The 55,178-nt window shown below is 67.1% G+C and carries 55 protein-coding genes and 1 pseudogene (1 of these 56 running past the window's edge); 46 read left to right on the top strand and 10 right to left on the bottom strand.

What is annotated here, in order from left to right; translation table 11 throughout:
- The 3 genes in view from rfaE2 to ACE3TL_RS01910 are tightly spaced (at most 7 nt apart) and all read left to right on the top strand, a layout consistent with a single transcriptional unit that may run on beyond the window.
- Positions 1-753, top strand: partial view of a D-glycero-beta-D-manno-heptose 1-phosphate adenylyltransferase gene (gene rfaE2, locus ACE3TL_RS01920; protein WP_374576960.1) — the 3' portion only. It extends 702 nt beyond the left edge of the window; only the last 753 of its 1,455 coding nucleotides appear in the window; the start codon falls outside the window, past its left edge; it ends in the stop codon at positions 751-753.
- Positions 750-1,748 carry an ADP-glyceromanno-heptose 6-epimerase gene (rfaD, locus tag ACE3TL_RS01915; protein ID WP_374576959.1) on the top strand — a complete coding sequence of 333 codons (999 nt, stop codon included), beginning with the start codon at positions 750-752 and terminating at the stop codon, positions 1,746-1,748. Before rfaE2 ends, rfaD begins: the two co-directional genes overlap by 4 nt.
- A 7-nt stretch (positions 1,749-1,755) precedes the next feature.
- Positions 1,756-2,865: a DUF3089 domain-containing protein gene (locus ACE3TL_RS01910; protein ID WP_374576958.1), complete on the top strand. Its 1,110-nt coding sequence runs from the start codon at positions 1,756-1,758 to the stop codon at positions 2,863-2,865.
- Between the two features lie 6 nt (positions 2,866-2,871).
- On the opposite strand, the gene recG is transcribed toward ACE3TL_RS01910, so the two are convergent.
- Entirely contained in the window at positions 2,872-4,947 is a 2,076-nt protein-coding gene (gene recG, locus ACE3TL_RS01905) for an ATP-dependent DNA helicase RecG (protein ID WP_374576957.1), read from the bottom strand.
- A gap of 79 nt (positions 4,948-5,026) precedes the next feature.
- Between recG and ACE3TL_RS01900 the strand changes: the two genes are divergently transcribed.
- Genes ACE3TL_RS01900 through mfd form a run of 3 tightly spaced genes read left to right on the top strand, consistent with a single transcriptional unit; the run spans position 5,027 to position 9,442 of the window.
- Positions 5,027-5,629, top strand: coding sequence for a hypothetical protein (locus tag ACE3TL_RS01900; protein ID WP_374576956.1), 603 nt, complete (start codon positions 5,027-5,029; stop codon positions 5,627-5,629).
- Between the two features lie 44 nt (positions 5,630-5,673).
- Positions 5,674-5,964 (top strand): succinate dehydrogenase assembly factor 2, encoded by a 291-nt coding sequence (locus ACE3TL_RS01895; RefSeq protein ID WP_374576955.1) that lies wholly within the window; start codon positions 5,674-5,676, stop codon positions 5,962-5,964.
- The gene (mfd, locus tag ACE3TL_RS01890) at positions 5,954-9,442 is read left to right on the top strand and encodes a transcription-repair coupling factor (RefSeq protein ID WP_374576954.1); all 3,489 of its coding nucleotides are present in this window, start codon (positions 5,954-5,956) and stop codon (positions 9,440-9,442) included. Before ACE3TL_RS01895 ends, mfd begins: the two co-directional genes overlap by 11 nt.
- A 110-nt stretch (positions 9,443-9,552) precedes the next feature.
- On the opposite strand, the gene ACE3TL_RS01885 is transcribed toward mfd, so the two are convergent.
- Positions 9,553-10,062: a hypothetical protein gene (locus tag ACE3TL_RS01885; RefSeq protein WP_374576953.1), complete on the bottom strand. Its 510-nt coding sequence runs from the start codon at positions 10,060-10,062 to the stop codon at positions 9,553-9,555.
- Complete coding sequence (locus tag ACE3TL_RS01880) at positions 10,062-11,390, bottom strand: diguanylate cyclase domain-containing protein (RefSeq protein ID WP_374576952.1); 1,329 nt, start codon at positions 11,388-11,390, stop codon at positions 10,062-10,064. Before ACE3TL_RS01880 ends, ACE3TL_RS01885 begins: the two co-directional genes overlap by 1 nt.
- Before the next feature lie 192 nt (positions 11,391-11,582).
- Here ACE3TL_RS01880 and ACE3TL_RS01875 point away from each other — a divergent pair, with 192 nt between their 5' ends.
- The gene (locus tag ACE3TL_RS01875; protein ID WP_374576951.1) at positions 11,583-12,716 is read left to right on the top strand and encodes a CaiB/BaiF CoA transferase family protein; all 1,134 of its coding nucleotides are present in this window, start codon (positions 11,583-11,585) and stop codon (positions 12,714-12,716) included.
- Positions 12,717-12,753: 37 nt separating this feature from the next.
- Here ACE3TL_RS01875 and ACE3TL_RS01870 read toward each other — a convergent pair whose 3' ends face one another.
- Positions 12,754-13,824: a substrate-binding domain-containing protein gene (locus tag ACE3TL_RS01870; RefSeq protein ID WP_374576950.1), complete on the bottom strand. Its 1,071-nt coding sequence runs from the start codon at positions 13,822-13,824 to the stop codon at positions 12,754-12,756.
- A gap of 304 nt (positions 13,825-14,128) precedes the next feature.
- On the opposite strand from ACE3TL_RS01870, the gene ACE3TL_RS01865 reads away from it, so the two are divergent.
- Positions 14,129-15,046, top strand: a complete 918-nt coding sequence (locus ACE3TL_RS01865) for a YihY/virulence factor BrkB family protein (protein WP_374576949.1) — start codon at positions 14,129-14,131, stop codon at positions 15,044-15,046.
- On the opposite strand, the gene ACE3TL_RS01860 is transcribed toward ACE3TL_RS01865, so the two are convergent.
- Positions 15,043-15,276, bottom strand: coding sequence for a sulfurtransferase TusA family protein (locus ACE3TL_RS01860; protein WP_374576948.1), 234 nt, complete (start codon positions 15,274-15,276; stop codon positions 15,043-15,045). The two genes, ACE3TL_RS01865 and ACE3TL_RS01860, sit on opposite strands and share 4 nt — an antisense overlap.
- A gap of 85 nt (positions 15,277-15,361) precedes the next feature.
- Here ACE3TL_RS01860 and ACE3TL_RS01855 point away from each other — a divergent pair, with 85 nt between their 5' ends.
- On the top strand, positions 15,362-16,795 hold the full coding sequence (locus ACE3TL_RS01855) for an MFS transporter (protein WP_374576947.1): 1,434 nt from the start codon (positions 15,362-15,364) through the stop codon (positions 16,793-16,795).
- A gap of 95 nt (positions 16,796-16,890) precedes the next feature.
- Entirely contained in the window at positions 16,891-19,425 is a 2,535-nt protein-coding gene (locus ACE3TL_RS01850; protein ID WP_374576946.1) for an ATP-binding protein, read from the top strand.
- Here ACE3TL_RS01850 and ACE3TL_RS01845 read toward each other — a convergent pair.
- Positions 19,415-20,152, bottom strand: coding sequence for a pseudouridine synthase (locus ACE3TL_RS01845; protein WP_374576945.1), 738 nt, complete (start codon positions 20,150-20,152; stop codon positions 19,415-19,417). The genes ACE3TL_RS01850 and ACE3TL_RS01845 overlap by 11 nt on opposite strands.
- A complete protein-coding gene (locus ACE3TL_RS01840) occupies positions 20,149-21,051 on the bottom strand; it encodes a class I SAM-dependent methyltransferase (RefSeq protein WP_374576944.1) in 903 nt (300 codons plus the stop codon). Before ACE3TL_RS01840 ends, ACE3TL_RS01845 begins: the two co-directional genes overlap by 4 nt.
- Positions 21,052-21,162: 111 nt before the next feature.
- Between ACE3TL_RS01840 and lpxA the strand changes: the two genes are divergently transcribed.
- The 17 genes and pseudogenes from lpxA to ACE3TL_RS01755 all read left to right on the top strand — a co-directional run bounded on the left by lpxA (position 21,163) and on the right by ACE3TL_RS01755 (position 38,990).
- A complete protein-coding gene (lpxA, locus tag ACE3TL_RS01835) occupies positions 21,163-21,981 on the top strand; it encodes an acyl-ACP--UDP-N-acetylglucosamine O-acyltransferase (RefSeq protein WP_374576943.1) in 819 nt (272 codons plus the stop codon).
- Positions 21,982-22,131: 150 nt separating this feature from the next.
- Positions 22,132-23,399: pseudogene (ftsZ, locus tag ACE3TL_RS01830) on the top strand (cell division protein FtsZ); the annotation flags it as partial.
- Positions 23,400-23,580: 181 nt separating this feature from the next.
- Positions 23,581-25,239, top strand: coding sequence for a cytochrome-c oxidase, cbb3-type subunit I (gene ccoN / locus ACE3TL_RS01825; RefSeq protein ID WP_374576942.1), 1,659 nt, complete (start codon positions 23,581-23,583; stop codon positions 25,237-25,239).
- Positions 25,240-25,254: 15 nt separating this feature from the next.
- The gene (gene ccoO, locus ACE3TL_RS01820) at positions 25,255-25,989 is read left to right on the top strand and encodes a cytochrome-c oxidase, cbb3-type subunit II (RefSeq protein WP_374576941.1); all 735 of its coding nucleotides are present in this window, start codon (positions 25,255-25,257) and stop codon (positions 25,987-25,989) included.
- A complete protein-coding gene (locus ACE3TL_RS01815) occupies positions 25,986-26,168 on the top strand; it encodes a cbb3-type cytochrome c oxidase subunit 3 (protein WP_374576940.1) in 183 nt (60 codons plus the stop codon). Before ccoO ends, ACE3TL_RS01815 begins: the two co-directional genes overlap by 4 nt.
- A complete protein-coding gene (ccoP, locus tag ACE3TL_RS01810) occupies positions 26,155-27,021 on the top strand; it encodes a cytochrome-c oxidase, cbb3-type subunit III (RefSeq protein WP_374576939.1) in 867 nt (288 codons plus the stop codon). Before ACE3TL_RS01815 ends, ccoP begins: the two co-directional genes overlap by 14 nt.
- 5 nt (positions 27,022-27,026) lie before the next feature.
- Complete coding sequence (gene ccoG, locus ACE3TL_RS01805) at positions 27,027-28,526, top strand: cytochrome c oxidase accessory protein CcoG (protein ID WP_374576938.1); 1,500 nt, start codon at positions 27,027-27,029, stop codon at positions 28,524-28,526.
- The gene (locus ACE3TL_RS01800; protein ID WP_374576937.1) at positions 28,523-28,996 is read left to right on the top strand and encodes a FixH family protein; all 474 of its coding nucleotides are present in this window, start codon (positions 28,523-28,525) and stop codon (positions 28,994-28,996) included. Before ccoG ends, ACE3TL_RS01800 begins: the two co-directional genes overlap by 4 nt.
- Positions 28,987-31,176 carry a heavy metal translocating P-type ATPase gene (locus ACE3TL_RS01795; RefSeq protein WP_374576936.1) on the top strand — a complete coding sequence of 730 codons (2,190 nt, stop codon included), beginning with the start codon at positions 28,987-28,989 and terminating at the stop codon, positions 31,174-31,176. The genes ACE3TL_RS01800 and ACE3TL_RS01795 overlap by 10 nt, the downstream gene beginning before the upstream one ends.
- Positions 31,173-31,328, top strand: a complete 156-nt coding sequence (ccoS, locus tag ACE3TL_RS01790; RefSeq protein WP_374534760.1) for a cbb3-type cytochrome oxidase assembly protein CcoS — start codon at positions 31,173-31,175, stop codon at positions 31,326-31,328. The genes ACE3TL_RS01795 and ccoS overlap by 4 nt, the downstream gene beginning before the upstream one ends.
- 61 nt (positions 31,329-31,389) lie before the next feature.
- Positions 31,390-32,769 carry an oxygen-independent coproporphyrinogen III oxidase gene (gene hemN / locus ACE3TL_RS01785; protein ID WP_374576935.1) on the top strand — a complete coding sequence of 460 codons (1,380 nt, stop codon included), beginning with the start codon at positions 31,390-31,392 and terminating at the stop codon, positions 32,767-32,769.
- Between the two features lie 74 nt (positions 32,770-32,843).
- Complete coding sequence (locus ACE3TL_RS01780) at positions 32,844-34,001, top strand: tellurite resistance/C4-dicarboxylate transporter family protein (protein WP_374576934.1); 1,158 nt, start codon at positions 32,844-32,846, stop codon at positions 33,999-34,001.
- A gap of 140 nt (positions 34,002-34,141) precedes the next feature.
- Positions 34,142-34,396, top strand: coding sequence for a transcriptional coactivator p15/PC4 family protein (locus ACE3TL_RS01775; RefSeq protein WP_374576933.1), 255 nt, complete (start codon positions 34,142-34,144; stop codon positions 34,394-34,396).
- Positions 34,397-35,598: 1,202 nt separating this feature from the next.
- Positions 35,599-36,687, top strand: coding sequence for a phage major capsid protein (locus tag ACE3TL_RS01770; protein WP_374576932.1), 1,089 nt, complete (start codon positions 35,599-35,601; stop codon positions 36,685-36,687).
- Entirely contained in the window at positions 36,687-37,397 is a 711-nt protein-coding gene (locus tag ACE3TL_RS01765; RefSeq protein WP_374576931.1) for an HK97 family phage prohead protease, read from the top strand. Before ACE3TL_RS01770 ends, ACE3TL_RS01765 begins: the two co-directional genes overlap by 1 nt.
- A 65-nt stretch (positions 37,398-37,462) precedes the next feature.
- Positions 37,463-37,936, top strand: a complete 474-nt coding sequence (locus tag ACE3TL_RS01760) for a hypothetical protein (RefSeq protein WP_374576930.1) — start codon at positions 37,463-37,465, stop codon at positions 37,934-37,936.
- A complete protein-coding gene (locus ACE3TL_RS01755; protein WP_374576929.1) occupies positions 37,929-38,990 on the top strand; it encodes a phage portal protein in 1,062 nt (353 codons plus the stop codon). The genes ACE3TL_RS01760 and ACE3TL_RS01755 overlap by 8 nt, the downstream gene beginning before the upstream one ends.
- A 108-nt stretch (positions 38,991-39,098) precedes the next feature.
- Here the strand turns inward: ACE3TL_RS01755 and ACE3TL_RS01750 are convergent, their stop codons facing one another.
- Positions 39,099-39,314 (bottom strand): hypothetical protein, encoded by a 216-nt coding sequence (locus ACE3TL_RS01750; protein ID WP_374576928.1) that lies wholly within the window; start codon positions 39,312-39,314, stop codon positions 39,099-39,101.
- A 77-nt stretch (positions 39,315-39,391) separates the two neighbouring features.
- Here ACE3TL_RS01750 and ACE3TL_RS01745 point away from each other — a divergent pair, with 77 nt between their 5' ends.
- The 10 genes from ACE3TL_RS01745 to ACE3TL_RS01700 all read left to right on the top strand — a co-directional run bounded on the left by ACE3TL_RS01745 (position 39,392) and on the right by ACE3TL_RS01700 (position 45,441).
- On the top strand, positions 39,392-40,048 hold the full coding sequence (locus ACE3TL_RS01745; RefSeq protein WP_374576927.1) for a hypothetical protein: 657 nt from the start codon (positions 39,392-39,394) through the stop codon (positions 40,046-40,048).
- Entirely contained in the window at positions 40,045-40,242 is a 198-nt protein-coding gene (locus tag ACE3TL_RS01740) for a helix-turn-helix domain-containing protein (RefSeq protein WP_374576926.1), read from the top strand. The genes ACE3TL_RS01745 and ACE3TL_RS01740 overlap by 4 nt, the downstream gene beginning before the upstream one ends.
- Entirely contained in the window at positions 40,242-40,493 is a 252-nt protein-coding gene (locus tag ACE3TL_RS01735; RefSeq protein ID WP_374576925.1) for an XRE family transcriptional regulator, read from the top strand. Before ACE3TL_RS01740 ends, ACE3TL_RS01735 begins: the two co-directional genes overlap by 1 nt.
- Entirely contained in the window at positions 40,490-41,590 is a 1,101-nt protein-coding gene (locus ACE3TL_RS01730; protein ID WP_374576924.1) for a tyrosine-type recombinase/integrase, read from the top strand. Before ACE3TL_RS01735 ends, ACE3TL_RS01730 begins: the two co-directional genes overlap by 4 nt.
- 202 nt (positions 41,591-41,792) lie before the next feature.
- Positions 41,793-42,218 (top strand): hypothetical protein, encoded by a 426-nt coding sequence (locus ACE3TL_RS01725; RefSeq protein ID WP_023516776.1) that lies wholly within the window; start codon positions 41,793-41,795, stop codon positions 42,216-42,218.
- 24 nt (positions 42,219-42,242) lie between these two features.
- The gene (locus ACE3TL_RS01720) at positions 42,243-42,782 is read left to right on the top strand and encodes a hypothetical protein (protein ID WP_156031789.1); all 540 of its coding nucleotides are present in this window, start codon (positions 42,243-42,245) and stop codon (positions 42,780-42,782) included.
- A gap of 343 nt (positions 42,783-43,125) precedes the next feature.
- Entirely contained in the window at positions 43,126-43,656 is a 531-nt protein-coding gene (locus ACE3TL_RS01715; RefSeq protein ID WP_024269978.1) for an antirestriction protein ArdA, read from the top strand.
- Positions 43,657-43,856: 200 nt separating this feature from the next.
- Complete coding sequence (locus tag ACE3TL_RS01710; protein WP_245290329.1) at positions 43,857-44,141, top strand: transcriptional regulator domain-containing protein; 285 nt, start codon at positions 43,857-43,859, stop codon at positions 44,139-44,141.
- Complete coding sequence (locus tag ACE3TL_RS01705; protein WP_023511901.1) at positions 44,119-44,640, top strand: DUF2285 domain-containing protein; 522 nt, start codon at positions 44,119-44,121, stop codon at positions 44,638-44,640. Before ACE3TL_RS01710 ends, ACE3TL_RS01705 begins: the two co-directional genes overlap by 23 nt.
- Before the next feature lie 267 nt (positions 44,641-44,907).
- On the top strand, positions 44,908-45,441 hold the full coding sequence (locus ACE3TL_RS01700; RefSeq protein WP_023517585.1) for a GNAT family N-acetyltransferase: 534 nt from the start codon (positions 44,908-44,910) through the stop codon (positions 45,439-45,441).
- A gap of 127 nt (positions 45,442-45,568) precedes the next feature.
- Here the strand turns inward: ACE3TL_RS01700 and ACE3TL_RS01695 are convergent, their stop codons facing one another.
- The gene (locus ACE3TL_RS01695; protein ID WP_023517584.1) at positions 45,569-45,856 is read right to left on the bottom strand and encodes a DUF2285 domain-containing protein; all 288 of its coding nucleotides are present in this window, start codon (positions 45,854-45,856) and stop codon (positions 45,569-45,571) included.
- 462 nt (positions 45,857-46,318) lie between these two features.
- On the opposite strand from ACE3TL_RS01695, the gene ACE3TL_RS01690 reads away from it, so the two are divergent.
- On the top strand, positions 46,319-46,588 hold the full coding sequence (locus tag ACE3TL_RS01690) for an AlpA family transcriptional regulator (protein ID WP_023516906.1): 270 nt from the start codon (positions 46,319-46,321) through the stop codon (positions 46,586-46,588).
- On the top strand, positions 46,589-47,752 hold the full coding sequence (locus ACE3TL_RS01685) for a replication initiator protein A (RefSeq protein WP_023516907.1): 1,164 nt from the start codon (positions 46,589-46,591) through the stop codon (positions 47,750-47,752).
- Between the two features lie 248 nt (positions 47,753-48,000).
- Here ACE3TL_RS01685 and ACE3TL_RS01680 read toward each other — a convergent pair whose 3' ends face one another.
- Entirely contained in the window at positions 48,001-49,059 is a 1,059-nt protein-coding gene (locus ACE3TL_RS01680; protein WP_024269979.1) for an IS110 family transposase, read from the bottom strand.
- Between the two features lie 247 nt (positions 49,060-49,306).
- Between ACE3TL_RS01680 and ACE3TL_RS01675 the strand changes: the two genes are divergently transcribed.
- From ACE3TL_RS01675 to ACE3TL_RS01645, 7 genes are all read left to right on the top strand, one after another.
- A complete protein-coding gene (locus ACE3TL_RS01675) occupies positions 49,307-49,825 on the top strand; it encodes a DUF2840 domain-containing protein (RefSeq protein WP_023512086.1) in 519 nt (172 codons plus the stop codon).
- The gene (locus ACE3TL_RS01670) at positions 49,822-50,367 is read left to right on the top strand and encodes a S26 family signal peptidase (RefSeq protein WP_023512087.1); all 546 of its coding nucleotides are present in this window, start codon (positions 49,822-49,824) and stop codon (positions 50,365-50,367) included. Before ACE3TL_RS01675 ends, ACE3TL_RS01670 begins: the two co-directional genes overlap by 4 nt.
- A 35-nt stretch (positions 50,368-50,402) precedes the next feature.
- Positions 50,403-50,738, top strand: coding sequence for a DUF736 domain-containing protein (locus ACE3TL_RS01665; protein ID WP_023512088.1), 336 nt, complete (start codon positions 50,403-50,405; stop codon positions 50,736-50,738).
- Positions 50,735-51,571 (top strand): lytic transglycosylase domain-containing protein, encoded by an 837-nt coding sequence (locus ACE3TL_RS01660; protein ID WP_023512089.1) that lies wholly within the window; start codon positions 50,735-50,737, stop codon positions 51,569-51,571. The genes ACE3TL_RS01665 and ACE3TL_RS01660 overlap by 4 nt, the downstream gene beginning before the upstream one ends.
- The gene (locus tag ACE3TL_RS01655) at positions 51,568-52,146 is read left to right on the top strand and encodes a hypothetical protein (RefSeq protein WP_023512090.1); all 579 of its coding nucleotides are present in this window, start codon (positions 51,568-51,570) and stop codon (positions 52,144-52,146) included. The genes ACE3TL_RS01660 and ACE3TL_RS01655 overlap by 4 nt, the downstream gene beginning before the upstream one ends.
- A gap of 388 nt (positions 52,147-52,534) precedes the next feature.
- Positions 52,535-54,442, top strand: a complete 1,908-nt coding sequence (locus tag ACE3TL_RS01650; RefSeq protein WP_374576983.1) for a relaxase/mobilization nuclease domain-containing protein — start codon at positions 52,535-52,537, stop codon at positions 54,440-54,442.
- Positions 54,443-54,546: 104 nt separating this feature from the next.
- A complete protein-coding gene (locus ACE3TL_RS01645) occupies positions 54,547-55,116 on the top strand; it encodes a TetR/AcrR family transcriptional regulator (RefSeq protein WP_374576923.1) in 570 nt (189 codons plus the stop codon).
- The last annotated feature ends 62 nt before the right edge of the window (positions 55,117-55,178 follow it).

Genomic DNA, 55,178 nt, shown 5'->3' with positions numbered 1-55,178 from the left:
ATCCTGGTGACCCGCGCCGCCAAGGGCATCTCCCTGGCGGTGCGGGGCGAGGCGGTGCGGCACTTCCCTGGCGTCCCGCGCGAGGTGTTTGACGCCTCCGGCGCAGGCGACACCACCCTGGCGGCGCTGGGCGTGGCTCTGGCGGGCAAGGTCGATGTCGCCGACGCCATCGGGTTCGCCATGCTCGCCTCGGGCGTGGCGGTCGGAAAGGCGGGCACGGCGGTCGTGACGCCCGAGGAACTGATCGAGGCCTCGATCACTGCGCACATGGCCCCGGCCGAGGCCAAGATCGCCACGCCCCAGCGCCTGGTCGACGAGATCGCCCGCTGGCGCGCCAAGGGACTGAAGGTCGGCTTCACCAACGGCTGTTTCGACATCCTGCACCGCGGGCACGTCGCCTATCTCGCCCAGGCGCGGGCCTGGTGCGACCGGCTGGTCGTCGGGGTCAATTCCGACCGCTCGGTGCGCGCGTTGAAGGGCGAGGGGCGGCCGGTCAACGATCTGGAGAGCCGCGCCATGGTGCTGGCGGGCCTCGGTTCGGTGGACCTGGTCGCGCCGTTCGACGAGGATACGCCCATCGCCCTGATCGAGGCCGCCCGGCCCGACGTGCTGATCAAGGGCGCCGACTACGCCGAAAGCGAAGTGGTGGGCGGCGACTTCGTGAAGTCCTATGGGGGCGAGGTCAGGCTGGCCCGGCTGGTGGACGGCTATTCCACGACCGCGGCCATCGCCCGGATGCAGGAGAAGGCATGACCCGTCGCATCATCTTCGTCACCGGCGGTGCCGGCTTCATCGGTTCCAACATCGTGGCCAGGCTCGCCGAGGACCCGTCCCTGGACGTGGTGGTCTGCGACCGCCTGCGCGAGGCCGAGCTCGGCAAGTGGCGCAACATCGCCAAGCATCCCATCGGCGACTTCGTGGCGCCCGAAGCGATGTTCGACTGGCTGGAGAAGCGCTGGCGCGACGTGGAACTGGTGGTCCATATGGGCGCGGTGTCGTCCACCACCGAGCCCGACGCCGACAAGATCATCCATTCGAACTTCACGCTCTCTCGCGACCTGTTCCGCTGGTGCGCCGACCGCCAGAGGCGGTTCGTCTACGCCTCCTCGGCTGCGACCTACGGCGACGCCACCGACTTCCAGGACCGCGACGACGTGGAGTCGCTCACGGCCCTTAGACCGCTGAACACCTACGGCTGGTCCAAGGCGCTGTTCGACCTGTTCGCGGCGCGTCAGGCGGCCCGCGACTACGCCCCGCCCCAGTGGGTCGGGCTCAAGTTCTTCAACGTCTACGGGCCGAACGAAGAGCACAAGCATTCGATGAAATCAGTCGCCTCGCAGATCTGGCCGAAGGTCCGCGACGGCCACGCCGTCCAGCTCTTCAAGTCCTATCGCGAGGGCGTGCCGGACGGCGGCCAGAGCCGCGACTTCGTCTATGTGCGCGACGTCGCCAACGTGGTGGCCTGGCTGGCCGCCAACGAGCAGGTGAACGGGGTCTACAACCTCGGCTCGGGCGTGGCGCGGACCTTCGAGGACCTGGCGCGGGCGGTGTTCGCCGCCGCCGGCCGCGCGCCGCAGATCGAGTACACGCCGATGCCGCCGATGATCCGCGACAAGTACCAGTACTTCACCCAGGCCCATATGGAACGCCTGCGCCAGGCGGGCTACGATCAGCCGATGACCAGCCTGGAGGACGGCGTGGGCGACTATGTGAAGCGCTATCTCTCCCAGCCCGATCCCTACCGCTAGGGCGCGCATGGCCGAGCGTCCCCGGGGTTTCAGGCGTCTGGTCGCCGCGGTCGTCCTGGTGATCGTCGGCGTGCTCGCGGCGGGCGCCTATGTGTGGCGCGACGACATCCTGCGCACTCAGCTCGACCCCAAGGAGCCGTTCCAGACCTACGACCCGCCGCCGGCCCCGGACTATGCGCAGCGGTCCGCCTGGGCGCTGATGCCCCGCGCGCCTGAAAATCCGACTGACGCCGAGCCGGCCGCCGACGTGTTCTTCGTCGGACCGACCACCTTTGATGGCGGACGTCACTGGAACGCGCCCATTGACGATCCCCAGGCCGACCGGCTGTTCCGCCGGGTGATGGCGCCCAACTACGCTGGCCCGTTCGTGAAGGTCGGGCGCCTCTTCGCCCCGCGCTACCGCCAGGCCAGCCTCTACACCCTGATGACCCTGCGCGAAGACGCCAAGGAAGCTCGGCGCTTCGCCTATTCCGACGTCGCCGCCGCCTTCCGCTACTATCTGGCCCACTACAACGAAGGTCGCCCTATCGTCGTGGTGGGGGTGGAGCAGGGCGGCTCCCTGGCCGCCCGCCTGCTGAGCGATGCGGTGGCGCGCGATCCTGGCCTGGAGCGGCGCATCGCTGCGGCCTATCTGATCCAGACCGTGGTCCCGAGCGACGACGCCCCGCTGCCGCCTTGCCTGGCCCCGCGCCAGAGCGGCTGCCTGGCGGCCTGGGCCCAGGCCTACGAGGGCGACCCCGAACGCGCCCAGGCCATCCTCGACCGTTCGCTGGTCTGGGGCGAGGGCGGGCAGCTCGTGAACCTGCAAGGCCGGACGCCGATCTGCTTCAATCCGCTGTTTGGCGGCGTGGTCGACGGTCAGGCCCCGGCGCGGCTGAACCAGGGCGCGACCAACGCCACCGGCCTGGAGTGGGGGGTGCGGCCCGCCTTCCTGACCCGACAGGTCGGCGCCAGGTGCGAGAAGGGGCTGCTGCGCGTCAGCCGGCCGCACTCGGCCTCGCTGAAACCTTCGGGAAGCTGGACCGACCGGCGCAGGATGGCGCCTTACAACCTCTTCTACGCCGATCTCGAGGCCGATGCGGTCGGGCGCGTCGAAGGCTGGCTGGCCCGCCGCTAGCGGCTTTCAGCCGGCGTCCTTGAGCGGCGAGGCCGCGCGCCAGTCGAACAGTTCCTGCAGCACCCGCAGCGCCTGGCCGCGCTCGGAAACCAGCTCCGGGTCGCGTTGCAGGATCAGCCGCGCGTCGTCTCCGGCCGCGGCGATCAGGTCGCGGTGGGCGATGGGGTCGGCGAAGACATAGGCCGGGAAGCCCGACTGGCGCAGGCCCAGGGCGTCGCCGCCGCCACGCAACTCCAGGTCGGTCTCGGCGATCAGGAAGCCGTCATCGGTCCGGCGCAGGATGTCGAGCCGCTTCTGCGCGGTTTCCGACAGCGGCGGATCGTAGAGCAGCAGGCAGGCGCTCTCGCGCGCCCCGCGCCCGACCCGTCCGCGAAGCTGGTGAAGCTGGGCCAGGCCGAACCGCTCGGCCTGCTCGATCACCATGATGGTGGCGTTCGGCACGTTGACGCCGACCTCGACCACGGTCGTGGCGACCAGCACCCCGATCTTGCCGTCGGCGAAATCGGCCATGACGGCGTCCTTCTCCGGACCGGTCATCTTGCCGTGCACCAGGCCGACGCTGGGGCCGATCCGCTCGCGCAGCTCCTGGGCCCGCTGCTCGGCGGCCTTCAGGTCGACCAGTTCGGATTCGGAGACCAGCGGGCAGATCCAGAAGGCCTGCGCGCCTTGCGCCACGACCTGGTGCAGCCGCGCCTCGACCTCGGCCAGGCGGCTCATCGGCACGGCGCGGGTGGCGACCGGCGTGCGCCCCGGCGGCTTCTCGTCGATGCGCGAAACGTCGAGGTCGCCATAGACCGTCAGTTCCAGCGTCCGTGGGATCGGGGTGGCCGACATGGCGATCAGATGCACCGCCTCGCCCTTGGCCTGCAGCCGTTGGCGCTCGGCCACGCCGAAGCGGTGCTGCTCGTCGACCACCGCCAGTTGCAGGTTCTGGAAGGCGACATCGTCCTGGAAGAGGGCGTGAGTGCCCACCGCCACCTTCACCGCCCCGGACGCCAGGGCGCGGAGTTTCTCGGCGCGCGCCGCGCCCTTGTCGCGCCCGGTCAGCAGGATGGTCGCCACGCCCTGGTCGGAGAGCGGTCCGCAGAGGGTCTCGAAATGCTGGCGGGCCAGGATCTCGGTCGGCGCCATCAGCGCGCTCTGGCCGCCCGCCGCGGCCACCTCGGCCATGGCCAGCATGGCCACCACCGTCTTGCCCGAGCCGACATCGCCCTGGATCAGCCGGCTCATCCGCTCGCCCGCCGCCAGGTCGCCGCGCAAGTCGGCCAGGGCCCGCTGCTGGGCGCCGGTCAGGGCGAAGGGCAGGGCCGCTTCGATCCGGGGCGCGATGTCGCCCTTGGCGATGGCTGGAGCAGGAACGGCGCGCCGGTCGGCCTTGCGCTGGGCCATGGCGAGCTGGTGGGCCAGCAGTTCGTCGAAGGCCAACCGCCGGGCGTGGCGCGTCAGGGGCGACAGGTCGGCCTCCCCCTGGGGCGCGTGCGTCAGGGCCAGCGCCTCGCGCCAGCTCGGAAAGCCCTCCCGCGCCAGCCACGCGGCGTCCTGCCATTCCGGCAGCTCCGGCGTGCGCTCCAGCGCTTCCAGCGCGAACTTGCGCACCGTGCGCGGCGGCAAGCCAGCCGTGGCGGGATAGACGGCCTCGAAGGCGGGGATTTCCGCCGCCCGTTCCGGCGCCAGCAGATAGTCGGGATGGGCGATCTGCAGGTTCAGCCCGAACCGCTCGACCTTGCCGCTGACCACCCGGCGCGAGCCGACCGGATGCTTGGTCTCCAGGTCGCCGCCGAAGCGGCCGAAGAACACCAGGCTGAGGATACCCGTCTCATCGTGCGTCTCGATCCGCCAGGGTTGCTGAGGCGCGCGCGGGCGCTTGTAGGCGTCGATCTGCACCTCGAACACCTGCACCGCGCCTTCAAGGGCCGCGACCACGCTCGTCCGTTCACGGCGGATCACCGAATGGGGGCGCAGGAACGCCACGTCGCGCACGATCGGCCCCGCCAGCTTCTCCAACAGCGGCGCGACGCGCGATCCCACGCCCTTCAGCGAGGTCACGGGCGCAAAGAGGGGGAACAGAATCTCGGGCCGCATGGCGAGAACATAGCGCGACCGTGGACAGCCTGGGACGCCCATGATGAAGTTCGTCCAATATCAAGGGGGAGGAATCGGGATGCGTAACGCGCTTCTGGCGACCGCCTGCGTCGCCGTCATGCTGACCGGCTGCAGCCAGTCCACCGATGAGGCCAAGACCGAGGCGACCGCTGCGCCGGCGCCCCCGCCGGCGGTTCCGCCCGATCCCAGCTTCACCGGCCTGACCCGGCCCAAGGGCGACGCCCAGTTCGGCTACTACCTGCCGACGACCGAGGTGAAGGTCGGGAATTACAAGCTCGACAACCTGCACATCGCCGGCCAGCAGGGCTTCAACGACTGGGAAAGCGGCCAGCGGACCAAGACCTATGCTCCGGTCATGCTGGAGTTCGTCGACGTCACCAGTCCGGCCCGCAAGAACGCGCTGGGCAACCTGACCTATTCGGTCAAGCTCAAGGTCCTGCCGACCGCCTATCTGGTCACCGACGAGCGCGTGCGCATGGTCGGCAGCCATCCCAAGCTGGGCGAGGTCCGCATCGACGCCAGGATCGACGCCTCCGCCCTGCGCAAGAGCAAGGCGACCAAGGGCAAGGATGGCGCGGTCGTCATCACCGGGCCGCTGCAGGTCGGCGATACGCCGTTCAGTTCGGTGTCCTTCACCTGGCTGGGCGGCGACTGGGGATAGGCCCTGGCGCGGGCCGCGCGGGGGGCCTATATCGGCCCCTCCTCATGAGCATCGACGACACACGAATTAAGCGGCTGAAGTTCCGGGCCTGGCACCGGGGCTTCCGGGAAGCGGACCTGATCCTCGGGCCGTTCGCGGACAAATACGCCCATCTCCTCACGCCCGAGCAGTTCGACGCCTTCGAGGCGCTGATGGAACAGCCGGACCAGGACCTCTACGAGTGGATCGTCGAGCGCGCCCCGACCCCGCCCGAGCATGACGGCGAGATCATGCGCATGATCAAGCAGTTCCGCTTCGAGGCTTATGAGTCGCGCGGAGGGCCGCATGGCGGCTGACGGTTTCCGCGCGCCGTCGGCGGCGGAGACGCGGCGCATCGCCCAGGACCCCGGGCGGCTCGATCTCGTCGGTGCGCCGGAGGGCTTCGACGCCCTGGCGATGGCCGATATCGTCAAGGCCCGCGGCGGGCTTACGGTGTTCGTGGCCCGCGACGCCTCGCGGCTCTCGGCCTTCATCGACGCGTTCGGGTTCTTCGCCTCCAATGTCGAGGTCATCCGGTTCCCGGCCTGGGACTGCCTGCCATACGACCGCATCGGCCCCTCGGCCGGCGCTGCGGCCGAGCGGATGACCGCCCTGGCGCGGCTGGCCAAGGGCGTGGATGCGAAGAAACCGGCCCTGCTGGTGACCACCGTCCCGGCGCTGCTTCAGCGCGTGCCGCCACGGTCGGCCGTCGAAGGCGCGGCCTATTCGGCGACGGTCGGCAATGTGGTCGAGATCGCCGACCTGGAACGCTATTTCGCGATCAACGGCTACCAGCGCGCCTCCACCGTCTCCGAGCGCGGCGAGTTCGCGATCCGCGGCGGGGTGATCGACGTCTTTCCGCCCAACGCCGACGAGCCGATCCGGCTCGACCTGTTCGGCGATACGCTGGAATCCATCTGGGCCTTCGATCCGGAGACCCAGCGCTCGACCCGCCAGCTCAAGGACATCTCGCTCCTGCCGGTCAGCGAGGCCCTGCTGGACAAGGATGCGGTCTCGCGCTTCCGCCGCGGCTATGTGGAGGCGTTCGGCGCTCCGGGCGGCGATCCGCTCTACGACACGGTCAGCGAGGGCGGCCGCCGCGCGGGCATGGAACACTGGCTGCCGCTGTTCTACCCGCAGATGGCCAGCCTGCTCGACTATCTGCCCGACAACGCCCTGATCGCCCTGGATCACCTGGCCGACGCCGCCCGCGACGAGCGGCTGGCGATGATCGAGGACGCCTACGACGCCCGCGCCCAAGCCGACCGCAAGGTCCACTACCGGCCGCTGGAGCCGACCCGGCTCTATATGGACGCCGACGAGTATCGGCAGGCCTTGGCGGTTCGACCCACCCGGCGCTTTTCGGCCTTCCAGGAGGTCGAGGGCGACACCGTCATCGACATGGGCGCGCGCCAGGGCCGCGCCTTCACCGCCGAGCGCCAGCAGGATTCGGTGAACCTGTTCGAGGCCACCGCCGACCACGCCCGGCGGCTGGCGGGGGAGGGCAAGCGCGTCCTCTTCGCCTCTTGGACCGACGGCTCGTCCGACCGCCTGGGCGCGATGCTGGCCGATCACGGCCTGAAGAACATCTCGCTCGCCCCCTATTGGGATGCGGCGCGTTCGGCTGACCCGAAGATTTTCCAGCGCGTCGTCCTGCCGCTGGAGGCCGGCTTCGAGACCGAGAAACTCGCGGTCATCGCCGAGACGGACATCCTGGGCGATCGCCTGGCCCGGCCGCGCCGCCGCCGCCGTGCGACCAACTTCCTGGCCGAGGCGTCCTCGCTGACGCCGGGCGATCTCGTCGTCCATATCGACCACGGCATCGGCCGTTACGAGGGCCTGAAGACCCTCGACGTCCAGGGCGCGCCGCACGACTGCCTGGAACTGCAATACGGCGGCGAGGCCAAGCTCTACCTGCCGGTCGAGAACATCGACCTCCTGACCCGCTACGGCAGCGACGGCGAGGGCGTCCAACTCGACCGCCTGGGCGGCGCGGCCTGGCAGGCGCGCAAGGCCAAGGCCAAGGAACGCCTGCGCGAGATGGCCATCGGCCTGATCCGCATCGCCGCCGAGCGGGCGACCAAGGACACCGGCGCCATCGTGCCGCCCAGCGGCGTGTTCGACGAATTCTGCGCCCGCTTCCCCTATGAGGAGACCGAGGACCAGCTCAACGCCATCGGCGACGTGCTGGAGGACCTGGGCGCGGGCAAGCCGATGGATCGCCTGATCTGCGGCGACGTCGGTTTCGGCAAGACCGAAGTCGCCTTGCGTGCGGCCTTCGTGGTGGCGATGAGCGGCCAGCAGGTCGCGGTCGTGGCCCCGACCACCCTCCTGGCGCGTCAGCACTACAAGACCTTCTCCGAGAGGTTTCAGGGCTGGCCGGTCAAGGTGCGCCGCCTCTCGCGCCTGGTCTCGGCCAAGGAGGCCGCCGAAACCCGCACCGCGCTCGCCAACGGCGAGGTCGAGATCGTAGTCGGCACCCATGCGGTGCTCTCCAAGCAGGTCGGTTTCGCGAACCTCGGCCTGGTAATCGTCGACGAGGAGCAGCACTTCGGGGTCAAGCACAAGGAGAAGCTCAAGGAGCTTCGCGCCGACGTGCACATGCTGACCCTGACCGCCACGCCGATCCCGCGCACCCTGCAGATGTCGCTGTCGGGCATCCGCGAGATGTCGATCATCGCCACCCCGCCGGTGGACCGCCTGGCGGTGCGCACCTACATCACCCCCTTCGATCCCGTGGTCATCCGCGAGGCCCTGCTGCGCGAGAAGTACCGTGGCGGTCAGGCCTATTATGTCGCCCCGCGCATCAGCGACCTGCCCGAACTGCAGAAGTTCCTGCGCGAGCAGGTGCCCGAGGTGAAGTTCGTCGTCGGCCACGGCCAGATGGCCCCTACCCAGCTCGAGGAGGTGATGAGCGCCTTCTACGAGGGGCAGTATGATGTGCTGCTGTCCACCACCATCGTCGAGAGCGGCCTCGACATCCCGACCGCCAACACCATGGTCCTGCACCGCGCCGACATGTTCGGCCTGGCCCAGATGTACCAGCTCCGCGGCCGGGTCGGTCGGGCCAAGGCGCGCGCCTACGCCTATCTCACCACCCCGGCTGAAAAGCAGATCACGTTGTCGGCCGAGCGGCGCCTGAAGGTGCTGCAATCGCTCGACAGCCTGGGCGCGGGTTTCCAGCTCGCCAGCCACGACCTCGACCAGCGCGGGGGCGGCAATCTGCTGGGCGAGGAGCAGTCGGGTCATATCCGCGAGATCGGGGTCGAGCTCTACCAGCAGATGCTGGAAGACGCCGTGAACGAGCTGAAGGAACTGGCCGGCAAGGGCGAGGCGGCCGACCGCGGATGGTCGCCGCAGATCAACACCGGCGCGGCCGTGCTGATCCCCGACGACTATGTGCCCGACCTCAATGTGCGCCTGTCGCTCTATCGCCGCCTGTCCGACGCCGAGAAGGCCGGCGACCGCGAAGCCCTGGCCGCCGAGATGATCGACCGCTTCGGCCCTCTGCCGCCGGAAGCGGGCCAGTTGCTCAAGGTCGTGGCCATCAAGGGCCTGTGCCGCGAAGCCAATGTCGCCAAGATCGACGTCGGGCCGAAGGGCGCGGTCGTCACCTTCCGCGGGGACGAGTTCAAGAATCCGATGGGCCTCGTCGGCTTCGTCCAGAAGAACCAGGTCGCCTGGAAGATCCGTCCCGACCACAAGGTCGTGGTGAAGGGCGAATGGGAAACCCCCGAGCAGCGCCTGGCCGCGGCCGAGGGCATCCTGACCGAACTGGCGAAGCTCGCGGCCTAGAGCCCTTTAGGGTTTGGTGGAATCACCAAACCCGTTGAAAAGGGCTCTAAATCAAGCCTGCAGAGCGCGTTCGGGCGGGCGAACCGCTTAACACTTCGCCCTGACGCGCTTTAGCGGCCCGAGCGCGCCTCGCCGAGCATCCGGCTGGCCCGCAGCCACATCTCCAGCCGCTGGGCGCAGACCAGGCCGACCGCGAACAGCAGGAAGATCTCGGTGATCTCGGCGGGGCGCAGGTGCATCCACGCCGCATGGCCCTGGGCGAAATCGCGCAGGGCGTAGCGGGCGACGAAGAGGCCCATGAGCAACAGGACGCCGACCGGCGAGACCTTGCTGGTGAGGACGTGGGTCTGCGGGTCGACCGTGATGGTCGTCGTGCGGCCCCGCCACCAGCCCGCGCCGGCGCCGACCGCCAGCGCGGCCAGGCCGGCTGCGACCATCGTCGGCCGTGGCGGCGGCATTTGCGAAAGCATCATGCCGAACATCAGCAGGATCACCGCCGGCGCGATCCACATGCGCTCGACGCGCAGGGTGCGAGGCCGCAGGCCGCGCCACAGGATCAGGCCAAGGACCAACAGCGGCGTAAGGTAGAGCCAGGCTCCGCCCTGCGCCTCGGGCGGCATCAGCTCGCCTTCTGCTGGGCGCTGGCGGCGGCTTCCTCTAGCGCCTTGCCGACCAGCTCGGGCGAGCCGACCTCGGCGACGCCGATGTCGAAATCGACCACGAACGGCGGCTGGCCGTCGCCGGCCTCGAAGGCCGTGCATCCGATCACCGCGGCGATCCGCTCGCCAGCGGCGCGGGCGGCGGCCTTGCCGGTGGCGGGAAGGGCGAGGGCGAAGACCTCCTGTCCGAGCCGCGCGGCGGTGTCCTCCACCCGCACCAGGCGGCCGATCATCGATCCGATCTGCGGGATCGCCCGGTCCAGCCAGCCGCCCTTGCGCGCGGCGCTCACATCGGCTCGCTCGGCCACCTTCAGCACGCAGACCGAGAGCGGGCGGCCCCGCGCCCGCGACGCTTGGGCCAGGCGCCCGACATGGCGGGCGAACAGGTCGCGGGTGAAGAGGCCGGTGGCCGCGTCCATCAGTCCGGAGGTGCGCGCCTTTTCCAGCGCCTTGCGGATCGCCTGCTGGCGCCGGTAGCTGCGCGCCAGTTCCAGCACCCGCCGCGCCGTCTCGGTCTCCGGCGTCTCGGGCGAGGCCACGTCGGTCACCCCGCGATGATAGGCCTCCGACATGGTCACATAGCTTTCCTGGCGCATGTAGAGCAGCGCCGGCGTGTGATAGAGGCGGGTGTTGCGCCGCATGCCCGCGGCGATGGACAGCGCCTCCTGGCTGGTGTCGCCGGCCCACAGCACCACCGCGTCGAACGGCCGCTCGTGCAGGTAGTCGAAGGCGGTGTAGGCGGTGAAGGCGCCGACCACCTCGGCCCCCGACCGCGCCAGGGCGTTCGAGAGGGCCAGGAACTGCGGCGCCGGTTCGCCGATGGCCAGGACGTGGAAGGGCGCGGTGTTCGGCTCCAGCGCATCCAGCCGCCGTCCCCGGTCGGCGAAGGTTTCGAGGCGAAGCTCGAACTCCTCCTCGGCCACGGCCGTCCGCACCAGGGTCTCCAGCCGCATCACCATCTGAGCGGGATGAACCGGAGCGGCCAGGGTCAGGTCGAAGTCGCAGGCGTCGAGCTCCGGCCCCGGATCACCGATGGCGATGACCGGCAGCCGCCGCGGCGCGCAGGCGCTCTTCAACCGCTGCGCCATGGCCAGGGCCTCGTGCCCGCCGCTGGCCAGGTCGACGATGGCCGCCTCGACGCCCAAATCGGCCAGGGCGGCCGTCGCGGCGTAGGGGCCGCGCGCGGTGACCGTGCGCCAGCCCAGGCGGTCGAGCCCCTCGGCCAGCGGCCCGGCCACGGCGTCGTCCCGTGCAACGATCAAGACTCGCGCCTGCACGCCCGCCGTCATTCGCTTAAACCTGGCCTCTCGCGCAGCTCCCGCCGGATGGAGCGGGAATCGAAGCGTCAGCGGACTATACAGCCGCAGCGCGAATGACACAGCGACGGCGAGTCGCCGGCTGTGGAGCGACGCCGCTGGCCGGTTTGGCTGACGGCGCGTCACGCCTCTAGGCTCCTGGCCGACAATCAAGGGAGTCTAAGTATGGGCCAGGGACCGCTGAGCGGACTGAAGGTCGTCGAGTTCGCCGGCATCGGGCCGGGGCCGTTCTGCGGCATGCTGCTGTCCGATCTCGGGGCCGACGTGGTGCGCATCGACCGCAAGGGGCAGGGCAGGGCCTCGCCCGCCGACATCACCTCGCGCGGCCGCCGGTCCGTGGGGCTGGACCTGAAGACCCCGGCCGCCATCGAGACCTGCCTGAAGCTGATGGAGGGCGCCGATGCGGTGTTCGAAGGCTTCCGGCCCGGCGTCATGGAGCGGCTGGGCCTCGGCCCCGACGTCGCGCTCGCCCGCAATCCGAAGCTGGTCTACGGGCGGATGACCGGCTGGGGCCAGTTCGGGCCCTACGCCAACGCCGCCGGCCACGACATGAACTACATCGCCATCACCGGCGCGCTGCACGCCATCGGCACGGGCGACAAGCCGGTTCCGCCGCTGAACCTGGTGGGCGATTTCGGGGGCGGGGCGCTCTATCTCGCCTTCGGCCTGCTGGCCGGCGTGCTCAACGCCCGCGAAACCGGCAAGGGCCAGGTCATCGACTGCGCCATGAGCGACGGCGCCGCGTCCCTGATGGCGATGTTCTACGGCTTCAAGGCCAGCGGAATGTGGAAGGAACAGCGCCGCGCCAACCTGCTCGACGGCGGCGCGCACTTCTACGACACCTACCAGTGTTCCGACGGCAAATGGGTCTCGATCGGCTCCATCGAGCCGCAGTTCTACGCCCTGCTGCTGGAGAAGACCGGCATCAACGATCCGGACTTCGCCGCCCAGATGGACCGCGGCCGCTGGGACGGCCTGCGCGAAAAGCTGGCCCACGTCATCGCCCAGAAGACCCAGGCCGAGTGGACCGACATCATGGGCGCGACCGACGTCTGTTTCGCGCCGGTCCTCGATCTGGACGAGGCGCCCAGGCATCCGCACAACGTCGCGCGCCAGACCTTCGTGGAACTGGGCGGGGTGGTCCAGCCGGCGCCTGCGCCGCGCTTCTCGGCGACGCCCGGCGCCATCCAGGGCCCGCCGCCGGCCATCGGCGCGCACGACCGCGAAGCCCTTGGCGACTGGGGCTTCTCCGACGCCGAGATCGAGGCCCTGAAGGCCTCCGGCGCCTTGGCTGGATAGGAAAAGCCCCGGACGTCGCCGTCCGGGGCCAGGGTCCTTATTTCGCCGGCGCGGCCATCGGCGTGAGGTTGGTGGCCGCCGCCTTCTGCGCCACGTGATCCTCGCCCGACAGCGGGATCAGGCCCCGCTGCTGCAGGTATCCGCCCTTGCCGGTCGCCGCGTCGGAGACGAAGGCGTTGACGAATTCGCGCAGGCCCGGGGTCACCCCGACATTGGCCTTCTTCACGTAGATGTAGAGCGAGCGCGAGACCGGATAGGTCCCGTTCGAGATGGTCTCGAAGGTCGGGGCGACCCCGTCGATCTTTGCGGCCTTCACGCTGTCCATGTTGTTCTCGAGGAACGAATAGCCGAACACGCCCAGGGCGTTCGGCGTCTTGGTCAGGGTCTGGACGATGGCGTTGTCGTTCTCGCCCGCGTCGACCCAGGCGCTGTCGCCACGGATCGTATGGGCCTTGGCCTTGAAGGCGTCCTCGTCCTTGCCGTGCAGGGCGTCGAGCTCGGCCAGCTTGCGCGCGCCCTTCTCCAAGGCCAGTTCGCTGAAGGCGTCGCGCGTGCCGGAGGTCGGCGGCGGGCCATAGACCAGGATCGCCTGGGCCGGCAGGCCGGCGTCCACGTCCTTCCAGTTCTTGAGGGTGTTCTTCTCGAACGCCGCGCCCTTGGGCAGTTCGGCGGCCAGGCCGCGATAGACCTGGTCGAGCTTGAAATCGAAGGTCGGGCCGTTCTTGGCGTTGGCGATCACGATCCCGTCATAGCCGATCTTGATCTCGACGATGTCGGTGACGCCGTTGGCGACGCACTGGTCGTATTCCGACTTCTTGATCGGCCGCGAGGCGTTGGCCACGTCGGGGAAATTCGCGCCCGCGCCGCTGCAGAACAGTTTGAAGCCGCCGCCGGTGCCCAGGCTTTCGACCTTGGCGGCGCGGCCGCCCGTGGTCTTGGCGACGTTCTCGGCCACGCGGGTGGCGAACGGGAAGACGGTCGAGGAGCCGGCGGCCCAGACCTGGTCGCGGCCGCTGGCGCTGGGGCCCTTGGCGCCGTCCTTGGCGGCCTGCTGGCCGCAAGCGCTCAGGGCGACGGCGGCGATGGCGAGATAGGCGTAAGGTTTCATGGCTGTGAGCTCCCAGACCGGTGGCCCCGAGCCGCTAGCATTCTTGTTTGACACTTATGTGAAGTCGCGGTGACGGCCCCCGGGCATGAACGCGCGCCGGGCGAGGCGTTCAGCCGGGGTTCAGGGGGCCGATCCGATATTGCGCCTTGTCCGGACGCCGCAAATCTCCCGTCCCTCGACGCGGCGGTTCGGATCGATGGCATGACACGCCCATCGGCGGCGCGCCGGCGACCCCGGCGCGCCGTTCGGGCGTGCGGCGATGGCGGGGTTGCGTCCAGGGGCGAGCTTGCGCACCTTCCGCGCCATGTCGTTTCAACAGAGAATCCGCGCCTTGCGGGACGCGGACTGGGATCCGATCCACTGGATTCGCCTGGCGCTCCTGGTCGCCGGCCGCGCCCTGCGCCGCCTCTGGGGGCGGGACGTCATGCTCTATGTCGGCGGCGTTTCCTTCTTCGCCATGCTGGCGGTGTTCCCGGCCCTTTCCATCGGCATCGGCGTCTACAGCCTGCTGGCCGACCCCGGCGAGGTGGCCCACCAGGCCGAGGCCATGGCCCGCCTGCTGCCGGCCGGCGCTCAGACCCTGTTCCAGGGCGAGCTCGAACGCCTGGCCCAGGCGCCGTTCCAGGCGGTCTCGGCCCAAAGCGGCGTGGCCCTGGTCATCGGCGGCTATGCCGCGCACCGCGGGTTCAAGGCCCTGCTGGCGGGCTTGTCCTTCATCCATGACGAGGACACCCAGCGCGGCTTCTTCAGCTTCAACCTGCTGGCGCTGGCGGTGCTGATCGCCGCCTTCGTGATGATGGCCTTCTTCTCGGCGATCTTCTTCTATTTCCGCTTCATCGGCGCGGCCTTCGGCCTGCGCCCGCTGGCCGGAGTCTCCTGGCTCTACAGCGAATGGGTCTGGGCGAGCTTCGGCCTGACGGTCGCCATGAGCCTGATCTACCGCTTTGCGATGTCCAGCCGGCCGGTCGCCTGGCTGCCCTCCATCCTCGGCGGCGCCAGCGCGGCGATCCTCTGCCTGTTCGTGTCCTGGGCCAGCGCCGTCTATGTCGAGCAGATCGCCCATCTCGGCGCGACCTACGGCTCGGTCGCCGCCGTCGTCGTCTTCCTGATCTGGCTCTCCTGGAGCGTCAACGCTGTCTTCTTCGGCGGCGCCTTCGCCACCGAGATCGAGCTGGTGCTGGAAGACCGCCGCCAGCATCGGCTGGCGAGCGAAGCCGTCTAGAGCGGCTTGCCGACCAGGAAGCTCAAGGCGCCGTCGTCCTCGCCGATCTCGACGACCTCCATCCCCGCGCCCGCCGCGAAGTGCGGTACGTCGATCCGGGCCAGAGGATCGTCGGCCAGCAGCCGCACGCGTGCGCCCGCCGGGGCCGCCTCGAGCGCCCGCCGAAGCCGCAGGGTCGGCACCGGACAGCGATGGCCGCGTGCGTCGACAAGGATTTCAACATCATCCATGACCGCCGGCTTACAGTCACAAGGGCTTGAACCCAAGCCCTCGTGTTTTGCAATCGGGACGTGTTGGCCCTAGCCCACTGGAGGCATGGCGGAAACCTTCACGACGAACGTCCCGGCCAGGCTCGATCGCCTGCCCTGGAGCCGTTTCCACTGGATGGTGGTGATCGCGCTAGGCGTCACCTGGATCCTCGACGGACTGGAAGTCACCCTGGTCGGCTCGCTGTCGCCGGCCATTGCGGGCGGCCTGGCGCTTTCCAGCACCCAGATCGGCCTTTCCGGCAGCGCCTATATCCTCGGCGCGGTGCTCGGCGCCCTGATCTTCGGGCGGCTGACCGACACCTTCGGGCGACGGCGGCTCTTCACCATCACGGTCGGCGTCTACCTGGTCGCGACCATACTGACCGGCTTTTCGTGGGACTTCTGGTCGTTCCTGCTGTTCCGTTTCCTGACTGGGGCCGGCATCGGCGGCGAGTACGGTGCGGTCAATTCGGCCATCCAGGAACTGATCCCCGCGCGCCGCCGCGGCTATACCGACCTTGCGATCAACGGCAGTTTCTGGGTCGGCGCGGCCCTGGGCGCGGCCGGCTCGCTGATCGTGCTGGACCCTCAGATCGTCGACCAGGCCTGGGGCTGGCGGCTGGCCTTCATCATCGGCGGGGCCCTGGCCCTGATCGTCATCTACATCCGCCGCTACATCCCCGAGAGCCCCCGCTGGCTGATGAGCCACGGCCATCCCCAGGAGGCCGAGGCCGTGGTCGCGGCCATCGAGGCCGACGTCCAGAAGCGGTCGGGGATCGTCCTGCCGCCGACCGCGGGTCTGCCGACCCTGCGGCTGCGCCCGATGCGCACCTCCTGGCTCGACATCGCCCGCTCGCTGATCGTCCGTCATCCGAAGCGGACCGTGCTGGGGATCGTGCTGATGTCGACCCAGGCCTTCTGCTACAACGCCATCTTCTTCACCTACGCCCTGGTCCTGACCAAGTTCTACGGGATCGCACCGGCCTCGATCGGCTGGTTCATCCTGCCGTTCGCGGCGGGCAACTTCCTCGGCCCCCTGCTGCTGGGCCACTTCTTCGACTCCATCGGCCGCAAGCCGATGATCTCCCTGACCTACGGCCTGTCGGGCGTTCTGCTCTGCCTGACGGGCTGGGGGTTCGCCGAGGGCATGCTGTCGGCGGTCTGGCAGACCGTGGCCTGGACGGTGATCTTCTTCTTCGCCTCGGCCGGGGCCAGCGCGGCCTATCTCACCATCGGCGAATCCTTCCCGCTGGAGACGCGTGCGGTGACGATCTCGCTGTTCTACGCCTTCGGCACCCTGCTGGGCGGGGTGGGCGGCCCGGCGCTGTTCGGCGCGCTGATCGAGTCGGGCGAGCGTCACCAGATCTTCTGGGGCTACCTGCTGGGCGGAGGTCTGATGTTGCTGGCCTCGGTGGTCGAGTTGTTCCTGGGCGTCGCCGCCGAGCGCAAGCCGCTGGAGGAGGTCGCTCCACCGCTCTCCATCATCGACGACGCGCCCTAGACCTCGGCCGATCTTCGGCAACTGCTTGGTTTTACGTGTAAACCTGGCCGCAACACCTGGCGTGCATAGTGCCTCGTCTTTCGGATCGGGGCCGCATGCAATCTCTGTCGCGCAGGTTTCAGCTCAGCCTGGGGGTGATGTCGACTATCGTCACCGCCATGGGCGCCGTCGCGGCGTTCATGGTCTTCCAGGGCGAGCTGTCCAATCGCCAGATCGCCTTCCTCGGCGACTACGTGGCCGAGCGCAGCACCAATGTGGACAAGCGGTTCTCGAACCTCGAAGGCCTGCACAGGTCGGCCGCCCAGGAGCTTGAGCGCCGCCTGCAGACCCTGACCCCGGCCGAGGTGGATCGGCTGACCGAGCGCTATTTCCCCGCGCGCCCGGACGGCACCCGGCGCAGCCGCCCGGAGGACTTCGACGGCCGCCTGACCCCTGATGGCGACTATGTCTATGGCATGGGCGCCTTCATCGTCCGCGCCGCGGAGACGCCGCCCCTGGAAAAGGCCGCCCTGGCCGCAGCCTTCCAGGTGGTGTCCGGCTTCGGCCAGGCGGCCCATGGCCAGTACGACAATTTCTATTTCTTCACGCCCTCGGCCCGGCTGGTGATGTTCGGCCCGGACCGGCCCGACCGCCTGATGTTCTATCGGCACGAGGCGCCCGCCGACCTCGACCTCAGCAAGGAGGAGATGGCCACTCTCACCTCGCCGCAGAACGATCCGGACCGGCTCACCCGCTGCACCAATCTCCAACGGCTGGTCCAGGACACCCGCGGCGAACGCCTCGCCACCGCCTGCCTGACGCCCGCCTATGCCGGTGGCCGCTATATCGGCTCCTTCGGGTCCTCGCTGGAGCTGACCGGCTTCTTCCTCGACGCCATCCGCAACACGCTGCCCGGCGCATCGAACCTCGTCGTCACCTCCAAGGGCGAACTGATCGCCTTTCCTGGCTTCCAGACCCCCGGCAAGGCGTCTGAGGCTACGGTGGCCGGCTATGAGGAGCGTTTGGGCCTGCGCGCCCTGGTCAAGGCGATCAAGGCCGACGGCCGCTCGCACGGCGTCATCGAAAACCCCGCCCGCGACGAGATCGTGGCCTATGGCCGCCTGACCGGCCCGGATTGGTATCTGCTGCTGACCTATCCCAAGGCGGCGGTGACCCGGTCGGCCATGCTGTCGGCTTCCTGGGTGCTGGCGCTTGGCTTGGTGGCCTCGACCGCCCAGCTCTTTCTGGTGGTCAGCCTGGCGCGCCGGACCATCGTCCAGCCCCTGCGGCAACTGGCGGCCACCTGCGAGCCGGAGGCCTTCGGCTCCGGCGAGCGGCCCGACATCGGCAAGGTCGAGGCGCGCAACGACGAAATCGGCGTGCTGGCCAAGGCGCTGCGCGGCGAGCGCGACAAGGTCGAGGAGGTCATGGCCTCGCTGGAGGACCGCGTGCATGAACGCACCGCCGAGCTCGAACGCGCCAACGCCGAGAAGTCGCGTTTCCTCGCCAATATGAGCCACGAGCTGCGCACGCCCCTGAACGGGGTGATCGCCATCTCCGAGACCCTGGCCGCCGAGCAGACCTCGCCCAAGAGCCGCGAGTTGGCCGAGTTGATCGTTTCCTCCGGCCGTCTTCTCGAACAGGTCCTGACCGACATCCTTGACTTCTCGAAGATCGAGGCCGGCGAGATCGCCCTGGCCGCCGAGCCGTTCGCCCTGCGCGCCATCGTCGGCCGGATCGCCGAGCTGCATCGCGCCGCGGCGGAAGCCAAGGGCCTGTCGCTGGACTGGAGCGTCTCGCCCCAGGCCGAGGGATATTTCATCGGCGATGCGGTTCGCCTGACGCAGGTGCTCTCGAACCTGCTCTCCAACGCGGTGAAGTTCACCGAAGCCGGGGGCGTGACCCTTCGGGTGGAGCGCGACGGCACCGGCCCGCTGCGCTTCTCCGTGAGCGACACCGGCATCGGCTTCAGCGACGAGGTCAAGGCGCGGCTCTTCCGCCGCTTCGAGCAGGCCGACGATTCGATCCGCCGCCGTTTCGGCGGCACTGGCCTGGGCCTGGCCATCAGCCGCTCGCTGGTTGAGCTGATGGGCGGGGAGGTCGACGTGGTCTCCCAGCCGGGCAGGGGATCGACCTTCACCATCACCGTGGCCCTGGCCCAGACCCAAGGTGCGGAGGAGGGCGCCTCCGGCGGCCCGTCGACCGTGCTCGACATCGCCGGCCGCCGGGTGCTGCTGGCCGAGGATCATCCGACCAACCAGAAGGTGGTCCAGTTGATCCTGCAATCGGTCGGCGTCGAACCGGTCATCGTGGAAAACGGCGCGCTGGCGCTCGCGGCCCTGCGCGCCGAGCGGTTCGACATCGTGCTGATGGACATGCAGATGCCCGAGCTCGACGGGCTCTCGGCCACCGCCTCCCTGCGCGAGTTCGAAGCCGAGAACGGCCTGCCGCGCACGCCGGTCATCATGCTCACCGCCAATGCGCTCGACGAGCACGTGCGCGCCAGCAGCGAGGCGGGCGCCGATCTGCACCTCTCCAAGCCGATCCGCGCCGCCGCCCTGATCGAGGCGATCGTCGATGCGATCGGGACAGCGGAGGCCCCGCAGGACCTGGCCCGCCCCGCAGGCCTTGAAGCCGGCCTCAGGCCGTAAAGACGCTTTCGGCGGTCGCGCGGTCCAGGATGCGGAACTCGCCGGCGGCCAGGTCGCCTGGCAGGGCCAGCCCGCCGATGCGCTCGCGATGCAGGTCGATGACATGGTTGCCGACCGCGGCGAACATCCGCCGGACCTGGTGATAGCGGCCTTCTTCGATGACCAGCCGGGCCTGCCGTTCGCCAAGGGGTTCGAGGATGGCCGGCAGCAACGGCTTGTCCTCGCCCTCCAGCATCATCGTCCCCGATGCGAAGATCGCGCCTTCGTCGCCGCCGAGCGGCCGATCCAGCGTGGCCAGGTAGCTCTTGGCTACGTGCCTGCGGGGTGAGATCACCCGATGCAGATAGTCGCCGTCGTCGGTGATGAGCAGCAGACCTGAAGTCTCCTTGTCCAGTCGCCCGACGCTCGAGAGGGCCGGGTCGCGCACGCGCCAGCGGGGCGGCAGCAGGTCGTAGATCCGCTGGCCCGCCTCCTTGTGCGAACACACCACGCCCAGCGGCTTGTGCAACATGACGATCATCGGCGGCGGCGGATCGACCGGCCGGCCCATCACCGTCATGCGCCGGGGCAGGTCGGGACCGATGGCGATGCGCGCGCCGGCGTCTTTCACCGCCACGCCGTCTAGGACGATCTCGCCGGCCACGGCCAGGCCGTGCATCTCCTTGCGGCTGCCATAGCCGAGATTGCCGAGCAGCCGGTCGAGCCGCATGGTCGGAACCTTGCTCATCGCCGCGCCTCGAACACCTTGTAGCCGCTCGCATCGGCGACCGGGCTTACGCGCTTGAACGCCTCGGCCAGCACGCCCTCGTAGGGCAGGTGGCGGTTGGCGGTCATCCAGAGCACGCCGCCGGGCGCAAGCACCGAGGCCGCCGTGCGGATGAACGCCTGGCCGAGCGCGCGATCCTCCTGGCCGCCGTCGTGGAACGGCGGGTTCATGACCACGAAGTCCAGGCCCTCGAGCCTTTCGCCCGCTCGCCTCACGTCTGCCCATTCGAAACGGGCGCGCTCGTCCACCACGTTGCGCCGCGCGCAGTCGAGCGCCCGGCGATCCAGTTCGACCAGGGTCAGGGCGGTCACCGCCGGCGAGGTCAGCACCTTGCGCGACAGCCAGCCTATTCCCGCCCCGAAGTCGGCGCCGCGCCCGCTCAGCGCCGGCAGGCGGCCCAGCAGCAGGTCGCTCCCGGGGTCCAGGCGGTCCCAACTGAACACCCCCGGCTGCGACCAGAGCCCCGAGGGCAGACGCCGCGGCGCCCCTTCGGCGATCGCCGCGTCCAGCCCGGCGACCTGCGCGGGCCGTTCGACCGTGCAGATGCGGTGATGGCGTCGGGAGGTTTCTGCGGCCTCGCAGCCTAAACCTGCCAATATTTTCCGGATTCTCAGCCCGCCCTTGTCCTTCGGCGCGGCCGCCGTCAGCAGCCCGCCCGGCTTCAGCGTCCGCAGCGCCTGGGCCAGCACATGGCGTGCCTCCACCGCCCCCGGCGGAACCTGCACCACCACCTCCTCCCAAACCGCGTCGGGCGCTGCGGCCATGTCGTCGGAGCCCGGAATGAGCGGCGAAAGCTGGCGCGCGCTCCTGGGCGTCTCGACGACGTCCGGGCGCGGGGTTCCATAGACGGCTGCAGGCAAGGCGGTTTCCGTTCGACTCTCCAGCCGCCCCTATGTCCCACCCGGCCCTCCGTCGCAATCGGACACGCAAGTTGAGTTGGCGGCCATCGCGGCCTGCGGGACCTTTGCGGCATGTCTAACTTGCCGCAGCAGCATTCCACAGCCGTCGTCGCGCCAAACGCCCAGGTAGATCCAACCTGTACGATTGGCCCCTATGCGGTGATCGGTCCTGATGTTCGCTTGGGGCCGGGCAACGTGGTCGGGTCACATGTCGTTATCGAAGGGCGCACCGAGATTGGCGCCGACAATCGTTTCCTGACCTCCTGCGCTATTGGCGGCAGCCCCCAGGTCGCCGGTGCGGCCGACCATCAAGGCGCATTGCGCATCGGCGACCGCAACGTGTTCCGCGAATTCGTAACGGTTCATGGCGGTCTTCGGGAGCCGACGGTGATCGGATCGGAAGGCCTCTTCATGGCCAACGCACATGTCGCACATGACTGTTGGTTGTCCGACCGCGTGGTGCTCGCCAATGGCGCGACATTGGGCGGTCACGTCGTTCTTGAGCAAGGGGCGCAGGTCAGCGGGCTAAGCGCGGTTCATCAGTACGTGCGGATTGGGCCTTATGCCTTCGTGGCGGGCGGGGCGATGGTGGTGCAGGATGTCCCGCCTTTCTGCGTCGTCCAGGGCGATAGGGCGCGCCTGGCGGGCCTGAACACCGTCGGGCTGCGCCGCGCCGGATTTTCCGAAGACGCAATCCGCAGCCTTCGCCGGGCGTACCGGACATTGTTTTATGGAGCAGGCGCTCTGGAAGAGCGGATACGCGACGCTCTGGCGTTGGCTGACGAGCCTCACGTACGCACGTTCACCGCCTTTCTGCGGGGCGGACAACGGGGCGTCATCACCACTCCTCGGCGAAGGGAGGCTACGGCGGGACGTGAGGCCTCATGCTGACGCTTGCCGTTTGTCCCGCGATGGGCCAAGTCGTCCTCCCTGTTCGCGCCGCCTTCGCCCGTTTCGCACCACATTCCTGTGAAACTGGACGAGGCTCGGTCGTGGAATCACCGGCGGCGGCCGCAGGGACGCACGAGGAGTCTTGAGAGCATGGCAGTTTCCCCCTTCACCGGGCCGGCGGTCACCCAGTTGAAGCCGCGGATCGTCGTGTTCGGGGTGGGCGGCGCAGGCGTCAACGCGGTCAACAACATGATCGAGTCCGGCCTGGAGGGCGTGGACTTCGTGGTCGCCAACACCGACGCCCAGCAGCTCTCGCTTTCCCTGGCCAGCCAACGAATTCAGCTCGGCGTGCAGGTGACCCAGGGCCTGGGCGCGGGAGCCAATCCCAACGCCGGCCTCAGCGCCGCCGAAGAGTCGGCCGAGGAGATCATCCGCTATCTCGACGGCGCCGACATGGTCTTCATCACCGCGGGCATGGGCGGCGGCACCGGCACGGGCGCAGCGCCTTTCGTCGCCAGGTGCGCGCGCGAGCGCGGCATCCTGACGGTCGCGGTCGTCTCCAAGCCGTTCCGTTTCGAGGGCCGCCACCGCATGCGCCTGGCCGAGATGGGCCTGGAGCAATTGCAGCAGTTCGTGGACACCTCGATCATCGTCCCGAACCAGAATCTGTTCCGCATCGCCACCGAGCAGACGACCTTCGCCGAAGCCTTCGGCATGGCCGACCAGGTGCTGCACTCGGGCGTGCGCTCGATCACCGACCTGATGGTGCTGCCCGGCCTCATCAACCTCGACTTCGCCGACGTGCTGAGCGTCATGGGCGGCATGGGCGCGGCGATGATGGGCACGGGCGAGGCGACGGGCGAAGGCCGCGCGGCCGGCGCCGCTCACAACGCCATCCAGAACCCCCTGCTGGACGAGACCTCGCTGGCCGGGGCCAAGGCCGTGCTCATCAACGTCACCGGCGGCACGGACATGACGCTGCTGGAGGTCGACGAGGCGGCGAACGTGATCTCCGATCAGGCTGATCCGGACGCCAACATCATCTTCGGTGCGGCGTTCGATCCTTCGCTGGAAGGCAAGCTGCGGGTGTCCGTGGTGGCGACGGGCATGAACTCGGTCACGCCGCCGTCCAGCGGCGACACCCTGCAGTCGCGGACCGCCGACTCACAGCAGGAGCCGGCGGCGCAGCAGCAGGCGTCTCAGCGCCGCTTCTGGTAGGCGTCAGCGCGCGCGGACCGGCGCCGCCTTCGCCTGGCGCCGGCTGCGGACGAGGGTGAGCGTCCCTCCGACCAGCAGGGCCGCCGCCGCGACGAGATAGGGGCAGTGCGGCTGGCCGGCCGATCCGCAGATCACGCCCAGTTCGGCCACGCCCCGCGCCGCCAGCCAGGCCAGTTCTCCGCAGACCGCCGAGCCTGCCAGCATGGCCGCGCCGGCGGCGGTGGTCAGGTCAGACTTCAATTCGCTCATATGCCGACTCCGGTGTGATGCGACACCTGACCGCTCCGTCCGAAGCGGCGCCTTGATCAAAATCAATGCCGCCAAGGCCCTCGCGCGGCCTTTACCGACCCAACGCTGTCACCACGACTCGCTTGGGGGACCATGACGACTTTGCCTGTCAGAGAGAGCAGGACGCCGCTGGACGCGGTGCTGCTGTTCGCCATCACAGGAGCGCTCGCCTTCGCCGCGCTCCTGGCCACGGCCTTCACGGCCGATCCGCTCTTCAGGTTCCAGGGCTGGATCTTCATCGCCGCCGCGGTGCTGGCGCTGTCGGCCATGACCTACCTGATCAACGCCGGGGGCATGCGCTCGCCGGAGGACCGCTACGCCGACGGCGTGGTGAGGGCAGGGGTCATCGCCACCATGGTCTGGGCCATCGTCGGCATGACCGCCGGCGTGCTCGCCGCGGCCCAGTTGTCGTGGCCGACCATCTTCTACTTCCCCGAGGCCGGGTGGCTGAACTTCGGCCGGCTGCGCTCGGTGCACACCTCGGGCGTCATCTTCGCCTTCGGCGGCAACGCCCTGATCGCCACCTCCTTCTACGTCGTCCAGCGCACCTGCCGCGCCCGCCTCGCCGGCGGCGTGTGGCCCTGGTTCGTGTTCTGGGGCTACCAGCTCTTCATCGTGCTGGCGGCGTTCGGCTACCTGGCGGGCATCACCCAGTCGCGCGAATACGCCGAGCCGGAATGGCTGGTGGACCTGTGGCTCACCATCGTCTGGGTGGTCTACCTGCTGGTCTTCCTGGGCACGCTCTGGAAGCGCAAGGAGCCGCATATCTATGTGGCCAACTGGTTCTACCTGGCCTTCATCATCACCATCGCGATGCTGCACATCGTCAACAACCTGGCCGTTCCGGTCGGGGGACTGAACCATCGCAGCTATTCGCTGTTCGCCGGGGTGCAGGACGCCCTGCTGCAATGGTGGTACGGCCATAACGCCGTCGGCTTCTTCCTGACCGCCGGCTTCCTGGCGATGATGTACTACTTCGTGCCCAAGCGCGCGGAGCGGCCGGTCTATTCGTACCGGCTCAGCATCGTCCACTTCTGGTCGCTGATCTTCATCTACATCTGGGCCGGCCCGCACCACCTGCACTACACGGCCCTGCCGCAGTGGGCCCAGACCCTGGGCATGACCTTCTCGATCATGCTGTGGATGCCCTCTTGGGGCGGCATGATCAACGGGCTGATGACCCTGTCGGGGGCGTGGGACAAGCTGCGCACCGACCCGGTGATCCGCATGATGGCGGTGTCGATCGCCTTCTACGGCATGGCGACCTTCGAAGGCCCGCTGATGTCGATCCGCGAGGTCAACGCCCTCAGCCACTACACCGACTGGACCATCGGCCACGTCCACTCCGGCGCGCTGGGCTGGGTCGGCTTCATCACCTTCGGCTCGATCTACTGCCTGGTGCCCTGGCTGTGGAAGAAGGAGCGGCTCTATTCGCTGCGCCTGGCCGAATGGCACTTCTGGATCGCGACCCTCGGCATCCTGCTCTACATCTGCGCGATGTGGGTCTCCGGGATCATGGAAGGCCTGATGTGGCGCGAATACACGCCCCAAGGCTTCCTCGCGAACTCCTTCGTGGAGACGGTTGCGGCCAAGCACATCGAGAACGTCATCCGTACGATCGGGGGGCTCATGTTCCTCGCCGGCGCGGTGATCATGTCCTACAACCTGTGGCGTACGATCCGCATGCCCAGCACGGCGCCCAGCGCCCAGTCGCTGGCCGGTCCCGCCCCCGCGCTCGTCGCGGCCGAGTAAGGCGAGGTCGCACCCATGTGGAAGCATCACACCAAGCTTGAGAAGCACTCCCTGCCGCTGGTCATCGCGATCCTGATCGTGGTGTCCATCGGCGGGATCATCGAGATCGCGCCGCTGTTCTGGCTGGAGAGCACCGTCGAGAAGGTGGAGGGCGTCAGGCCCTACACCCCGCTCGAGCTCGCCGGCCGCGACATCTACATCCGCGAGGGCTGCTACACCTGCCACTCGCAGATGGTCCGCCCGCTGCGCGACGAGGTCGAACGCTACGGTCACTACAGCCTGGCCGCCGAGAGCATGTACGACCACCCGTTCCAGTGGGGCTCCAAGCGTACGGGACCCGACCTGGCGCGAGTGGGGGGCAAGTATTCCGACGCGTGGCACAAGGATCACCTGATCGATCCGCGCTCGGTCGTGCCGGAATCTGTCATGCCGCCCTACGCCTTCCTCGCCGAGAAGACCCTCGACTACCGCGACATCAAGGAGAAGATTCGCGCCATGACCCGGGTGGGCGTGCCCTACACCCAGGAGATGATCGACAACGCGACCGAGGACCTGGAGACCCAGGCCGATCCGTTCGCCTCGCCGACCCAGTTCCAGGCCCGCTACGGCGCCAAGACGCTCAAGCGCGACTTCGACGGCGAACCCGAGAAGATCACCGAGATGGACGCCCTGGTCGCCTATCTCCAGATGCTCGGCACCCTCGTCGACTTCTCGACCTACCAAGCGCAGGCCCCGGAGAACCGTCGATGAGCGACCTGACCTACGAAACGGTCGCGCGCTTCGCCCAGCAGGGCGGGCTGATCTACTTCGGCGCGATCTTCCTGGCCGGCGTCGCCTATGCGCTCTGGCCGCGCAATCGCGAGGCGTTCAAGCGCCTCGCCCACCTCCCGCTGCAAGATCATGAGGACCAGCCCGATGGCCAACCGTGAGACTGACGAGGTCACCGGCGTCGACACCACGGGTCACGAGTGGGACGGCATCCGCGAACTGGACAACCCGCTGCCGCGCTGGTGGCTCTACATGTTCTGGGCCGGCATCGCCGCGGCCGTCGTCTACTGGGTGCTGATGCCGGCCTGGCCGGGGGTCAGCGGCTACACCCGCGGCGTGCTCAGCCAGTCGGACCGCGCGGACGTCGCCGTGGCCCTGAAGGACCTCCAGACGATCCGGGGCGTCCAGGCCGCGAAGCTGAAGAACGCCACCCTGGAGCAGATCGAAGCCGATCCGGAGCTGCAGGCTTACGCTCAGGCTGTGGGCCAGTCGGTGTTCGGCGACAACTGCGCCACCTGCCATGGCGTGGGCGGGGTAGGGGCCAAGGGCTACGCCAACCTGCGCGACGACGTGTGGCTGTGGGGCGGCAGTCTGGAGCAGATTCACCACACCATCCAGGTCGGCATCCGCTCCGACAATCCGCAGAGCCGCATGTCCCAGATGCCCGCCTTCGGGCGCGACCAGATGCTGACCTCGGCCCAGATCAACGATCTGACCGAATACGTCGTGGCCCTGTCCGGGCGCACGGCCGACGCCGCGGCGGTGCGCCGCGCCGCTCCGATCTATCAGGAGCAGTGCAGCGCCTGCCACGCCGCCGACGGGACCGGCGACCAGGCCCAGGGGGCTCCGAACCTGACCGACCAGGAATGGCTCTACGGCTCCTCGCGCGCCGATATCCAGGGCCAGATCTGGAGCGGCCGCGGTGGGGTCATGCCGAGCTGGCAGTCGCGTTTCGATCCCGAAACGCTGAAGGCCCTGGCTGTCTACATCCACTCCAACGCTGGGGGTCAGTAGCCCCGATGACCGTCGTCATAGACAGGACCAACGCTCCCAAGCGCGGCGCAGGTCCCGTCTCGGCCGCCGCCCATGCTCGCAAGAGCGCCGATCCGGGCGGCGGCCTCTACAAGCCCCGCGCGCCGATCTATCCCAAGCTGGTCCATGGCCGCTGGCGCGCGATCAAGTGGGCGGTGATGATCGTCACCCTGGCGATCTACTACATCACCCCCTGGATCCGCTGGGACCGGCCGGGAAACCTGCCGGATCAGGCGGTGCTGGTCGATTTCGCCGGTCGCCGGTTCTATTTCTTCGACATCCAGCTCTGGCCGCAGGAGGTGCACTTCATCACCGGCCTGCTGGTGCTGGCGGCCCTGGCGCTGTTCCTGGTGACCGCGCTCTTCGGCCGGCTGTGGTGCGGCTATACCTGCCCGCAGACCGTCTGGACCGACCTCTTCATCTATGTCGAGCGCCTGTTCGAAGGCGACCGCAACGCCCGCATGCGCCTGGACGCCGCGCCCTGGTCGTTCGACAAGGCCTGGCGCAAGGTCGGCAAGCACGCGGTCTGGCTGGGCATCGCCTTTGCGACCGGCGGGGCCTGGATCTTCTATTTCCACGATGCGCCCAAGCTGCTGCACGATTTCTGGACCTTGCAGGGTCCGGCGACCGGCTATGTCTTCTGCGCCCTGCTGACCTTCACCACCTACGTCTTCGCCGGCACCATGCGCGAGCAGGTCTGCATCTACATGTGCCCGTGGCCGCGCATCCAGGGGGCGATGCTCGACACCCATTCGCTGCAGGTCACCTATCGCTACGACCGCGGCGAACCGCGCGGCGCGCACAAGAAGAGCCAGGGCTGGGAAGGGCGCGGCGACTGCGTCGACTGCCACCAGTGCGTCACCGCCTGTCCGATGGGCATCGACATCCGCAACGGCCCGCAGCTCGAATGCATCAACTGCGGCCTCTGCATCGACGCCTGCGACGAGATCATGCTGAAGGTCGATCGTCCCAAGGGCCTGATCGCCTACGACACCGACGCCGCCGTCGAGTCGCGCGCGGCGGGCAAGCCGGCCATCTATCGCCTGATCCGGCCCCGCACGATCTTCTACGCCGTCGCCTTGGCGGCCGTCTCGGGCCTGATGGTGTGGGGCCTGGCGACGCGGCCGACCCTGGACCTGCATGTCCTTCGCGACCGCAACCCGGTGTTCGTGCGCCTGCACGACGGCGCCGTGCGCAACGGCTACACCGTCAAGATCGCCAACCGGACCTTCTATCCGCAGACCTACAGCGTCCGCTTCGACGGCCCTTCCGGCGTGATCCTGAAGACTCCGGGACTTGAGGCCGTGGGCGATACGGTCGCGGTCACCGTGCCGGCCAACGAGGTCCGCTCCGTCCGCGTCTTCGCCACCTTGCCGCCCACGGCCCTGACCGCGGCCAACCTCCCGGCCGCCTTCGTGGTCCAGGCGGGCATGGCCGAAGCCCGCGCCAAGACCACCTTCCTTTCGGGAGCTGCGAACGCCGAATGACCGACACCGCTGCAACCTCGTTCCGAATCAAGGGCTGGCACGTCCTGGCCGCCGTCGTCGGCTTCTTCGCCGTGGTCATCGGGGTGGACGCCGCCTTCCTGGTTGCCGCCTATCGCAGCTTCCCGGGCCAGGTCTCGGTGACGCCCTACGAGGACGGCCTGGCCTTCAACCGCGACGTGGCCCGCCGTCAGGCCCAGGCCGCGCTGGGCTGGAGCGCCACCGCCGCCCCCGTCGCCGGCGGCGTCCAGGTCGAGATCGCCGACCGCGAGGGCGCTCCGGTCCAGGGCCTGACGCTCGTCGGCCAGCTTCGTCGCCCGGCGACGGAAGCGGGCGAGATCGCCCTGAAGTTCTCCGAAGCCTCGTCCGGCCGCTATTTCGCCGCGGCCAGGCCCGGCGCCGGCGCCTGGGACATCGAGGCCAGCGCCAAGGACCATCCCTTCAAGGCGGAGCGCCGACTGACATGGCCATGACCGCACCGGCGCCGACGGGCGAGCGCCAGGATTTCTCGGCTTTCCTTCGCCCGGCCCGGGACGGCGGCCGCTCCATCGAACTGCTGGTGAAGGGCGCGCGCTGCGCAGCCTGTCTCTCCAAGATCGAACGGGAGATGAAGGCCCTGCCGGCGGTGGCCGCCGCGCGACTCAACCTGACGACCGGCAAGCTGACCGTCGAGTTCGAACCCGGCGCTGGCGATCCCAGCCTGCTCCTCGAACGCCTGGACAAGCTCGGCTATCCGGCCACGCTCTACGATCCGGGCAAGGCCGCCGAGGTCCGCGACGCCGAGGGGCGCCGCCTGACCTTCGCGCTCGGCGTGGCGGCGTTCGGCGCCGGCAACGCCATGATGTTCTCGGTCCCCATTTGGGCGGGCCTGTTCGGCCAGGAGCTGGGACCGGCCACGCGCACCCTGATGATGTGGCTGAGCGCGGTGATCGGCGCGCCCTGCGCGATCTACGCCGGGATGCCGTTCTTCGAGTCGGCCTGGCGTTCGCTCCGCTCCGGCCGGGCCAACATGGACGTGCCGATCTCGATCGGCGTCATCCTGACCCTGGCCATCAGCTTCATCGAGACGGTGCTGCGCGGCCGCGACGCCTATTTCGACGCCGCCGTCTCGCTGCTGTTCCTGCTGTTGATCGGCCGCTGGCTCGACCACCGGCTGCGCGCCAGCGCCCGCAGCGCCGCGGCCGATCTGCTCGCTCTCCAGGCGCCTTCGGCGGCGGTGATCGGGGAGGGCGGGATCGAACGCCGCACCCCGCTGGGCGAGGTCGCGCCGGGCGACGTGCTGATCGTCCGCCCTGGCGAGCGGATCCCCGTCGACGGGATCGTCGCCGGCGGCGCATCGGACCTCGACAAGTCGTTGCTGACCGGAGAGACCGCGCCGGTGCGCGTCGGCACGGGCGAGGCCTGCCAGGCCGGCGCCCTGAACCTCAGCGGCGTCATCCGCCTGCGCGCGACGGCCCGGTCCGAGGATTCCGCCGTCGCCGCCATCGCGCGGCTGGTCGAGGCGGGGACTCAATCGCGCTCGCGCTATGTGCGCCTGGCCGACAAGGCCGCCAGCCTCTATGTGCCGGTCGTCCACTCGGCGGCCGCCCTGACCTTCGTCGGCGGCTGGCTGCTGGGCCTGGGGCCGCGTGAAGCCCTGCTGCGCGCCGTCGCCGTGCTCATCATCACCTGCCCCTGCGCGCTGGGCCTGGCGGTTCCGGCGGTGCAGGTCACCGCGTCGGCCCGCCTGTTCCGTCGCCGCGTGCTGGTGAAGTCCGGCGCGGCTCTGGAGCGGCTGGCCGAGGTCGATCACGTGGTCTTCGACAAGACCGGCGTCCTGACCGAAGGCCGTCCTCAACTGGTGGACGCCGCGCCTGTCGCGGTCGCCATGGCCGCGCCCCTGGCGCGCGCCTCGTCCCATCCGCTGGCCAAGGCCCTGGCGGCGGCCCATCCCGGCCTGACCGCCCTGGCCGAGGACGTGCGCGAAGTCGCAGGCCAAGGAGTCGAAGGCCGCATCGGCGGCCGTATCGCCCGTCTCGGCCGCGCCGATTTTGTCGGGGTCAAGGGCGCCTGCGCGGCCGAGACCGAGCTCTGGTTCGGCTTCGAAGGCGACACCAAGATCCGCTTCGTGTTCGTCGACCGCCTGCGGGCCGACGCCGCCGCCACGGTCGAGGCTCTGAAGGCTCGCGGCCTGACCGTCGAGATTCTCTCCGGCGACGTCGCCAGCGCGGTCGAGGCCGCCGCTCGCGCCGCCGGCGTCGCGGCCTGGCGCGCCGGGCTCACCCCGGCCGACAAGTCGAACGCGGTTCGCGAGGCGACCGCCGCCGGCCGCAAGGTGCTGATGGTCGGCGACGGCCTCAACGACGCCGCGGCCCTGGCCGGGGCGCACGCCGCCATGGCGCCCGGCACCGCGCTCGACGCCAGCCAGAACGCCGCCGACCTGGTCTTCTCCGGCGAGGGCCTGGGCGCGGTCGTGGAGGCCTTCGACGTCGCCAGGTCCGCGCGCGGCCGGGCCCTGGAGAACTTCGGCTTCGCCGCGCTCTACAACCTCGTCGCCGCGCCCGCCGCCATGCTCGGCTTCGTCAATCCGTTCGTCGCCGCGCTGGCCATGTCGGGATCGTCGCTGGCGGTGACGCTCAATGCGCTGCGGACCGGAGCGGGGAGGCGGTCATGAACATCCTGATCTTCCTCGCCCCGGCTTCGGTCATGCTGGCGCTCCTCGGCCTCGGCGCATTCTGGTGGACGATGCGCAGCGGCCAGTACGACGATCCTTTGGGCGATGCGTCCCGCATCCTGGTGGAGGACGAAGGTCCGATCGCCGATTGATCGATATCACGGCGATAAGGCGCTGATTCCGCGATGTTCCCCGGCGGACAGGAGACCCGCCGTGACGGCTACAATGCTTGCAACACCCCGCTCGCTCTACGACCTCGTCTCGCGCCACGATGGCCGCGCCCCGCGCTACACCAGCTATCCCACCGCCGTGCAGTTCGCCCCGACGGTCGATGCGGCGACCTATCGCCAGTGGCTGGCCGCCCTGCCGCTGGACGAGGCCGTCTCGCTCTATCTGCACATCCCATTCTGCGCGCGCCTCTGCTGGTACTGCGGTTGCAACACCCGTGCGGTGAACCGTCACGATCCGGTCGAGGCCTATGTCGCCAAGCTGGTCGAGGAGATCCGCATGGTCGCCGGGGCCTTGTCAGGCCCGATCCCCGCCTCGGCCATCCATCTGGGCGGCGGCACCCCGAACATGCTCTCGCCCAAGGATATGGACCGGCTGTTCGGCGCGCTGGGTCGCGCCTTCACCATGACCGCGGACATGGAGGTGGCCGCCGAGCTGGACCCGCCGCTCCTGACCCGCGAATGGGTGGCTGCGGCCGCTTCGCACGGCCTGCGCCGCGCCAGCCTCGGGGTTCAGAACCTGTCGCCGGACGTGCAGGCGGCCGTCGACCGCCACGAAACGATCGGAGAGATCGCCCGCTGCGTGGATTGGCTGCGAGCCGAAGGCGTCCGGTCGATCAATCTCGACCTGATGTACGGCCTGCCGCATCAGAACCGCTCGAACACCCTCTCGACCATCGAGGCGATCCTGCCCCTGCGGCCAGAGCGGATCGCCCTGTTCGGCTACGCCCACGTCCCCTGGATGAAGCCGCACCAGAAGCTGATCGACGAAGCGGCCCTGCCGGATGCGCCCTCGCGCCTCGACCAGGGCGAGGCCGCCGCCGAGCGCCTGCAGGAAGCCGGCTACGTACGCATCGGTCTCGACCACTTCGCCTTGCCGGATGACGAACTGGCCATCGCCCTGGCCGAGGGGCGGCTGCATCGCAACTTCCAGGGCTATACGACCGACGCCGCGCCCGCCCTGATCGGCATGGGCGCCTCGGCCATCGGCGCCTTTCCGCAAGGCTACGTCCAGAACCTGACGAAAGAACTGGAGTGGCGCGACGCCGTAGAGGCCGCAGACCTGCCGATCGCCCGCGGCGTCGCCCTGACGCCCGACGACCGGTTCCGGGCCGAGATCATCGAGCGGCTGATGTGCGACATGGCCGTCGATCTCGAGGTCATCGCCGCCCGCCACGGCCGCGACTGGTCGGACCTTGCGGGCGATCTCCCCCGTCTCGATCCCTTCATCGAAGACGGCCTCCTCGAGCGTCACGGCCCGCGCCTCAAGGTCGCCCCGGACGGCCGCCTGGTGGTCCGCGCCATCGCCGCCGTCTTCGATTCCTATTTCGAACCCGAGGCGGGCCGCCACTCGCGCACGCTTTGAAGGCTGGCGGCGCGGCGCGCGCGATGAGACGGAGGCTTGCCTTAAGGCCATAGTCCGCTGCAGCTCTGCTGAGTATGGATTTCGATGCGGAGCAGCGTGAAATCCCTATCAGGCTGGGGGTCTGGCAGAAGATGAGGGCTGAAATCGTCGAGAGACGGGAAGTCACGAGGAGCGGGGGCGACAGCCCCGGTCCCGTATCGCTCAGGCCGCGGCTCGCCGACCTGTCGCCGGCCTATTTCGGGCTGGTCATGGCCACCGGCATCGTCTCTCTCGCGGCCCTGATGATGGGCCATTCGAGCATTTCCCGTGGGCTGTTCTATCTCAACGTCGTGCAATACGCGGTTCTGTGCGTGCTGTATGTATTGCGAGCCTGGCGTCATCCGCGCCGGTTCTTCGGCGACATGGTCGGACATCTGACCGGGCCGGGCTATTTTACGATGGTCGCCGGCACCTGCATTCTGGCGAGCCAGTTTCTCATTCTCGACGACAATATAGTGGTGGGCGAAACGCTGTGGCTTTTGGCCGCCATCCTTTGGCTTTGCCTCACCTACACGATCTTCACCGCGCTTACGGTGCGGCATGAGAAGCCCACGCTCGACAAGGGCATCAGCGGAAGCTGGCTGCTGGCCGTGGTGGCGACGCAGGCCATATCGGTCTCCAGCGCGCTGCTCGCCGCGCGCATCGGCCAGCCTTACCGACTCGAGCTCAATCTGCTGGCGCTGTCGATGTGGCTGTGGGGCGGCATGCTCTACATCTGGATGATGTCGCTGATCTTCTATCGCTATGTCTTCTTCCGCTTCGCTCCGGACGATCTTGCGCCGCCTTACTGGATCAACATGGGCGCGATGGCGATTTCGACCTTGGCCGGCTCGTTGCTTATCTTGAACGCGCCGCACGCCCCGTTTCTGACGTCGCTGCTGCCGTTCCTGAAAGGCTTTACGGTTTTCTACTGGGCGACGGGAACCTGGTGGATTCCGATGCTGGTGCTGCTCAGCGTCTGGCGTCACGGCTACGAGCGTTTTCCGCTTCGCTACGATCCGCTCTACTGGGGCGCGGTGTTTCCGCTCGGCATGTACGCCGCCAGCACATGGCAGATGAACCGCGCCATGGAGCTGGATTTCCTGTTCGCGCTGCCTCGCGTCTTCTTCTGGGTCGCGCTGGTCGCGTGGACGATCACCTTCTGCGGCATGCTGCACGCGCTCGTGCGCGGAGCGCAGACAGGCCGACGATGACCTTCACGAGCGGGGATGGCGGATGGGGTGGGTGTCTCCCCCCGACGCCAAATCAACGGCTTAGCACGTCTAACCCCGCCGAAGGGCTCCATTGAATCACAACGGCTTTCGCCCGGCTTGTCTAACCGGGGGATCGCGCTGTGAGCACTCCCGCCATCGTCGTCGCCGAGGTCCAGAAGAACAGCCGGGAGCGGGTGCGCGTCGCGCTCGACCGGTTCAAGGGCCATGACCTGATCGACGTCCGCGTGACGGTCGAGATGACGCAGGCGACGGGCATCTACATGCCGACCGGCAAGGGCGTGAGCTTGAAGGTCGCCAAGCTTCCCGAGCTGATCGCGGCGCTACAAGCCGCCCAGGCCAGGGCTGTGGAAGAGGGGCTGCTCACCATCGAGTAGCGCCCCCTTCACATAGCCCAGCCCGTCTGTCGGGATCGCGCGTCGCCGGCCAGCCATGCCGGCGGGGATCAGCGAAGGCACAATGCAAGGGGGCCATCAGCCCCCAGTCGTGGCAGGGCAGCAATTCTCCCGAGCCACCGACAATGCCCGCACCGCTGGCGGATCGGCGGCCGGGCAGTCGCGCCTACAAGCGCACGTAAAGGCCGAACGATGTCACCGGCCTCCCCGTAACAGGGTCGTGTCGATCCGCCTGTGTCTAGGCTCCGAGCTCGGCTCCGAGGTTCAGATGCAAGCTTTCCTCGCAGGGGGAAAGCTATGCCCTCACCAAACTCCCACCAAGGTTCAGGATGGGCGCAAGAGCGACATGAGGGGCATGGGCCTGAAGCCCATGATCCCGACGAACAGCATCAGCGCCTCAGAACTCACACCCCTTTGAATCAATGAAATAGGAAGCCCCCTCGGGGGGTTGGGGGGTACTCTTTCGCGTAGCAGCACTCGTCCCGCGGACACGAAACGCCAGCCTTAGCAACGCCGGCTCCCGTGAATCCTCTATCCGAGGGCCTTCCAAAAAAAATCGGGCCGCCGTGCGTTTTCGCGTTCGCGTCAGCTATCTCGCATGAGGTGGAGCGCCGCGCGCATCATGGCTCGGATCGCCTCGGGCCGTGTTGGCGGCTCCGGCTGAGCCTCACGCCAGGCGTCGAGCGCGGCTAGGTCATCGGGTTGCAAGCGAACGCCGATCAGTGTGCCGATGCCGGTTCGCGGCCGGCCTCCGAGGTTTTTGTTATCAGTGCTTGACGGCATGAGGTTTTTGATAACACTCGGGGCAGGCCGAGCGGAAGCGCCAACTCCCGCCCGGCCCTAACCTGAACAGACGATGGAGCTCGTCATGTCCGAGGCTAACTCTAGCCTTAGCACGCCCGCGCGTGCCCTTCGCCCCCTCAACCAGCGCCAGCGCCGCGCCCTCGCCGAGACCGCACTGGAGCGTGCTCTCGATGCGGTGCAGGCAGTGCTCGAGGTTCTGGACACCATCGACGGCGACCCTGACCTTGAGCCGTCTTTGAGCTCTGTAGGGGCCTCGTCGCCGGTCCTCGACCAGAGCCGCTGGGCGCAGGGCCGCCGGGATGACGCTGAAGACGAGCACGATGGCCGGGAGCCGCAGTGCGAGGACGAAGGCGCTCAATGTGAAGACGAGGGCGCAGACAATGGGGACGCCGACCCGCTCCGACAAGGACTATGCTGACCTGATCGGCAAGTTCGAGCTGCGCCAGGTCGCGCTGATGCTGGACGAAGGCCGGGCGCTGGACGGCGCCACCGCCGAAGTCGTGCAGGAGCTGCGAGCCCAGGGCGGCTATCGCGGCGTGCCGGTTCCCTGGCAGGCCCTGGAGAAGCGGGCGGGCGAGACCGTCGCCAGCGGCACGCCGAACCCGATCCGCACCCTGCCCATCATCGACCGCATCTTCGCCGATAGCGCTGCGGTGCGGATGGGGGCCTCCATGGTCAACATTGACCAGGGCCTGGCGGAATACCCCGTCACCACCAGCTCGGTCGCGGCCGGCTGGGCGACCACCGAGACCGGGAGCGTCGCCGGCCCCACCGCCTACGCCACCACGGATCGCCCGCTGGCGCCCAACAATACCCTGGGCGTGACGATGAAGATCACCCGCAAGACCCTGAAGCAGTCGGGTGATGCGCTGGAGCAGGCCGTTCGCCGCGACATGAACGGCGCCATCGGCGAGAAGCTGGACGCCGCCGTTTTCCTGGGCGCGGGAGCGTCGGGTGAGCCGGCCGGCGTCCTGGTCGGTTCCTACGGCATCACCAGCACGGCGGTGAACGCGGCGGCGACCTGGGCGGCTTTCCGCTCCGCAGTCACCCGCTTCATCGTGGCCAACGCGGCGAGCGGCCCCGGCGCCGTGAAGCTGCTGATCCGCCCCGAAATCTTCGACTTCATGGATGACACCCTGATCGACGGGACGGCGGTGAGCGAGTGGGACCGGCTCATCAAGAACATCCCGCTCGGAAACATCGTCATGTCGAGCAACGCGTTGGCCGCGCCCACCGGCGGCCCGCCCACCGCCTCCAAGGCCCTGCTCACCACGACCGTCGGCGGCGTGCCGCCCATCTTCGTCGGGACCTGGGGCGCCATCGACCTGATCCGCGATCCCTACTCGGATGCGGCCTCCGGCGGCCTGCGCCTGACGGCGCTCACCACCATGGACGTGACCGTGAGCCGTTCCGCACAGCTTCAGATCCTCACCGGCGTCGAGAACGCGCTTGAGGAAGAAGGCGGCTGATGCTGTTCGGCGGCTTCGATCCTGCCGAGCTGGAGATTCGGAAGCGCAGAAACGGGTCGCGCCGTCTGCGCGGCCGCTTCCCTTATCGGAAGCGCGCCGTCCTGAGCGACGGCGGGCGCAATGGCGGCAAACCGAAGAAGGAGCAGTTCGCTCCGGGCGCCTTCGCCTATCGGGTCAATCGGCCCGAGGAGGACATCCACCTCCTGTTCGGCCACGACTACGACAAGCCGCTCGCCTCGCGCGGGACCGGAACGCTGACGCTGAAGGATGCACCGGAGGCGCTGGAGTTCGAGGCCGAGATCACGCCCCGGATCGCCGATACGTCGCATGGGCGCGACGCCCTTGCGCTGATCGAGGCCGGGCTTTCGGTCGGCATCTCTCCGGGCTTCCGCATCCCGCCCCCGCGGGCCGTGCCGGCGGACCAGGCCGAGAAGATCGAACACGAGCCCTATGTCCCGTCCCGTGGAATGCACGGAGCCATCATCCGCACCGTTCTGGCCGCGCTGCTCTACGAGCTGAGCGTCGTGACCTCGCCTGCCTACAAGGAGGCGACGGTCGAGGCCGGGGACGATGACGAACCCGTCGATGAAGACGGTGACGGCATCGACGACAACACTGGGGAGCAGATCGCGGCGCGCAATTGGAAGCTGGACGATGCCTCCGGCCTGATTGTGCCCAGGCCGCACGCGCTCGCCCGCTGGAGGCTTTGATGGCGGCGACGACGATCAGACAGGCTGAGACGGCCCCGGCGGAATATCCTGACGCGCCTTACCCCATGTCCGCGGCGGCTATGGCCTTGCCGCCGGAGATGGTCTGGCAGCGGATCGAGTCCTACGTCGCCCATCGCTGGACCGAGCGCGCGGTGGAGTGGATCGTGGAGGGGCCGGGCGAATGGCATCCGCCGCTCGCACCGGCGACGATCGGCGCGGTCGAGGTGTGGTCGAGCACAGATGCGTGGGAAGCGGCCGAGCTGCGCCCTTCGCCGCTGGGCGGCTACTTCCTACCGGCCTCCGGCCCCTATCGCTTCACGGCTGACGTAGGTGGTGGCGACGTGCCCGAGGCGGTCATGGAGGCGTTCCGTCGCCTGGCCGAATACATGGCGAACAAGCCCGGCAAGGCCGGCGCACGCAGCGAGTCCGTCGCCGCCGGCAGCATCAACATCTCACACTCCCGGTCCCCGTCGTGGATGGCCCAGGCCATGCAGAACAGCGGCGCCGGCGACCTCTTGAGGAATCTTCGCCGTGTTTAACTGGTTCAAGCGCGCGGATCGGCGGGAGCGTCGCAGCTCCGGTTCCGGCTTCACGGCGGAGATCATCGCGGCCCGCGAAGCCTATGTCAGCGGCCGGCGCGGCATCGCCGAACTGACCGCTACGGCGCAGAGCTGTGTCAGCTTGTGGGAGAACGGTTTCGCCCTGGCCGACGTGGGCGGGACCGACATGCTCGACAGTCGGTCCCTGGCCTTGCTGGGCCGATCCCTCGCACTCCGGGGTGAGGCCGTCTTCCTGATCCGTGACCGGCTTGTGCCGTGTAGCGATTGGGACCTCCGCACCCGCAACGCCGAGCCCTCGGCCTATCGCCTTTCGATCCCCGAAGCGGGGGGAGGGGTGACGCAAACGGCCCTAGCCGGCGAGGTCCTCCACGTTCGCATCGGCTGCGACGTCGCCGCGCCCTACTACGGGACGGCCCCGCTGAAACGGGCGAACCTGACAGCCGGGTTGCTCAACGCCCTTGAGAGCGCACTGGGCGAGGTGTTCGAGAACGCCCCGCTGGGCTCGCAGGTCGTGCCCATGCCCGAACAGCCGGACACCGACAACGCGGCCTTGGGGCGGTCCTTCCGTGGTCAACGGGGGCGCGTCCTGCTGCGCGAGAGCGTCGAGGTCCGCGCGGCCGGCGGGCCGGCGCCTTCCACGGACTGGAGGCCTGCCAGCCTGTCTCCCGACATTGAAAAGTCCATGACGGTGGAGACCTTGGCTGCGGCGCGCGATGCCGTGTCGCAGGCTTTCGGAGTTTTGCCGGCGCTCTGGTCCGGCCAGGCGCAGGGGCCGTTGGTCCGCGAGGCGCAGCGTCACTTGGCGCAATGGATGTTGCAGCCCATGGCCACCCTGATCGCCCAGGAGGCGACGGAGAAGCTGGGCGGCCGCGTCACCATAGACACGATGGGGCCGACGCAGGCTTTCGATGCCGGCGGCTCGGCACGCGCTTTCGCCACGCTTGTCCAAGGCTTGGCCATGGCGAAGGAGGCCGGCGTCGACGCCAAGGCCGCGCTGGCGATGCTCGACTGGGCGGATGGACAGGTGAACTAGGAATCCCGCGCCCTATGTCCTTCGGGGCGCGCGATGGGCTCGACGGTGCCCAGACCATGGCAGGTTGAACCGTTAGGGCCGGGGGTGCCGCCGCCCCCGGCCCTTCCATTATCGCGTGGGGCAGTAGAGCAGACCGAGCGTGCGTGCCCCGTCCGCCCGCGATTCCGGGTCCATCCGATCCGCGGGAAGCTGGTTCAGTTGCTCTATTGAAGCGTCCAGCAAGCGGGTCGTATCAGCCTGATTGAGCACACCCTTGCGCTCCAGATGCCGCAGCAGGTGCTGCATAGCGATTGCGAGCGCGTAGGCTCGGCCTTCCTCGATCATGGTTCCGCCTCCTAAATTATGTGCGATGCGCAGATTTCCGTTTACCACGCCAAATAGGTGCGTTACACATAATTCTCATGGGCCCGAAAGAGCTGATCCCGATCCTGGCCGAAATGTTCGGAGTGCCGTTCGAGACGGCATGGGTGCTCGACCGTGCGTTGGCCGACAAGGGCCTGCGCACGAAGAGCAAGGGACGTAAGCCGCTCCCTATGTCGCGCCGCGACGCCATTCACTTCCTTCTGGCCTGCATGAGCGCGCAAACCGCAACTCGCGCCAGTGAGGACGTGGAATACTGGGCTTCCTTCACCTGGAAGCCCAACGATCCGCACTGTGAAGAGGTCGGCACTGGCGACCCAGATGAGGAGCTCTTCAAGCGCTACCCGCGTGGGTATAAGGAGCACATCGTCGAGCCGGCGATTTCGTCGGGCATGGACGGCGAGATTCATCTTGTCGATTATCTGCTTCTGCTAACGCGGTGGCTCGCTGCGCACGGCCCCGACGCGGCGGACGTGAAGTTTCAGATTGTCACCACGCACGAGTCCGCCGCAGTTCACTACGAGCTGCAGGGGTTCGGGGAAGTGCATGTCGATCACTTCTTCAGGCCGCGGGGACTAGCAGGCCGCCAGAGCGCGGATGTTGAGACGGGCATCTACAAGGGTGCTTACATCTATGGAAATCCACTCCTCGCCATAGCGGCCCGCACTGACGATCCGCTTGCGGAGGCGTCGGCATGACGAGCGTTGTGATCGGACGCGCGGAGATCGCCCACCGCCTCGGACGGAGCGAGCGCACGGTCACGCGCTGGATTCGGCTGGGCATCCTGCCGGCGACCCATACAGGGCCTGCTCAGAACAATCTCTTGCTGGTCCGCGCCGAAGACCTTGAGCGCGTCCGGGCCATGTTCTCCGGCCACGAGCAGGTGGCCTGATGGCGCGCCCCGACGCTCTCCCGCTCAGTCTCCCACCGCGTGGTCTCTCGCGCGAGGTCGCGGCGCAATACATTGGAGTCAGCGTCGGCAAGTTTGACGAGATGGTGGGCGACGGCCGGATGCCGCAGCCCAAGCGCATCGACGCCCGGAAGCTCTGGGACCGTGACGCCCTCGACCGCGCCTTCTGGGCTCTGCCCGAAGACGGTGAGGGCGTGGGCGGCGAGGCCAATCCCTGGGATAACGCGGCATGAAGAAGCGGCCGAAGGGCGTCTCCTGCTACCGCGACCGCCACGGCAAGCTGTGGTGGAAGTTCCGCGGCAAAGGGCTGAAGACGGCCACCACGAAGGCGATGTTCGACTCGGCGGAATGGTGGGCCTGGTATAATGCCGCCGCGAACGGCGAGCGCGCGCCGCGAGGCGCTGGAGCCGAGCGCACCCTGCCGGGCAGCCTGAACGCCCTCGCCGTGGCCTACTACACGTCCGCAGACTGGCTGCTCCTGAGCAAGAACACGCAGGCGACCTATCGCGGCATCCTCGATCGGTTCCGGGCGGACGTGGACAAGGCCGGCGCCAAGCTGGGCGACAAGCCCGCGGCGGCGCTCCAGCCTCACAACGTCCGCGCCTTGCTCGACGCGCGCGCCAAGACGCCCTCTGCGGCCAACAACCTCCTGAAGGTGCTCCGCGCCGTGATGAAGTTCGGCGTCGAGCGCAACATGCTTAAGGCCGATCCCACGGCCGGCGTGAAGCCGCTGAAGAACAAGACCGAGGGCTTCCACACCTGGACCGAGGAAGAGATCGAGGCTTTCGATAAGCGGTGGCCGCTGGGCACGCAGGAACGCCTTGCCAAGGATCTTCTCCTCTTCACCGGCCAGCGCCGCTCCGACGTGCGCCTGATGGGGCCGCAGCACATTCGCGGGGGCGTTGTCAGCGTCCGCCAGCAGAAGACCGGCGCCTATCTGGAGATCGCCGTCCATGACGACCTCGACGCGTCGCTGAAGGCCCGGCCGACCAATCACCTCGCCTACATCACCACGCCCGCCGGAGAGCCCTACACCGAGGCTGGCTTCGGCAACTGGTTCTCGGACGCGGCCCGCAAGGCCGGCCTGACGAACTGCAGCGCTCACGGCCTCCGTAAGGCCGCCGCCCGCCGCCTCGCCGAAGCCGGCTGCACGGCCAACGAAATCGCCGCCGTAACCGGCCACAGCACCCTGAAAGAGGTCGCTCGCTACACCCGGGCGGCCGATCAGCGCCGCCTCGCCGGGGCCGCGATCCGCAAGATCGGCGGCACGCAAGGCGAACAAAACTCGTCTAACCCTGAGAACCGGTTAGACAAAACGGGGACCAAGTAGTTGAAAAAACACGCCCAAATGAGAGCGATGGCGGGCGGGAGACGAAGAAACCGAGAACTACACCTACGCTATAGCCCTCCAAAATGACACCTGAAAGCCGCCGAAGATCGACAGAAGGGGCACGGGTTGGCATTATGTTGCCCGTGTCCAACCGCAGGAGCGATGCAAGGACAATCCGCGCGCAGCGTGAAGGAGCAGAACCATGGTAGTCGTGATGTTGATGAGCGTGGCGCTAGTCGCCGTCCTTTGCGTCGTGGCCTATAAGCTCGCAGTCTATGCTCTGCCCTTCATGCTTGGATTGACTGCTGCGCAATTCGCCTATCAGACCGGCTCCGGCGTGATAGGTGCCGGGCTGGTCGGCCTCGTTTCCGCTGGCGTGGCGTTTGGCATCCTCGCTCTGCTGTTCGAGACGTTACGCATCCCAATCCTGCGTTTGATCGTGGCGCTGATCTTTGCCGCCCCCGCCGCCGTCGCGGGCTATGCGCTGGTCTATGGCATCACCAAAGAAGCGGTGCCCTCTGAAATCTGGCGTCAAATCTTCTGTTTGGTCGGCGGCGGCTTCGTTGGCGTGTCGGCTTTGATGCGACTGGCCGCACCGTTGCCCACCAGCCCCGCGCCTGCCCGCTGAGATTTGCAGAAGCAGCGAGGGGCCGTGACCGAGCAATTTAGCGACACCGATCATTGGAAGCTGCTCGCAACGGCGAAGCGATTCTTGACCGGAGCAGACGTGCTCCGGCGGTCGGAGGAATACCAGACATCCAGAGTGTTATTTACTCCGGTCCTCCATCTCACAGCCCACGGAATCGAGGTGCTGCTAAAAGCAAATCTGCTTGGGGCGGGACTCACGCTTGACGATGTGAAAAAGAAATACGGGCACAATATCGCGGCGCTTTGGGCGGATGATCTGAACCAACTTCTGCGAGATGGGGCTGCATCGGAAGCTCGGAAGGTTTGGCAGAACGCCCAAGCCGATGGGAAATGGCCGGATCGTTTTGATGATGATCCCGTGGTCCTTCTGGAAGAATACCTCGCTGCCATCAATGCGCTGCACACGGCGGCGTCCGAATACGCCTTGAGATATGTCGCTGCATCCGAAATGACCGCGCCAAGGCCGCACCTTCTCATAGAGACGTTCTTGCCGGTTTCCGATCTTTGCGTTCGGCAACCACGCGCGCTTGTGCCTTCAAGCTGATATGCGGACCCGGCGCTAAAGCGCCGGGTCATTGTCACTAGCGGCCCTCCGGCTCTCTACAGCGCAATGTGGAAGCGCGTTCGCCTCCAGGCCGGCGCGGCTGCCGCCGCGTTTCATCTGATCGTTACGAAGAAGATTGCTAAGGGCGTTGCCCTCGCGCGGCGCAAGAAAACTCTCCGGCCTTTCGCGGCATAAACGGCCCGCTCCCCGCAAGCGGGTCCCCTCCATTTATTCCACGGTGCCAAAGACTTCTCCTGCGCCTTGCTACCCGTGGCTCGCCGCCGGGCAAGGGTTCAGGAGCGGCGCTGCGCTGCTCTGAACCCCAAACCCGAGGATCAGAGACATGACCAACCTTTCCCACAACAATCCCCGCATCTATGTCGCCTGCCTTGCTGCCTACAATAACGGCTATCTGCATGGGGCTTGGATCGACGCGGATCAGGGCGCGGACGAAATCAGGGACGAGATTGCCGCGATGCTAGCGCGCTCGCCGATCAAGGGCGCGGAGGAATACGCCATTCATGACTATGAGGGTTTCGAAGGCGTCAGCATCAAGGAATATGCCGGCATCGACACCGTGGCACGCATGGGCGCTTTCATCGCCGAGCATGGCGCGCTAGGCGCTGGCTTGCTGGAGCAGTTCGTCGGTGACATGGACCAAGCCGAAACCGCTTTGCGGGACTGCTATCATGGCCAATTCGCCAGCCTTGCCGACTTCATGGAGGATTTGACCGCTGAAAGCGGCGTCACGATTCCCGAGGCGCTGCGCTACTATATTGATTGGAAAGCAATGGCCCGTGACGCTGAAATGAACGGCGAGTTTTTCACAGTCGAAACCGCACATGACGAAGTGCATGTGTTTTCCAGCCAATGAAAGCCGGAGCGCCTTGCCCGCACTTTTGCGGGCGGGCGTGTCGCGGAAACATCGAAATAGTGTTAAGCAGAAAATAACCAATATTGATCGGGTTGGCCGCTCAACGTATCTGCTTTGAGCGGCTTCTATATTTCTAGCGATCTTTGAACCTCTAAGGGCTGGGCGCTGCCTTGCGCGCCCCGGCTTTGGGAGGTGACGCCATGCTTAGCATCGACTGGCGTTCGCCGGCGGCATACAGGCACGCGAAGCACATTTCGGCCGCCGGTTTCGCTTGGGAATATCTGCGCCGGAATAACGATTATCGTCAGGATTTCCTGACCATCGCACTAACCGGAGGACCGTCCGGCCGTGACCTTGAAGCGTTCGCGGATCGCTGGGGGTTGCGATTTCCCATGCGATCCCGACGCGCCGCATTACCGGCCGCCGCCAATCTGGAGTCCGAACCTTCAACCGCAAGCGGTGATGCTGTCGCCCGTCGAGCATAAGGACGGCGACACCGAACCGATATTGACGCTTGCGCAACTCGCCGGCCTCGATCTGCGCCGCGCTGCCGATGGCTGGCATGGTATCTGGCAGGTTGATGGCGTCACACATCAATTCTGGCTTCCCGAGGCGGTGCCCGACGCAGCCGCCTTCTATGCCGTCACCCTGCCGATGGATTCCTTTCTGGAGCTTCGCGCTCACGCTGCCCGCCGTTTCTGGCGGTCCCTCAACGGCCGCGCGCCCGGTCCCGACTTCCGGGCCGTTCCTGCCCAACTCCGGCAATGGCATATCCTGTCCCTGCGCGCGCTCGACGCCCGACTGCGCGGAGAAAGCTATCGCACCATCGCCGAAGTCCTGCTCGGCTTTCGCGGCTCCAAGGAGGATTTCGAGAACGACCCGCGCAAGAACAAGGCCCGCCGTCTGGTTGCGCACGGCATCAAGATGATGTGCGGCGGCTATCGCCTGTTGCTCCACTACCCTATCAAGCCCGGCAAGCGTTGATCGTTAGCGAGCACCGTCTTGTTGCAAGTCGCAAACTTACTGCCAGTTGCAACAAAGAGGTGCGACACGAAAAGAGCCGGAAAGCCAGCCCTCGGGGAAATGTTGCGGACTTTAGAATTCCTGTGAGAACTTCAGCAGGAATGGAGTGGAGCTAACAGACTGCTTCATGTTTCATGAACGGCAAGGCGGCTGCTCAGCTGAATAACTCGTTGCGCAATCCATGATTTCGCACGACCATGCCTGAAATTTATTTTGAGGAAATTTACCATGACCTTACTAAAGACGCTGCGTTTGATTCTCAGTCCTTGCGCCCCGGTGGATCGTGTTAACTTCATCCAGCTAGAGCTTGACCCAGAAGTGATGCGGTTTCTTAACAATGGTGCGGTTGATCATGACAGGATCGATTCGACGACCGCGCCGTTTCTCATGCCACGAGGAACCGAGCCGAACGTCTGGACAGCGCGACGCAATGAGGATGACGAGTTCGTCGGCTGGTTCTGCTTGTTGCCGAAAGGGAGGGCGTTAGCTGAGATCGGATATCGACTGCGCCGGGAAGCTTGGGGTCAGGGGCTGGCAACTGAAGGAGCTTTGGCTCTTATCGGTTGGGGCTTCGAGGTTGCGGGATATGACAAGATTGTGGCCAATACAATGGCGGTCAACCAAGGGTCACGCCGTGTAATGGAGAAGGTTGGCATGATACACACGCGGACGGATTTCTTGGATTTTCCCGACCCCATACCCGGCACGGAGCACGGCGAGGTAACGTATGAGTTGTCCTGTTCAGAATGGGCCAACAATTGAGAGACATATCAGCTTTTAGGACGCGACAAAGCCACTCGAAACGTCAGCGATGAGGTCGATTCCTGCCGGTCGGATATTGTGAAATTCCAAAGCTTGCGAGGTGAAGTAAGCTAAAAACCGCCGATGCTCACGCCTTGTTAGCTGCCGCCTGTTCCAGAATCTTCCTATAGCCCTCATGCGAAAGCCATTGCGCGCGTTCGAGATGGCTTTGCCAACAACGATAGGTCCGAAGTTCCTCGGCAGCCGGATCGCGGTGAAGCACGATCCGCGCGACTACCTTCCAGTCCGCGCCCTCGGCCTTGGCATCCAGCAAGCGTAGATAGGTCACGAAATGCCGTTCGTCATAGACGGTTATGGTGTCGCCGGTCGGCGCTTCGTCGTCCACATCGGGATCGAGTTCGACAGGAACCCGCATAGTCATTCCCCGTATCTGACAGAGCTTGTCTGCGGTGCGCCCCCGCAAACGATTCTCTCTGACTCTTGGTGATCGGGGAGTTAGTAACCGTCACGAAACGGCCCCATGGCCTTTAGCTCGGAAAGCCTGTTGTATACGCCACAGGCTCCCCGACCATAGGTCAAGGAGTTGGTGCCGTTCTGGCTGGCACCGGCCATCCGTGAGGGGTTACTACGCCCCAGAGCAGCGCGTCTGCTCCACCCGCAATCTTAGCCGAACTGCGCGGGAATGTCTTTGCCTTTTCGGCGTGACACCGCGACGGGCCGCTGAAATCCCACACCAATTAGCCGCAAGATGCCCCGAGGGGGGTGCCGCCAACGCATAGGCGCAAATGCGGCACGCTACGCGCCGCCGATCCCTCGCCATGGTTCGCCACAGTCCGCTGCCGCCCCCCGGCAGCCCAATCCCGACTGGAGGTGATCCATGCCCAACCCGCTTGCGGGCCTGCCGCCGCGCCTGTTGCGCACCAAGGAAGCCGCGCGCTTCCTCGGCATATCCATCCGCACCCTTGAGAAACATCGCACCTATGGCACCGGCCCGACCTATCGCAAGGTCGGCGGTCGCGTCCTCTACACCGTCCGCGATCTGGAAGACTGGAGCGCGGTCGGCGAACGCAAATCCACCCGCGACAAGACCGCCGGCACAGTCTTTCCCGCCCGTCCGCTCACGCCCGAAGAACGGGACGAGTGCTAAATGCTGCGCGAGGACGATCACGCCCCCGCGCCGCCGACCGAGGACAGCGAGCGCAGCCGCCTAGACCCTTTCGTGGTTGCCACGGGCGATGCGCCGCCGCGCGACCAGCGCGACTTGATGGAACGGCCGTTTTTCTCGCTGGCGAAGACCCCGCGCACCAAGCCGATTCTCTATAAGGCCGCCGACATAGAGGTGCAGGTGTTCGGGATGCCCGAGCATGGGATGGCGACCATTTGGGACGCCGACGTGCTGATATGGGCGGCCTCGCAGATCGTCGCGGCCGAGAACAACGGCCTCACCACATCGCGTTTCTTCCGCTTCACGCCCTACCATCTGTTGCGCGCCATCGGCCGGCCGACCGGCAACCGGCAATATCTATTGCTCAAGGCCGCGCTGGCGCGGCTGCAATCGACTGTCATCGCCACCACGATCCGCAACGGCCCGCATTGGCGTCGCCGGCAATTCTCATGGATCAACGAGTGGGAGGAAATGACGACGCGCGCCGGCCGCGTCGAGGGCATGGAGTTCGTCCTGCCCGAATGGTTCTACAACAGCGTCATTGACCGCTCGCTGGTCCTGACCATCGACCCGGCCTATTTCCGGCTGACTGGCGGCATCGAGCGATGGCTTTATCGCGTCGCCCGAAAGCACGCCGGGCACCAGCGCCATGGCTGGATTTTCGAGGTCGCGCACCTTCATCAGAAATCCGGCAGCCTCGCCCGGCCGTCCGACTTCGCGCTGGACCTGCGCCGGATCGCGGCCCGCCAGCAACTCCCCGGCTACCGCCTCCAGATCGAGCGGGAAGACGGCCGCGAGCTGCTGCGCATCCGCCCCGAAAACTTATCAACAGGCACTGTTGATAAGGGTGTGAATACCATCGGCACATCAGGCGCACGGGGTATCGGCACATCAGGCGCACGACTATCGGCACATCAGGCGCACGAACCACAGCTAACGCTTTGGCCTGAAACGCGGAATCCGACCGCTAACTTATCTAACAGAGAATCTTCTTTAACTGTTTCTGTGGGTGCGGAGCACGCGCCCAGTGCCACCCGCGATCATCTTGCCAATGATCGTGCGCGTTCGCAACAAGCTGCGAAAGAACCATCCCGATCTGCCCGTCTTCCGTGGATTCCAGGCATTGAGCCGGAGGACACGCCATGAGCGGATCATCGACATCACCCCGAGCGGCTCACGCTTCTTTCCGTGGTCGATATCAGGATCGCCACAAGCAGGGATCGGAAGGTCGGGCAGCCAAGCTAACTCGCGTCTTCGCTGTCGCAGAATGCGATGCGGACAAGATTCTGAACGTGCTCACCCGAACCCTCGTCCCCTCGGGGGACATCTCTCCGCCGCAGCGGAACTCTCAGCCTATGTCAGCCGGCATCCATGCGGATGACAAGCAGACGACCTTAAACAGCAGGAATGGGCTTCTGCCCGATTGCCTGGCCGTCACCCGTCTTCCAGAGGAAGGTGGTTCCCTCGACCCAAATGCGGTGCATCAGAACGGCCATCCGGCGCGCAAGCGCGGTGACCGCGCGCTTATGGCCCCGGTTCTTCACCAGCCGCATGCCCCATGCCTTGAGGGACGACCAGCGCTTCACCCTAACGAGCAGGATGTGTGCGGCCTCGTAGAGCGCAGCCCGCGCCATCGCGTCACCGCTCTTGGACACGCGCCCGGTCCAATCGACCTCGCCAGACTGGTAGGCGCGCGGCGTCAGCCCCAGATGCGCGCCTACGGACTTGGAGCGCCGGAACCGCGACGGCACGTCGATGGTCGCGCGATAGGTCAGTGCCACGATGGGGCCGACACCGGGAACGGTCATCAGCCGCCGGCACACCTCGTCGTCACGGGCGAAGTCCATCGCCACCTTTTGCAGGTTGGCATATTCGACAGCCAGAGCGCGCCTCGCGGTCAACATCGGATTGAGCGCCCGCATCAGCATCGCACGGTCGCCTGCCAGTTCCAGAACGCGCGCCTCGAAGTCGCGCTTCGACACCACGCCCATCTTCAGACCGAAGCTGCGCAGCATGCCGCGGATCGCCAGCTCGATATCCATCAGCTTGCGAACCAGCGTCTGCCTGGCCACCAGCAGGAAGCGCAGTTCCTGCGCGGTCTGCGTCTTTACATGCACGGCGCGGAACCAGCCGGTGCGCATGATGTTGGCGATTCCGCGCGCATCATTGCGGTCGGTCTTGTTCGGCATTGCCGACAGCGCCGCCTTGGCGTGCCGCGTCTCGATGCACACGACCGGCAGACCCGCTTCGGCCATACCGCCGTAAAGCCATTGCGACGGAGCGCCGGCTTCAAGGCCGATCCGCTTCATCACCATGCCGCATTGCGCGAAGAACGCGACAAGATCGTCCGGTTCGGAAGCAACCTTTGCCTCCTTCATCACGGTCCCGTCAGCATCCACAATGCAGATGCTCGTCATCTCAAGGGAAACATCCAGTCCTGCAAAGTAGCCCATGGTCTCTCTCCATTCCGGTTGATGGTGGACCGGCATAAGCCAGCCAGATCACCGTTTACGGTATGGCAAGAGGCGCTTTCTCCACACGCGACGAGAACAGAAACAGTTACCCCAGCTAACTCTTCTTCTTTGACGCGCGCGCAGGCGAAGCGTGGTGCCGGTTCTGCCGGGAACGGCGAGCTATGACGCCCGCCGTTGACGCAGCGCACGCGCGCAATCCCCACCAGCACATCGCCGGAGACGCACAATGACCCGTCGCGCCCATCGCAGCGCGCACGGCCGTCCGCTGCCGGACGGGCCTGCGCCCTTCACCACATTGGTCGAGCTGACTTTCGAGAAACGCCGCATCGAGCATTGGATCAGGTTCGGCCGCAAGAGCTATGAACAGATCATCGACCGCCGCCGCAGCGTCGTCGGGTTCGCGCCGGGCAGCGTCTTCGCCTTCGTCCGATGGGCGAATGGCGAGCATGGCACGGTCGTTTCCCGCATCGACATTGTGCGGGCCATCGGGCGCGGCGAGCCGTTCCAGACATTGCCATTCGTCCGCCCCGGCGGCGAAATCCTGTTGCGCCTCGACGGCTGGCCCAAGGTGCAGCGCGGGCTTGCCGCCATCGACGCCGTGGAATCGCTCGGCCTCGACCCAGCTGACGCCGCACCGGAGCATTGGCGGCACGTCCACAACCGTTTGACTGCCAATCTGGAGCCGCACGCCTACACGCCCGAGCGACATGCCGCGTGGCTTCACCGCCGTAGGATCGAGCCGTGACGCGCCGCCGCATCCTCACGGTGACGGCGCTCGCCGCCATCGGCATCGCCGCCGCCAGCGCCGTCGATTGGCCCGTGAAACTCATCTGGAACGCCACGGCCAGCGTACCCATCGGCTTCTACACCATCGAGCCGGCCGACGCGCTCGGCGTGCCCGAGCTGGTCGCCGTCATGCCGCCCGAACCGCTCGCCGCCTTCATGGTCGAGCGCGGTTATATCGCGCGCGGCGTCCCGCTGTTGAAGCGCGCCTTGGGCCTGCCGGGACAGCAGGTTTGCCGCACCGGCCGCGCGATCACGGTTGACGGGATCGAGATGGGCGAGGCGCTGGAGCGTGACAGCCTCGGCCGCGATCTGCCCGTCTGGCAGGGCTGCCGCGTGATCGGCGACGGCCAGCTTTTCCTCATGAATTGGGAAGTCCGCGACAGCCTCGACGGCCGCTATTTCGGACCCATCCCCGCAGCTTTCGTCATCGGCCGAGCGATCCCGCTCTGGACCGATGAGGAAGGCGTCGGCCGCTACGAGTGGCGCGCACCGACGCATTGAAACCACCCCCGAAAGCCAACCACAGGAGATTTCCCATGGCAGAAATAGGCACCTTCACGCGCACCGAAACCGGCTATGCCGGGGAGCTTCATTCGTTCGGCCTCCACGAAAAGCTGTTCATCGTTCCGGCCAAGCCGAGCGACATGAAAAACGCGCCCGACTATCGCCTGCGCCTCGATAGCGAGGACGGCCCGGACGCTGGCCCCGCATGGAAAGACTCCAGCGAAAATGCCGGCGACTTTGTGTCCATGAGACTGGAGGGGCCGATCTTCCCGTTCCCGATCCGCGCCAAGCTGTTCCAGTCCAACGACGATTCATCGGTCTGGACGCTACGTTGGAAGCACCCCCGGAAAGTCGAGGACGAGGAATGACGGCCGCGCGCGTCCGGCCCGCCATCCGGTCCAAGATCGTCATCCCTTTGTTCGCGGAAAAGCCGTCTCATCCCTCTGTCCCGCTCGGCCACCGGACGGCCGGCGCTTGCGCCTTGCCCTTGACCGCAGCGAGCACGCTGGCAGGCTGGTGTCGAAGCGGAGACAGGACTGCATGGCATTATGCCGTCCTGATACTGGCCGGCGCGCTTTCCGTCTGCGCCGGATCGGGCGTCGCGGTCGCGCAATCCGCGCCCGTCGAGCGCCCGGCCGCCGCTCATCCCTATGCGACCCACGTCGCCGAGGCGTCGCAGCGGTTCGGCATCCCCGAGCACTGGATTCGTGCCGTGCTGCGCGCCGAGAGCGCGGGCGACGTGCGCGCGATTTCGTCGGCTGGCGCGATGGGATTGATGCAGGTGATGCCCGACACATGGGCGGGCCTGCGCGTCCGCTACGGCCTCGGCCGCGATCCCTACGACCGGCGCGACAATATCCTCGCAGGCACGGCCTACCTGCGCGAAATGTTCGACCGCTATGGCAATGTCGCGGCGATGCTGGCGGCCTACAATGCCGGTCCCGGCCGCTATGACGAATACCTTGCGACCGGCCGCACGCTGCCGGCCGAGACGCGAGCCTATGTCGCCGCGCTCGCGCCGATCCTCGGCGGCGCGGCTGCAACCGAACCGCCGTCATCGGCACCATCACCGCCGCCCGATTGGCGTGAATCACCGATGTTTGTCACACGCTCGACCGACGCCCAAACTGCGCCTGCGCTGCCGGCCGAGGCGCAATCTGGCGATCTGTTTGCTGCCGTTTCGGAGCCGGATCGCCGATGAAGATCGCCTATGCCGACCCGCCCTATATCGGCTGCGCGCACCTCTATCGGGACCATCCAGACTACGCGGGCGAGGTCGATCATGTGCGCCTAATCGAGCGGCTGGAGCGCGACTATGACGGTTGGATATTGCACGCCGCCGCCACGCCGCGCTCCATCGCAACGCTTGCCCCGCTGGTCGAGCGGACGGGCGCGCGATGGATGGCATGGGTGAAGGGATTTGCGGCGTTCAAGCGCAATATCCCGGTCGCCTTTGCATGGGAGCCGGTCATCGTGAAGGCAGCGCGAAAGCCTGTCGTCAGCAAGCGGCTGGTGATGCGGGACTGGATTCAGGAGAGCATTACGCTTCGCCGTGGCCTCACTGGCGCGAAGCCCGAAGCGGTCTGCCATTGGGCTTTCGAGATGGTCGCCGCGCGTCCCGACGATACGCTCGACGACCTGTTTCCCGGCACCGGGGCGGTTGCCCAAGCGTGGCGCACATGGCGGCTCAAATTCGCTTTGCCGGACGAGCCGGCGGCGCGCTCCGCAGCGCCTCGCGGTGTGCAGGATCGTGCAGCGGATGGAGCAGGATCATGAAGGCTGGAGGGGCAGAAAAGGCAGGAAGGGTGGAGGGCAAGATTAAAGAAGACGGCACCATATCGGGCCGCTTCTGGAAATTATTGTTGTCTGCACACTGGTTAGGTGGCCGGTTCCGGCACCATGGTTTTGAGGGGCCGCGTGCCGCGATTTTGCGCAAAGCCTTGGCTTTGCTGGGTTTCGAGCGGCACCATAGGCGCAGATCGGCCGGTTTCCGGGGGTTTTGGCCGGAGTCGCATCCTTGAGCGCCGACGACGAAAACCGCTTCCGTCCGAAGCCCGGCCGCATCCGATCCGACACGCCGAAGGCCGGCAAGACCAAGAGCTTTTTCACGCAGGTCAAGAAGATCACCCGCCAGCATCAGGCGGCAGCCTCCCGCGATCCTTCCATGCCGTCATCCGCTCGCCCGTCATCGCCGGGGCGGTCCCGCGCCATGGTCGCCAGCGGCAAGGGCGTGAAGCGCGGGCGTGGCACGAGCTTCGTGCGCGCCCGGAACATCTCCGGCCACTGGCATCATCGCCAGCCGGGCAGCCGCCGCGTGATCGTCAAGCAGCGCAGCATCCGGGCCGCATGGAAGGGCGGCCGCGCCCGCGCACATCTGCGCTATGTCCAGCGCGACGGCACGTCACGCGATGGCGAGCGCGGCAGGCTCTATTCGGCGACCGAGGACCGCGCCGATGGCGACGCCTTCCTTGATCGCGGCAAGGACGACCGCCACCAGTTCAGATTCATCGTCTCGCCCGAGGACGGCGCGGAGTTGTCGGACCTCACGGCCTACACCCGCGATTTCATGAAACAGGTGGAAGCCGACCTCGGCACGAAACTCGATTGGGTCGCCGTCAATCACTACAACACCGGCCATTCCCATGTGCATGTCATTGTCAACGGCCGCGACGATACGGGCGGGGATCTAGTCATCAATGGCGACTATCTGTCCGCTGGCCTGCGCGAACGCGCCAGCGAGCTTGCCAGTCTGGAACTCGGCCCCGTCACCGAGATCGAGCAGACCCGCAAGCTGTCCGCCGAAATCGACCAAGACCGTTTCACCCGCATCGACCGCGCCATGGTCGAGGAAGCCGATGCCCGTTTCCTCGACCTGCGCCATGAACCGGCGGAGCCGAAGCGGCAGTTCGAGCGGACGCTGCGTTTGCGCAGGCTCGGCAAGCTGGAGAAGATGGGGCTGGCGACCGAGCACGCGCCCGCCGTTTGGGAATTGAGCAAGGACATGGAGCCTGCCCTGCGCGAGCTAGGCGAGCGTGGCGACATTATCCGCACCATGCAGAAGGCGCTCGGCCCGCAGGGAGGCGAACGCGATCCCATGAGCTTCCAAATCCATGACGGAGCGCCCGAGACGCCAATCTTTGGCCGCGTCGTGGACAAGCACCTGTCCGACGAGCTGGGTGAGAACCTGACAATCGTAGTGGACGGGATCGACGGGCGGACGCACCACATCGCCGGCATCGCGCCCGAGCGGCTGGAGGATGCCCGCATTGGCAGCGTCATTGAGGTCGGCCCGGCCGAGGCCACGGCCCGACCGTCCGACCGCTCCATCACAGCCATCGCCGAGGACGGCATCTATCGGCCGAGCCGCCATCTGGAGCAGGCGAAGTTTGAGGGCCGCGTTCCGAGCGGCGACTATGAGGGCTATGTCGATGCCCATGTCCGCCGACTGGAGGCGCTACGCCGGGCCGGGATCGTCGAACGCATCGACGCAGATCAATGGCGCATTCCCGATGATCTGGTCAGCCGCGCCGCCGTCCATGACGCCGGCCGTGACCGGCAGGCCAGCGTTCGCATCCTTTCCCCGGTCGATCTAGGCAAGCAGATCGGATCGGACGGCACGACATGGCTGGACCGGCGATTGGTCCATGGCGAAACGGTCGACCTTGCGCCGGCCGGCTTCGGCCAGCAGGTGCGTGAGGCGATGGACCAGCGGCGCGAGCATCACATCGAACAGGGCGATGCCACCCGAGCACGGAACGGCCGCATCTTCTACCGGCGCAGCCTTCTCGCCACCTTGCGCGAGCGGGAGGTTGCCCGCATTGGCGCGGAGATGGCCGAGGGCAAGGGGTTGCCGTTCCGTGCCGCCACGGACGGCGAGAACGTCAGCGGCAAGTTCACCGGGACTGTCCAGCTAACGAGCGGCAAGTTCGCCGTGGTGGAAAAGAGCCATGAGTTCACGCTTGTCCCGTGGCGGCCGGTGATCGACCGCCAGCTCGGCCGCGAGATCACTGGCGTCGTGCAGGGCGGATCGGTGTCGTGGCAGTTGGGGCGAAGGCATGACCTTGGCCTTTAGCACATACGCGTGTTTCATCCGGTATCTATCATGCCCCGTGTATCTCACGCTGGATGCCGGCTATTGTAGGGGCCATCATTCAAGCGAGCAGTAGAAAAGAAGATATGCCGAGACCGAAACTACATAGCGATGAGTTCATTCTAGATACCGCGCTAGGCATCCTTCTTCAGAAAGGTCCATCGGCCTTCACCCTCTCCGATGTTGCGGAAGCGGTCGGCATCTCGCGGGCTGCACTGATCCAGCGGTTCAAAGACAAGGCGACGCTGCATCTAAAGGTCATGGAGCGCAACACGCAGGAGGTGCGCGACTATTTCGCGGGCGCGAGTCCCGAAAAGGGCCTTGATCCGCTATGGGCGATGCTCAAGGACCTCATCGCTGGTATGGGCGGCGGTGCCGGAACGGAAGGCTACCTCCTTCTATTGTGGGGAGACGTTCAGGAGCCGTCGCTTCGTGCCCTCGCGGCGGAGCGGAACAAGCTGGTCCTGAAAGCTATCGAGGCACGACTGCCCGGAGGGCCGCACCCACCCCAGCATACCGCCGGCCTGATTCAGACGGTCATTCAGGGGTCTTGCATGCAGTGGCTTGTTGAGCCGGAAGGCGAGCTAGCGGCCTTCATGACCAAGCGCACCCACATGCTTCTGTCCGTCCTCTATCCCGACCATGTGTTCGGGTAACACCATCTGGAGGGTTGTTTATAACAGTCGTGTCGGTTATTTATAAGGCATGCGCCACGGTA

This window comes from Phenylobacterium sp. (genome assembly GCF_041920015.1).
Lineage (GTDB): Bacteria > Pseudomonadota > Alphaproteobacteria > Caulobacterales > Caulobacteraceae > Phenylobacterium.
This window is presented reverse-complemented; position numbering and strand designations above follow the sequence as displayed.

Excerpts from the sequence above, each read along its gene's own strand:
- rfaD (WP_374576959.1), top strand. The coding sequence starts at position 750 with ATGACCCGTCGCATCATCTTCGTCACCGGCGGTGCCGGCTTCATCGGT.
- ACE3TL_RS01910 (WP_374576958.1), top strand. The coding sequence starts at position 1,756 with ATGGCCGAGCGTCCCCGGGGTTTCAGGCGTCTGGTCGCCGCGGTCGTC.
- recG (WP_374576957.1), bottom strand. The coding sequence starts at position 4,947 with ATGCGGCCCGAGATTCTGTTCCCCCTCTTTGCGCCCGTGACCTCGCTG.
- ACE3TL_RS01900 (WP_374576956.1), top strand. The coding sequence starts at position 5,027 with ATGCGTAACGCGCTTCTGGCGACCGCCTGCGTCGCCGTCATGCTGACC.
- ACE3TL_RS01895 (WP_374576955.1), top strand. The coding sequence starts at position 5,674 with ATGAGCATCGACGACACACGAATTAAGCGGCTGAAGTTCCGGGCCTGG.
- mfd (WP_374576954.1), top strand. The coding sequence starts at position 5,954 with ATGGCGGCTGACGGTTTCCGCGCGCCGTCGGCGGCGGAGACGCGGCGC.
- ACE3TL_RS01885 (WP_374576953.1), bottom strand. The coding sequence starts at position 10,062 with ATGCCGCCCGAGGCGCAGGGCGGAGCCTGGCTCTACCTTACGCCGCTG.
- ACE3TL_RS01880 (WP_374576952.1), bottom strand. The coding sequence starts at position 11,390 with ATGACGGCGGGCGTGCAGGCGCGAGTCTTGATCGTTGCACGGGACGAC.
- ACE3TL_RS01875 (WP_374576951.1), top strand. The coding sequence starts at position 11,583 with ATGGGCCAGGGACCGCTGAGCGGACTGAAGGTCGTCGAGTTCGCCGGC.
- ACE3TL_RS01870 (WP_374576950.1), bottom strand. The coding sequence starts at position 13,824 with ATGAAACCTTACGCCTATCTCGCCATCGCCGCCGTCGCCCTGAGCGCT.
- ACE3TL_RS01865 (WP_374576949.1), top strand. The coding sequence starts at position 14,129 with ATGTCGTTTCAACAGAGAATCCGCGCCTTGCGGGACGCGGACTGGGAT.
- ACE3TL_RS01860 (WP_374576948.1), bottom strand. The coding sequence starts at position 15,276 with ATGGATGATGTTGAAATCCTTGTCGACGCACGCGGCCATCGCTGTCCG.
- ACE3TL_RS01855 (WP_374576947.1), top strand. The coding sequence starts at position 15,362 with ATGGCGGAAACCTTCACGACGAACGTCCCGGCCAGGCTCGATCGCCTG.
- ACE3TL_RS01850 (WP_374576946.1), top strand. The coding sequence starts at position 16,891 with ATGCAATCTCTGTCGCGCAGGTTTCAGCTCAGCCTGGGGGTGATGTCG.
- ACE3TL_RS01845 (WP_374576945.1), bottom strand. The coding sequence starts at position 20,152 with ATGAGCAAGGTTCCGACCATGCGGCTCGACCGGCTGCTCGGCAATCTC.
- lpxA (WP_374576943.1), top strand. The coding sequence starts at position 21,163 with ATGTCTAACTTGCCGCAGCAGCATTCCACAGCCGTCGTCGCGCCAAAC.
- ccoN (WP_374576942.1), top strand. The coding sequence starts at position 23,581 with ATGACGACTTTGCCTGTCAGAGAGAGCAGGACGCCGCTGGACGCGGTG.
- ccoO (WP_374576941.1), top strand. The coding sequence starts at position 25,255 with ATGTGGAAGCATCACACCAAGCTTGAGAAGCACTCCCTGCCGCTGGTC.
- ACE3TL_RS01815 (WP_374576940.1), top strand. The coding sequence starts at position 25,986 with ATGAGCGACCTGACCTACGAAACGGTCGCGCGCTTCGCCCAGCAGGGC.
- ccoP (WP_374576939.1), top strand. The coding sequence starts at position 26,155 with ATGGCCAACCGTGAGACTGACGAGGTCACCGGCGTCGACACCACGGGT.
- ccoG (WP_374576938.1), top strand. The coding sequence starts at position 27,027 with ATGACCGTCGTCATAGACAGGACCAACGCTCCCAAGCGCGGCGCAGGT.
- ACE3TL_RS01800 (WP_374576937.1), top strand. The coding sequence starts at position 28,523 with ATGACCGACACCGCTGCAACCTCGTTCCGAATCAAGGGCTGGCACGTC.
- ACE3TL_RS01795 (WP_374576936.1), top strand. The coding sequence starts at position 28,987 with ATGGCCATGACCGCACCGGCGCCGACGGGCGAGCGCCAGGATTTCTCG.
- ccoS (WP_374534760.1), top strand. The coding sequence starts at position 31,173 with ATGAACATCCTGATCTTCCTCGCCCCGGCTTCGGTCATGCTGGCGCTC.
- ACE3TL_RS01780 (WP_374576934.1), top strand. The coding sequence starts at position 32,844 with ATGGATTTCGATGCGGAGCAGCGTGAAATCCCTATCAGGCTGGGGGTC.
- ACE3TL_RS01770 (WP_374576932.1), top strand. The coding sequence starts at position 35,599 with ATGGGGACGCCGACCCGCTCCGACAAGGACTATGCTGACCTGATCGGC.
- ACE3TL_RS01765 (WP_374576931.1), top strand. The coding sequence starts at position 36,687 with ATGCTGTTCGGCGGCTTCGATCCTGCCGAGCTGGAGATTCGGAAGCGC.
- ACE3TL_RS01760 (WP_374576930.1), top strand. The coding sequence starts at position 37,463 with ATGTCCGCGGCGGCTATGGCCTTGCCGCCGGAGATGGTCTGGCAGCGG.
- ACE3TL_RS01750 (WP_374576928.1), bottom strand. The coding sequence starts at position 39,314 with ATGATCGAGGAAGGCCGAGCCTACGCGCTCGCAATCGCTATGCAGCAC.
- ACE3TL_RS01745 (WP_374576927.1), top strand. The coding sequence starts at position 39,392 with ATGGGCCCGAAAGAGCTGATCCCGATCCTGGCCGAAATGTTCGGAGTG.
- ACE3TL_RS01740 (WP_374576926.1), top strand. The coding sequence starts at position 40,045 with ATGACGAGCGTTGTGATCGGACGCGCGGAGATCGCCCACCGCCTCGGA.
- ACE3TL_RS01735 (WP_374576925.1), top strand. The coding sequence starts at position 40,242 with ATGGCGCGCCCCGACGCTCTCCCGCTCAGTCTCCCACCGCGTGGTCTC.
- ACE3TL_RS01730 (WP_374576924.1), top strand. The coding sequence starts at position 40,490 with ATGAAGAAGCGGCCGAAGGGCGTCTCCTGCTACCGCGACCGCCACGGC.
- ACE3TL_RS01725 (WP_023516776.1), top strand. The coding sequence starts at position 41,793 with ATGGTAGTCGTGATGTTGATGAGCGTGGCGCTAGTCGCCGTCCTTTGC.
- ACE3TL_RS01715 (WP_024269978.1), top strand. The coding sequence starts at position 43,126 with ATGACCAACCTTTCCCACAACAATCCCCGCATCTATGTCGCCTGCCTT.
- ACE3TL_RS01710 (WP_245290329.1), top strand. The coding sequence starts at position 43,857 with ATGCTTAGCATCGACTGGCGTTCGCCGGCGGCATACAGGCACGCGAAG.
- ACE3TL_RS01705 (WP_023511901.1), top strand. The coding sequence starts at position 44,119 with ATGCTGTCGCCCGTCGAGCATAAGGACGGCGACACCGAACCGATATTG.
- ACE3TL_RS01700 (WP_023517585.1), top strand. The coding sequence starts at position 44,908 with ATGACCTTACTAAAGACGCTGCGTTTGATTCTCAGTCCTTGCGCCCCG.
- ACE3TL_RS01695 (WP_023517584.1), bottom strand. The coding sequence starts at position 45,856 with ATGCGGGTTCCTGTCGAACTCGATCCCGATGTGGACGACGAAGCGCCG.
- ACE3TL_RS01690 (WP_023516906.1), top strand. The coding sequence starts at position 46,319 with ATGCCCAACCCGCTTGCGGGCCTGCCGCCGCGCCTGTTGCGCACCAAG.
- ACE3TL_RS01685 (WP_023516907.1), top strand. The coding sequence starts at position 46,589 with ATGCTGCGCGAGGACGATCACGCCCCCGCGCCGCCGACCGAGGACAGC.
- ACE3TL_RS01680 (WP_024269979.1), bottom strand. The coding sequence starts at position 49,059 with ATGGGCTACTTTGCAGGACTGGATGTTTCCCTTGAGATGACGAGCATC.
- ACE3TL_RS01675 (WP_023512086.1), top strand. The coding sequence starts at position 49,307 with ATGACCCGTCGCGCCCATCGCAGCGCGCACGGCCGTCCGCTGCCGGAC.
- ACE3TL_RS01665 (WP_023512088.1), top strand. The coding sequence starts at position 50,403 with ATGGCAGAAATAGGCACCTTCACGCGCACCGAAACCGGCTATGCCGGG.
- ACE3TL_RS01660 (WP_023512089.1), top strand. The coding sequence starts at position 50,735 with ATGACGGCCGCGCGCGTCCGGCCCGCCATCCGGTCCAAGATCGTCATC.
- ACE3TL_RS01655 (WP_023512090.1), top strand. The coding sequence starts at position 51,568 with ATGAAGATCGCCTATGCCGACCCGCCCTATATCGGCTGCGCGCACCTC.
- ACE3TL_RS01650 (WP_374576983.1), top strand. The coding sequence starts at position 52,535 with ATGCCGTCATCCGCTCGCCCGTCATCGCCGGGGCGGTCCCGCGCCATG.
- ACE3TL_RS01645 (WP_374576923.1), top strand. The coding sequence starts at position 54,547 with ATGCCGAGACCGAAACTACATAGCGATGAGTTCATTCTAGATACCGCG.